The following is a 57671-nucleotide window of genomic DNA, read 5'->3' as shown; positions in this document are numbered from 1 at the left end:
ACCTGGACTCCATGGTGGCCCACTATACGGCGGCGAAAAAGCGCCGCCACGATGATGCCTACTCTCCCGGCCGGAAGGCGGGCCTGCGCCCCGACCGGGCCACTATCGTCTACTCCAACCGGGTGCGGGAGGTGTTCGGCGACATCCCCATCGTCATCGGTGGGCTGGAGGCCAGCCTGCGCCGCTTCGCCCACTACGACTACTGGGAAGACAAGGTGCGCCGCTCCATCCTCTTCGATGCCCAGGCGGACCTTCTCACCTACGGCATGGGGGAGACCGCCTCCCGGGAGATCGCCGCCCGGCTGGCCTCCGGCACACCGGTGGGGGAGATCACCGATGTTCGCGGCACATGCGCCGCCGTCCCCCACCCCGGCGCATGTGCCTACCCCTTCGTGGAGGTCCCCTCCTTTGAGGAGGTGTCCGCCTCCAAGGAGGCCTACGCCCGGGCCAACATGGTGGAATATGACGAGCACGACCCCTTCGTGGGAAAGGCCATCCTTCAGAAGCACGGGCGCCAGTTCCTGCTGGTCAATCCCCCCGCCTATCCCCTGACCACGGCGGAGCTGGATGCGGTGGCCGAGCTTCCCTATGTACGGGAGCCCCATCCCATGTACGACTCCATGGGGGGCGTCCCCGCCATTGAGGAGGTGCGCTTCTCCATCACCCACAACCGAGGGTGCTTTGGGGCGTGCAGCTTCTGCTCCCTGGCCTTTCACCAGGGGCGCACCATCTCCGCCCGCAGCCACCAGTCTGTTCTCCGGGAGGCAGCGGCCCTCACCCGCCACCCCGGCTTCAAGGGCTATATCCACGACGTGGGCGGCCCCTCTGCCACCTTCCGCCGTCCCTCCTGCCAGAAACAGCTCAAGCATGGTATGTGCAGGAACCGGGCCTGTCTGGCGCCGGAGCCCTGCCCCAACCTGGACGCCGACCACACTGACTATATGATGCTCCTGCGCAAGCTGCGGCAGCTCCCCAAGGTAAAAAAGGTCTTCATCCGTTCCGGCATCCGGTTCGATTTTCTGATGAAGGACCCCAGCGGCGAGTTCTTCACCGACCTGATCCAGCACCACATCTCCGGCCAGCTGAAGGTGGCGCCCGAGCACTGCTCCGCCCACACCCTGGACTATATGGGTAAGCCACACATCCAGGTCTATGAAAAGTTCCGGGAGAAGTACTTCAAGCTCAACCGCCGCTACGGCAAGGACCAGTACCTGGTCCCCTACCTCATCTCCTCCCACCCCGGCTGCACCCTGGAGGATGCGGTCCAGCTGGCGGAGTGGCTCAACCGGCAGGGACACATGCCGGAGCAGGTGCAGGACTTCTATCCCACCCCCGGCACCCTGTCCACCTGCATGTGGTACACCGGCCTGGACCCCCGCACCATGCAGCCGGTCTTCGTCCCCCGCACGCCCCACGACAAGGCCCTCCAGCGGGCACTGATGCAGTGGCGCAAGCCCCAAAACCGGAAGCTGGTGTTGGAGGCTCTCCACCGCACGGGCCGTGAGGATCTGATCGGTTATGGGAAGCGGTGCCTGATCCGTCCGGATGCCCCCGCCTCCGGGGCGGGGAGCCGTCAGGGACGCCGGGGGGATGCCCCCGCCAAGCAGGCCCGGGGCAGCTCCGGCCGGAAGGAAAACCGGCAAGGCAGGCAGGCCCCACGGAAGGGCCGCCCGGCCCCGGCAGCCGGTGGCCGCGCCTCCCATACCGGCCGCCGGGCAAAGCCGGCGCACCAGCGGGGCAAGCGGCCTCCAAAGTAAAAGACCGCGCGGAGAGTGATCTCCGCGCGGTCTTTTCTCAGCGTTTTATGGGTCACATGTCCCGGTCAGCTGCGTTTTTCACTGCCTGGCCGGCATCCCGCAGACCGTTCCCGGCGTCGCGCACCACGTCGCCCACGCCGTTCACCAAGTCCCGGGTCCCGTCAGCCACGCCTTTTCCCACTCGCTCCATGTCCCGGGCCGCATTGCCCCGGCCCGGTGCCACTCTGCCGTCGGGGAAGGCGGTATAGCGGCCGTCATAGGTGTAGCCATGGCCGCCAGCGGTCCCGTTCATCCCGTAGCGGGTAGACCGGGGATAGGCAGTCCCGGCGGCGCTGCCGGTAGTACTGCCGGTAGCGCCGCTGCCGGCGCTCCCCTTATTCTGGTCCGCCGGCGTGCTGCTGCACGCGGTCAGGGTCCCCACCAGGGCCAGAGCCGCCCCCAGGGCGATCAGCTCTTTTTTCATTCCAAATCCTCCCGTTTTCCGTTCCAGCCCGGCCGGTCCGGCCGGGGCTGTCAGGTCCCGCCTGGCACACGTTCCAGACGGGACCTGATCCCACACTTTTCTCATACGGAAGTTCCATCCGAGCTTTATTGTGCCCACAGCGTTGCCCTTTACTGCCGGTAAATCGGGGCAGACATGGCTGTGTTTTACAATTTTTTTGCACAGATCAGCAGCATTATGGGGCAGCGCAGCTCGTCCGTTATGCTGGTGAGTCCATTTTCCCTGGCAAAATCACCGGCCCGCCTGGAGACAGGCGGGCCGGTCAAACCTCACAGCGCTCTGTGGAGGATCTCCAGCACCTGTTCCAGCTGATCCGCCGGGATCTGGCCGGGGGCGGAGCCTTGGCCCACCATGCCGAAGGTGGCGGCGGAGCCGAACACCTCGCCGCACAGGCGGCTGATGACGCCGTCCGACGCCATGGACATGGTCAGCAGCGGCCGCTGGGCGTACAGCCGATACATCTCCTCGGTGGCGGAGAGCAGGGTCAGCACGTCCGCCTTGTTCTGGGGCATCACAGCCACCTTCAGGATGTCGGCCCCCATATCCTGCATCTTCCGCAGCCGGTAGATGAGCTCGGCGTGCTCCGGTGTCCGGTGGAATTCATGGCTGGACCCCACCACCGCCGCGCCGGCATCATGGATGGCGGCGATGTTCTTGCGCACCACCTCGTCACCGGAAAAAATCTCCACATCCACCGCGTCCACATAGCTCGACTGGGCGACGGCCCGGTTCAAAGCGGTGTAGTCCTCCATACCGATCTCCTTTTCGCCGCCCTCCCGCTTGGTGCGGAAGGTGAAGAGGATGGGGATCTCCCCCAGTGCCTCGTTCAGCTCTCTGGCAGTATCCACCACCCGCTGGACATCGCCCACGCCCTGGAAGTAGTCCACCCGCCATTCCACCACATCGGGCTTGGCCTGGACCAGCTCGGCGGCTTTGTCCAGGATCTCCTGCTCCGTCTTCCCAACAATGGGGACGATGATCTTCGGTCTGCCTGCACCGATCTCCACCCCGCGCAGCAGTACGGTCTTTGTCTTCATCAGTTCTCACCCGCTCCTTCTTCTGAATCGGCCAGCCCCGCCGGGGGCCGCTCTTTTGGATCAACAGGTGCATTATAGCAGAGCGCCAGGCGGCCGTCCACCCCCGCGCGGGAGAGGGGACAGATTTTTCTTGACATTTCCGCCTTTCAAAGGTAAGATTAGTTATACAAGTATTACTTTAAGGAGATTTAGGGATCAAGATGTCTGACAATGAGAAGTATATGAGCTCCGTCAAGGTGGGACCGAAAGGCCAAATCGTCATTCCTAAGGAGATCCGGGACATGTTCCAGATCAGCCCCGGGGACACCCTGCTGATCCTGGCCGACGCACAGCGGGGCATCGCACTGGAACGCTACCAGGTCTTTGAGCAGATCGCCGAGTCCATCTTCCAGGGGCGGGCCCGGGATATCTATCCTGACCACAGCGAGTCGGAGTCCAAGGCTTTTGCCCAGGCCATCCGGCAGCTGAGCACACCGGAAGAGCCTGAGGAACGGTAAGCTCTGCCAGGGAAAGGAGGGGACTTCATGTACCGGATCGCCTTTTTCTCCATCTATGCTCACGGGCACACCAATCCCACTCTTCCGGTGGTACGGGAGCTGACCTGCCGTGGGCACCAGGTCCGCTATTACTCCTTCGCCCCCTTTCGGGAGAAGATCCAGGCCGCCGGCGCCCAATTCGTCCCCTGCGACTCCTATCTGCCTCCGGCGCCTCCGGATCTGGAGCGAAGGGTGGGCCGCGACTTCGCCGCCCTGGTGGAGATGATCACCCAAACCCTCCTGGCCATGGATGGCCCCGTGGGCCGGGATCTGGCCCAATTCCAGCCCCACTGCGTGGTATCCGACTCCTTGTGCTTCTGGGGAAAGCTGTGGGCCGCCAAGCTGGCCTGCCCCTATGTCTGCTCCACCACCACCTTCGCCTTCAACCGCCATACCGCCAAGCTGATGAAGCAGACGCCGGGGCAGTTCCTGCGGCTGCTTGCGGGTCGGGGCCGCATCCGCCGCTGCATGGCCCAGCTGTGCCAGGCGGGCTATCCGGTGAAGGGACTGCTCTCCCTCATTGAGAACGACGGACACACCGACACCATCGTCTACACTTCCCGGGAATTCCAGCCCCTGGCCGACACCTTTTCCAGCCGGTATGCCTTTATCGGGCCCTCGGTGCCCGAGCTGACCCACGCCCCACGCTCCGGCGGGGACAGGCAGATCTACATCTCCCTGGGGACTGTCAACAACCGCAGCCGCTCCTTTTATCGCGCCTGCCTGGAGGCCCTGCGGAGCTGGGAGGGGGTACGGGCCGTTCTCTCTCTGGGCGGTGGGTGCAGGCCGGAAGAGCTGGGAGATGTTCCGCCCAATGTCCAGGTCCTTCCCCAGGTAGACCAGCTGGCCGTCCTGTCTCAGTCCGACGTCTTTCTCTCCCACTGCGGCATGAACAGCGTCAGTGAGAGCCTCTACCTGGGGGTCCCCCTGGTCCTCTTCCCCCAGCAGGAGGAGCAGGGCATGGTGGCCCGCCGGGTCCAGGAGCTGGGGGCGGGCGTCCCGCTGCCCGCTCCCACCCCCGCCGCCATCCATCAGGCCCTCTCCCTCGTCCTGGCTGATCCTGCCTTTCAGCACAGCGCCCAGCACATCTCTGAAGGGTTCCGCGCCGCCGGCGGCTACCGGCGGGGAGCGGATAAGATTCTGGAAGCGGCCATGGGCAGTGCTCCCCTGCCCTGAACACCTGTCCGGCGGGGCGGAGAGAAAAACAGCGGCGTGACGAAATCGTCACGCCGCTCAGGCTGTGGAAAAAGTCCTGAAGTGCTTTTTTCACAGCCTGCTTCCCGTTACTTTCCCGCCCCAAAAGGGGCGGGAAAGTCCTCGCTCTGCTCGCCTCAGCCCTTGCCACGCAAGGGCTGAGAGGGATGTGATCCCATTCGAGGCGGGCTGCCGCCCCCTCGAGCTCCCCCTGATCTTAAAATACCTGTCTCCGAAAAAATCTCTTGGACAATTTAAGCGGCGTGACGAAATCGTCACGCCGCTGTTTTGTGCTTTCGGGCAGGGAGTTACTCCTCGTCTCCCTCCACCGTGTCATCCGACAGGTCCAGAGAGAACTTGGTCTGGCAGTTGGGGCACTCTACCTCCCCCTCCGCCAGCGCCTTGTCGTCGATGACGATGGGTTCCTCGCAATTGGGGCACTCAACCTCAAAGTAGTCGTCCTCATCCTCGTCCTCGTCCTCGCCGTAGACCACGGACTCCACATCCGCCAGGTCGTCGGAAATGGTGTCGATCTCCTCCCCGAGGGCCAGAGCGTTCTCCTCCAGGTCCTCGATGGACAGCCCCACTTCCTCCAGGATGCCGATCATCACGGAGATGAGCTTGCCCTCCTTGGACTTCTCCACATCCAGGTTCAGGCCCTCAGCCAGCCCCTTCAGATAAGCAACTTTCTCGGAAATAGTCATAGCAGTTTCCCTTTCTGAGGCTAAGCCTCCTTCAATTCTGTGTCGTACCCTCTGCCCCAGTGTCTCTCCCGACCTGATTTTGTTCTTTTCAGCCTCTGCAGAATCTTATCGATACCCATCCCCGCTCTCTGCGGGGCCGGACATCTGTCTCTGCCATTAGCCCTTGCAGCGCTCCAGGTACTCTCCGGTGCGGGTGTCGATCTTGATCTTGTCACCAGGGTTGATGAACAGGGGCACCTTGATCTCGGCGCCGGTCTCCAGGGTGGCGGGCTTGGTCACGTTGGTGGCGGTGTCGCCCTTGAAGCCGGGATCGGTCTCGGTGACCTCCAGCTCCACGAAGTTGGGGGGCTCCACACCGAAGACGCTGCCCTTGTAGGACATGACCTTGCAGCTCATGTTCTCCTTCACGAACTTGAAGGCGTCGCCCAGCATATCCTTGCTGATGGGCAGCATGTCGTAGGTCTCCATGTCCATGAAATAGTACAGATCGCCGTCGTTGTAGCTGTACTCCATGTCCTTGCGCTCCACGAAAGCCTGCTCAAACTTGGCGGTGGGGTTGAAGGAGGTCTCGGTCACACCGCCGGTGATGATGTTCTTCATCTTGGTGCGGACAAAGGCGGCGCCCTTGCCGGGCTTGACGTGCTGGAACTCGACGACCTGCATGACCTTGCCGTCCATCTCAAAGGTCACGCCGTTGCGGAAATCACTGGCGGAAATCATTGCCATAGGAATCATCCTCCAAATGTTTTTATGAACTGATATATTCTACCCTTTTTTTCTGGATTTGACAAGAGGTTTTCTGTAAAATCACAGGACGATCAGCTCTTTTGGCGACTTTGTCAGGTCACGGCATCCCGTTTCCGACAGGACGATCACGTCCTCGATGCGCACGCCAAAACGCCCGGGCAGATAGATGCCCGGCTCGGCGGAGACCACTGCCCCCACGGGCATGATCCGTTCCTCCCCCGGCGCGGCATTGGGGGACTCGTGGATCTCCAGTCCCAGGGAGTGGCCGAAGCTGTGGGAAAATGCCTCCCCATACCCCGCCGCCTGGATCACCGTCCGGCCTGCGGCATCGATCTCCCGCCCGGCCAGCCCGGCCCGGGCGGCGGCGATGCCAGCCTGCTGGGCCTCCAGCACCACCTGATATACCCGCTCCATCTCCGGTGCGGGCTTTCCCACCGCCACGGTGCGGGTCATGTCGGAGCAGTAGCCCCTCCACACACAGCCGAAATCCATGGTGACGAACATCCCAGGCTGGATCACCGTGTCTCCGGGGACGGCATGGGGTTTGGAGCCATTGGCGCCGGCGGCCACGATAGGGTCGAAGGAGACCCGCTCCCCGCCCCGGCGCAGCAGCTCATACACCAGCCGGGCGGCCACCTCCCGCTCCGTCTGCCCCGGGCGGATAAAATTCAAAATCGCCTGAAATGCCTCGTCGGTGATGCGCTGGGCCTTCTCCATGGCGGCCAGCTCCTCTCCGTCCTTGGACGCCCGCAGGCCGTCCGGCAGGTCCTGAGCCGGGACCAGGGTGCAGGGCAGGGCCCTCTCATACCGGGCCAGGGCGTCCACACTCACGGCCCCGCTCTCAAAGCCCACCCGCTTCAGGCCGTGCTCCTGGAGATAGCCGGCGGCCAGGGCCAGATGGCCCCGCTCCCGGGTCACCAGCTCCACCTGAGCCCCCTGCACCTCCTGCCGGGCCGCCTCGATGTAGCGGCTGTCGGTGGAATAGTGGGCCCCCTCCCGGGTCACCAGCACCAGGCCCTCCCCGTGGAAGCCCACGGCGTACCGCTCCCCGGCCTGACTGGCGAGCAGCATGGCGTCCAGCTGATGGTCCGCCAGTTTTCCTGCGATCTGGGCAATATGGTCCATCCCATGTCCCTCCTTTTGAACGGCCGCAGCTCAGCGGTCATAGCCGATGTACTTCTCCAGGATATCCAGCGGCACCCGGCTCCCCTGCTCCTCGCCGATCTTATAGAAGCCGTACCGCTGATAAAAGTGCTGGGCGGGGGTGTTGTAGCTGGCACAGCGCAGGCGCAGATACTGCCGCCCCAGAGGGCGGTAGAAGGACACCGCCTGCCCGATGAGCTGCACCCCCAGCCCCTGGGCCCGCAGCTGGGGCACAATGTAGCAGAATGGGATATAGCCGGCCCCGTCCTTGGCATACCGCTCTGGGTCCAGCTGGATCAGCCCCGCCATCCGGTCCCCCGCCATGGCGCAGGTCACCCCCCATGGGGTGCGGCCGCAGTGAAGGCGGGCATCCTGAAGAAAGCTCTCCCCATCAAAGGGGGTGTCCTCTCCGTGGACGGTGATCCATGCCTCCCGCCGGGCCTCGTAATAGGTCTGGCTCTCCCGCTCCAAGTCCAGGGGCCGGAACCACAGGTTCACGTCCTCCGCCCGCTCCCCGTCCCTCCGCCACCAGGACTGGCGGGCCAGTGTGGAGATAGCGGGGTCCAGGTGGGAGTTGTCCCCCTCGAAGGCCAGCTGGAACGCCGCTCCGTCCCACTTCAGGCAGGAGACGGCGGTGTTGTCGCTGTGGCGCAGGCCGTGCCACTCCTCCGGCGGGATGCCCTTGATCCGCGCCAGAGCCTGCCGGATGGCGGTGCCGTGGCTGAACACCGCCACCGTCTGGTCCGGGTGGGCGGCGGCGATGCGGCGCAGGGCCCGCTCCACCCGCTCCCCCAGCTCCCCCAGCCCCTCTCCACGGGGGGCCGTCCAAGTGGGGTCGCTGCGGTTGAAGCGGTCCAGCTCCCCGGGCTGGGTGCGGCGCACCTGGCCCCAGGTCTGGTCCTCCCAGTCCCCCATGTTCAGCTCCCGCAGCTCCGGGTCGGTACGCAGTTCCAGGCCCCTGGGCTCATAGACAGCCCGGGCCGTGGTGCAGGTGCGGTACAGGTCGCTGGACCACACCGCGTCGAAGTGCTCCCCCTGGAAGCGCTGCTCCAGGGCCTGGATCTGCCTGAGACCGTTCTCGGTCACCAGGGCGTCGTACCAGCCGTGGATGCGGCGGTACAGGTTTCCCTCCGCCTCAGCGTGGCGGATCAGATAGATGGTCGTCATATTCGGTATTCCTTCTTTTGAGTTTCGCGGCACGCCCCGCCGGGGCTCCGCCTGCCGCGTATCCTTACCAGGGCTTCACTCCGCCGATGAGCTCCGCCGCCCGCTCCAGGCCCTGGCCGGCCGCCAGGGCGGCCAGCTCGTCCCGCACCCGGATGGGGGCGTAGGGGTCAGCAAAGAGGGCGGTGCCCACCGCCACGGCGGAGGCCCCGGCCAGCATCATCTGGGCCGCGTCCTCCCCCTTGGACACCCCGCCCATCCCCAGGATGGGCAGGTCCACCGCCTGGGCCACCTCCCAGACCATCCGCACCGCCACAGGCAGGACGGCGGGGCCGGACAGGCCGCCGGTGTTCATCTTCAGCACAGGGCGCCGGGTGTTCACGTCGATGCGCATCCCCCGCAGGGTGTTGATGAGCGAGAGGGCGTCCGCCCCCGCTCCGGCCACCGCCCGGGCGATCTCCGTGATGTCCGTCACATTGGGTGAGAGCTTCACCATCACTGGGACCGAGCCGGCGTGAGCCTTGGCCACCTGGGTGACTTCGGCGGCCAGTTCCGGCCTGGTGCCGTAGGCCAGTCCCCCCGCCTTCACATTGGGGCAGGAGATGTTCACCTCAATCAGGTCCACCCCGGCCTGGGCCAGCTTTTCACACATGATGCCGTATTCCTCGGGGGTGTTCCCAGAGATGTTGGCGATCACCTTCACGTCATACTGCCGCAGGAAGGGGAGCTCCGTCTCCACAAAGGCGTCCACCCCCGGGTTCTGGAGGCCCACCGAGTTGAGAATGCCCATGGGAGTCTCTGCGATTCGGGGGCCCGGGTTGCCCTCCCGGCGGTGGAGGGTCAGGCCCTTGGCGCAGATGGCGCCCAGTTCGCCCAGGTCATAGAACGCCCCGTACTCCCGGCCGAAGCCAAAGGTCCCGGAGGCCACGCACACCGGGTTTTTCAGAGTCACCCCAGCCAGCTCCACCCTCATATCCACATCAGGCATCCCAATCCACCTCCCTGGCTTCAAAGACGGGTCCGTCCTTGCACACATGTTTCCGGCTGCCGTCCGCCATGTCGCAGGCACAGACCAGGCAGGCGCCTACGCCGCAGCCCATCCGCTCCTCCATGGACACCAGGCAGCGCACGCCGAAGTCCTCCGCCGCCCGGGCCACGTTTCTCAGCATGGGCCGGGGGCCGCAGGCCAGCACCGCGTCATAGCCCCGGTCTCCCTCCAGCTCCCGCCGCACCAGCGCATCCACATAGCCGTGGAAGCCGTAGGAGCCGTCATCTGTGGCCACCTGCACCTGGGAGCACACGGAGCGGAACTGCTCCTCCAGCATCACCCTGTCCCCGGAGCGGAACCCCAGGATGGCGGTGCACCGCCCGGGGGCATACTGGGCGCAGCCCAGCATGGGGGGCACGCCGATGCCGCCCCCCACCAGCAGATAGCGGCCCTCCCGCTTCATGGGGAAGCCGTTGCCCAGCAGGCCCATCACGTCCAGACTCTGTCCCTCACGGCGGCCGGCCAGCCAGGCGGTCCCCTCTCCCCGGACCTCAAAGACCACGGTCAGCCGGTCGGGGGCGTCCCCTTCCCCCGCCTGACAGGAGCAGACGGAGATGGGCCGGCGGAGCAGCCGGGAATGTCCGCACTTGATGTGGACGAACTGCCCCGGGGCCCGGAAGGCGGTCCGGACCATGTCCCCCGCCTCCAGAGTGAGGCTGATGGCGGCGTCATTGAGCATCGTCCTGCTGATGATGCCGCATTTCTGTTCTACTTTCATAATGGCGTCACACCCTCTGTGGAAAGTTTAGTGTCTCGCGGGCACACCTGGGGCGGCCCTTATTGGACCCATTCCGGGTCAAAAAATTTCAGCCGGCCGCAGACCTCGCAGCGGAACACCGCCATTTTCATGCTGCCTGACAGCAGATGGTCCAGGTCACCGCCCAAAAAGGTGTGCTCCCCCAGCTGAAAGGTGGATACCCCCAGCTTGGTCATGTCCTGGCCGCAGCAGCGGGCGGTCTTTTTCACCTGGGCCTGGCGCTGCTCCTCCTGCTGCCGGCGCTCCCGCGCCTGCTCCAGCTCCCGCTGCCACTGGACCCGGGCCTGGGGGAGGCGCTCCCGCACCTCCTCCCCCTCTCTCAGGTGAGGGGACCGGGCCATATACTCCCTGAGGGCGATCTTCTCCTCCCCCGCCGCATCCTGGTATCGCCGCATGCACTTCTCGCACAGGGTCTGACTGGTGCCGCACAGGGTGATGTAGCACAGGGACCAACTTCCCGCCATCTCTCCGCAGAGCACACAGGCCCGCTTTGCCATAGTCCTTCCTCCTTCCCCCAGCCCCGCCCTTTTGCGGGAGCTGTTACACGATGGTGACGAAACGCCTGATGTCGTCCCGCATGGCGATGGCCGCATCCCGGGCCGCCTGGGCAAAATCCCGGCCGTCCCCGCCGGTCTTCTGCCACGCACACATGATGCCCCGGGAGGAGTTGACGATGGCCCCGTGGCCGTACTTGTCAAAGGCATACTGTACGTCCTCCGCAGTCCCCCCCTGGGCGCCGTAGCCGGGCACCAGGAAGAAGGTGTGCTCCAGGCGCTTGCGCAGGGCCCGGATGTCGGAGGGGTAGGTGGCCCCGGTGACGGCCCCAGCCATGGTATAGCCGTACTTGCCCTCGGTCCCCTTAGCGATCCGCTGATTCAGGTCGCCCATCACCTGATAGACCAGCCGGTCCCCAGCCACCATATCCTGGAGCTCTCCGGAGCCGGGATTGGAGGTCTTGACCAGCACGAAGACACACTTGTCCTCCCCCTGAGCTGCCTTCAGGAAGGGGTTGATAGAGTCAGAGCCCATATAACCGTTGAGGGTGACGCAGTCGGCGTCAAAGGTCTTGAAGGTCTCCTCCCCGATCTTCACCCCGGACAGCCAGCCTTCCGCGTAGGCGGAGGCGGTGGAACCGATGTCTCCCCGCTTGATGTCGGCGATGACGAACAGCCCCTTGCTTTTGGCATAGCGGATGGTGCGCTCCAGCATCTCCATCCCCCGCCAGCCCAGATTTTCATAGTAGGCGGACTGTGGCTTCACTGCGGGGACGATGTCGCACAGGGCGTCGATCAGCCCCACGTTGAACTGATAGATGGCCTCACAGGCTCCCTCCAGCCCGGTGCCGTGCTCCGCGAAGGCGGCCTGGCGGATGTGCTCGGGCACATAGTCGATCCGGGCGTCCAGCCCGGCCACTGTAGGGTTCTTCATGGCCCGGATCTTGTCCTGGAGAACGTCAAAAGACATCAAATATCATTCCTTTTCGTTATTTTCATCTTTATTTCTACTATTTGTTTTGCATTTTGGGGGCCTGGCCCCTCTTCCGGCCGGTCTCACCAGCTTCCCGGATACTGACAGCGGATATTATATGCGGCCAGGCCCCCCGCCACAGTCACCAACAGGGACAGCAGAAAGGCCGGCATGAGCTCCAGCAGAGAGGCTGGCATGATGAGCCCCCCTGTGATGATCTGAATGGGCCCGATCCGCCGCTGATACTCTTTCCTCCACGGGGCCTCCCGCACCGACCGTTTCAGCCGCCAGGGCCATCCCAGCAGGTCTGTGATCCCCCAGAAGACCCAGGTCTCTCCCCAAAAGAAGGCCGCGATCAGTCCTGGGAGAGGGATGCATCCCAGCCGGATCAGCTGGGCCGATGCCCCTATGATCAGGAGATTCCCCATCACAAAAAACAGCGTCGGCACCCAGCTGGACACGCTCTTCCGCGTCTTCATGCCGATCCCACCCTTCTGCTCCCCCTCCGCCGCAGGCCGGCTCTCAGGGGGCCTCGTAGATGACCGTTCCGCCCACGATGGTGTACTTCACCCGCCCCTTTACCTTCCATCCGGCGAAGGGGGTGTTGCGCCCCTTGGATGCAAACTGCTCCGGGTCCACCGTCCACTCTTCGTTCGGGTCGAAGATGACGATGTCCGCGTCATTTCCCAGAGCCAGCCGTCCCTTCGACAGCCCCAGGATAGAGGCGGGGTTCACTGTCATCCGGCGGACGATCTCCGTCAGCTCCATCTTTCCGGTGTGATACAGGGCGGTCAGGGTGACTGCCAGGGAGGTCTCCAGCCCAACCATGCCGCTGGGCGCCCGGGTGAGGGGCCTGGCCTTCTCCTCGGCGGAGTGGGGGGCGTGGTCGGTGGCGATGGCGTCGATGGTGCCGTCCTGCAGGCCGGCGATGATCCCCTTCACATCCTGCTGTGTCCGCAGGGGGGGATTGATCCTGGCCAGGGACCCCTGCGTCAGGATCTCGTCCTCTGTGAGGGTAAAATACTGGGGGCAGGTCTCGCAGGTAACGGGCACCCCGTGCTCCTTCATCCGGCGCACGATGTCCACCGCCTTTGCCGTCGAGATATGGCAGATGTGGACCCGGGCGCCGGTCTCCTCCGCCAGCATGGCCGCGCGCATCACCTCCAGCTCCTCAGCGATGGCGGGCCGTCCCTCCAGCCAGAGCTGGCGGGATACGCTGCCTTCGTTCACCGCCCGGCCCTCCACCATGGAGGTGTCCTCACAGTGGCAGAGGACAGGCAGCTCCTGCCGCTTGGCCCTTATCATGGCGTCCCGCATCAGGTTGGCGTTGTCCACGTTGCAGCCGTCATCGGAGAGGGCCACCGCCCCCGCCTTTTTCAGCGCCTCTGCGTCGGTGGGCTCCTCCCCTCTCAGCCCCACGGACACCGCCGCGATGGGGTAGACGTGGACGCCGCTCCCCTCCTTGGCCCGCTCCCGCACATAGTGCAGCTGCTCCGGGCAGTCCAGCACCGGGTCCGTGTTGGCCATACAGGCCAGGGAGGTGACCCCTCCCCGGGCCGCCGCAGCCGTGCCGGTGCGGATGTCCTCTTTATAGGTGTACCCCGGGTCCCGCAGGTGTACGTGCATGTCCACCAGGCCCGGGCTCACCACCAGCCCCGAGGCGTCGATGATCCGGTCCGCCTCCGTCTCCAGACCCCGCTCCAGCAGGGCCACCCGGCCGTTTTCCGCCAGCAGGTCGGTCAGCGTCACGGTCTTGCTCACCGGGTCCAGGACCCTTCCGTTCTGAATCAGTAATTTCATGTCAAACTCCTCCGGGGACCGCGGGGGGAATGCCCGGGCACCACTGTCAGCTTTTCTCTGTGTTGTATGCCCCTGCGGTCCGGCCCAGGTCCTCCTTCTCAGCTCCACTGCCTCAGACCGGAGCCTGCCGCATCTCGATACCGGCTTTATTATAGCGAAACCAGCAGGATTTAGCAACGGATTTTTCCCGCTTTTGGGGAAGAATAGCGTATGACCGAAACGCCCGTCCACGGTGCGTTTTGGAAAAAAGGAGGAATGGATATGAGCAGCGGACAATTTTGGTGGGGCATGACCACTGGACTGGTGGCCGGCGCCGTCGTGGGCATGAGCGTGGCACCCTCCCGCCGGGAGATGAAAAAGACCGCCCACAAGGTGGCCAAGCATGTCAATGAGGCCGTGGAGGATCTGACCGAGGCCCTGGGCATGTGACCCTCCCATCAAGACAGCTCCCGCCGCGGGCAGACCGTGGCGGGAGCTGTCTTGATGCCGTTGTTTCCGCCCAGGCTCACAGCCGCACCGGCACCGGCCGGCCGGGCAGCAGCTCCTCCGGCGTCACCCGGCACTCCATGGCCAGCACCTCCACGCCGGCCTCTGCCGCGTAGCGCAGGGCCGCCCCAAAGGCGGGGTGGGTCCGGTCGTTAGGCTCGAACCATGAGACGTTCTCCATCTGAATAACAAAGCACACCGCCGTTCGGTATCCCGCCCGGCGGGCCTCCTCCAGCTCCTGAAGGTGCTTTACCCCCCGCAGCGTGGGGGCATCGGGGAAGCGGACCACCCCGTCCTCCTCCAATGTGACCCCTTTCACCTCCACAAATCCCCGCTCTGCTGAAGACTCCCAGTAGAAATCGAATCTAGAATTCCTATATGTAGTCTCCGGACGCAGCAGAGACAGCTCCGGAAGGAATCCTCCGCCCCGGGCCCACTCCTCGAACACCCGGTTGGGGGCCTGAGAGTCCATATTGATGAGTCTTGTCCCCTTCTCCACTGCGATCAGGTCATATTGGGTCTTTCGGGCCGGGTTCCCGCTCTCCTCCAGATAGACCTTCGCGCCAGGGACCAGCAGTTCACGGCACCTGCCTGTATTTTTCACGTGGCACACAGCCGCCGTACCGCCCAGCTCCACATGAGCCACGAACCGGTTTGGCCGGTCCAGGAAGGTCCCGGGCCGTATCTTTTCATATTTCATCTTGCCGCTCCTGTCTTTATCATGGTATGATAGGGACGGACCGCCGGCATCCCGCCGCCCGTCACAACGAGGAAATGGAGTCTCCCGATGCAGAAGAAAGCTTACCTCTCTATTATTTCCGCCGCCGCCCTCTGGGGCTGCATCGGTGTATTTCTCCGTCTGCTCACCGCCGCGGGCCTGGACTCCATGGAGTCGGTGGCAGTACGCAGCACGGTGGCCGCCATCCTTTACTTTTTCTGGCTGCTCTTCACTGACCGGGCCGCCTTCCGGGTACGCCTGCAAGATCTCTGGTACTTTGTGGGGACCGGCATCTTCAGCGTGCTCTTTTTCAACTGGTGCTACTTCAATGCCATCTCACTCAGTGCCCTGTCCGTGGCCGCCGTCCTGCTGTACACCTCTCCCGTCTTTGTGATGCTGCTCTCTGCGCTCTGCTTCCAGGAACCTATCACCCCCCGCAAGATCGGCGCCCTCCTGCTCACCTTCTGCGGCTGTGTGCTGGTGGCCGGCCTGTTTCCCGCCGGGGTGGGGAGCATCTCTGCCGCCGCGGTGCTTTTCGGCCTGGGTTCCGGCTTCGGCTATGCCCTGTACAGCATTTTCAGTAAACTGGCCCTGAAACGGTACTCCCCCTCCACCATTACCTTCTATACTTTTCTCTTCTCCGCTCTGGGCTCCCTGCCCCTGTCTCGTTTATGGGAGGACGCCTCCCTCCTTTTAGACCCCAGGGCCATCCTGGGCGGTCTTGGCATAGGCGTCTTGTGCTGCATCCTGCCCTATCTGCTCTATACGGAGGGCCTGCGCTGGGCAGAGCCCGGCAAGGCCGCTATTCTGGCCACTGTGGAGCCCTTTGTGGCCGCCCTCATCGGTATTTTCGCGTTTCATGAGGCAGTCACCCCCTATAAGCTGCTGGGTATGGCCGCCATCTTCGGGGCGATTCTGATCCTGAACCGCCGTCCCTGAACCGGCCCGTCACTTTGTCTGTCCACCTTACGCGAGCAAGGGCGGCTCCTATGGGAGCCGCCCTTCTTTTATGCTCTCTTCTCCGGCCCGCTTACAGCTTGACGAATTTGTCCCGATTGGCCCGGCAGATGGGACATTGATACCCCTCGGGCAGGGTCTCCTTCTCAGCCACATAGCCGCAGATGGTACACTTCCAGCCCTCATTGCCCTCCAGGGTGCGGTACACGGTAGCGGCCGGAGGCGTGGAGCCCCCGCCGTTCTTGAAGTCATCCACCGTCAGGGCAGGGCCTTCGCCCAAGGTCTCCGCCTCGGCAGCCTCTCCGATATAAAGCATATAGGTCCCCAAATCCAGCTTTTCCACGATCTTGCAGCTGATCCGGGCCAGGGCGTGGTCCTTCACATAGGGGTTGCCCGCCTCATCGGTCTGGACATCAAAGCCCTCAAATTTGTCCACCACCCGGCCGGACTTGTAGCCAAACAGGTCCACCAGATCCTTGGGAGTATCTTTGGCCAAGACAGTGGCGGCAAAGCTGCCCGCGGCCTCGATGGTCTTGAAGGTCTCATTGCTCTTATTGACCGTCAACGAGAATTTGTAGGGGCTGGAAGAGGTCACCTGATGCAGGGAGTTGACGATGCACCCATTGCGCTTCCCATCGGCGGCAGCCGCCACGATGAATAGTCCATAATTGATCCGGTTAAACGCCTTTCGATTCATAATATTCCCTCCGCACTCATCACTCATTTAATAGGAATCATTCCTGTTATTGCCTTCAGTATATCATATTTTGCCCCTTTGTCAAGGAAAAAACACAGTTAAAAATAAAAACGAGGAGCAGATAAAACTGCTCCTCGTCTGTGTAGGCACTACCTATTTTCCCAGCCCGTCTCCAGGCAAGTATCTTCGGCAGAAGCGAGCTTAACTTCCGTGTTCGGAATGGGAACGGGTGGACCCTCGCTCTAATCAGCACCTACTTTACTTTCTCCGAAAAGAAAGTAAGCAAAGAAAAGTTCTTGCGCCTTTTCTCTCCTTACCGTCTTCCCAACAGTAAGTATTATATCCGCTATTTTTGATTTGTCAAGAGAAATTTGGTGACCCGTACGGGAATCGAACCCATGTTTGCGGCGTGAGAGGCCGCCGTCTTAACCGCTTGACCAACGGGCCATCGTCGCTCCTCTTTCAGCAGTCCCCGCCCAGGACGCACCCAGCGTCCTGGACAGGACCACTTGGTGCACCTTCACGGATTCGAACCGGGGACCCACTGATTAAGAGTCAGTTGCTCTACCAACTGAGCTAAAGGTGCATCTCCTGCGCCTTCAAAACCGAACAGTGAAACTCGCTTTTCCTTCGCTCACAAGCGCCTGCATTCTTCTTCCCTGACCTTAAGGTCAAGCCCTCGGCTTATTAGTATCGGTCAGCTACATGCCTCGCAGCACTTCCACCTCCGACCTATCAACGACATAGTCTACGTCGAGCCTTACTCCATAAAGGATGAGAGATCTAATCTTAGGGAGAGTTTCACGCTTAGATGCTTTCAGCGTTTATCTCGTCCAGACGTAGCTACCCAGCTGTGCCCTTGGCAGGACAACTGGTGCACCAGAGGTCTGTCCATCCCGGTCCTCTCGTACTAAGGACAGCTCCCTTCAAATCTCTTACGCCCGCAACAGATAGGGACCGAACTGTCTCACGACGTTCTGAACCCAGCTCGCGTGCCACTTTAATCGGCGAACAGCCGAACCCTTGGGACCGAATTCAGCCCCAGGATGTGACGAGCCGACATCGAGGTGCCAAACCTCCCCGTCGCTGTGGACGCTTGGGGGAGATCAGCCTGTTATCCCCAGGGTAGCTTTTATCCGTTGAGCGACGGCATTTCCACTCACATACCGCCGGATCACTAACTCCAACTTTCGTTACTGCTCGACCCGTCGGTCTCGCAGTTAGGCTCGTTTATGCGTTTACACTCACTGCACGATTTCTGTCCGTGCTGAACGAACCTTTGAGCGCCTCCGTTACCTTTTAGGAGGCGACCGCCCCAGTCAAACTGCCCACCTAACAGTGTCCCCCGGCCGGATTCACGGCCGCAGGTTAGAAAACCAGTAAATCAAGGGTGGTATCCCAAGGGTGACTCCACCTGAGCTGACGCCCAGGCTTCCATGTCTCCCACCTATCCTGTACATGATTTACCAATCCTCAGTATTAAGCTACAGTAAAGCTCCATGGGGTCTTTCCGTCTAGTTGCGGGTAACCGGCATCTTCACCGGTACTACAATTTCGCCGGGTGGGCTGTTGAGACAGCGCCCAAATCGTTACGCCATTCGTGCGGGTCAGAACTTACCTGACAAGGAATTTCGCTACCTTAGGACCGTTATAGTTACGGCCGCCGTTTACTGGGGCTTCAATTCAGACCTTCGCTTGCGCTAAGCCCTCCTCTTAACCTTCCAGCACCGGGCAGGCGTCAGCCCATATACGTCATCTTTCGATTTAGCATAGACCTGTGTTTTTGGTAAACAGTCGCTTGGGCCTATTCTCTGCGGCTCCCCTTAGGGAGCTCCCCTTATCCCGAAGTTACGGGGTAATTTTGCCGAGTTCCTTAACAACCCTTCTCCCGTTGGCCTTAGGATTCTCTCCTCATCTACCTGTGTCGGTTTGCGGTACGGGCACCTTAGCATACACTAGAACTTTTCTCGCCTCGTCATTCTCCAGCTTCCCTACTTATTTTCGGTCCCTTTCGCCCGGGTCAACCAACGCCCGGGTCTGGATAGCTCCAAGTGTCCTTCTAGCTTAAGTTTCGGTGGCTACGGAATTTCAACCGTATGTGCATCGACTACGCCTCTCGGCCTCGCCTTAGCTCCCGGCTTACCTTGGGCGGACGAACCTTCCCCAAGAAACCTTAGATTTTCGGCCATTATGATTCCCACATAATTCTCGCTACTCATTCCGGCATTCTCACTCGAATACAGTCCACCGCTGCTCCCGCTGCGACTTCACCCCGTATTCGACGCTCCCCTACCATGCATTGCTGCATCCCAAGCTTCGGTGTTACGCTTAGCCCCGTTACATTTTCCGCGCAGAATCACTCGACCAGTGAGCTATTACGCACTCTTTTAATGAGTGGCTGCTTCTAAGCCAACATCCTAGTTGTTTTCGCAATTCCACATCGTTTTCCACTTAGCGTATCTTTGGGACCTTAGCTGTGGGTCTGGGCTGTTTCCCTTTTGTCCACGAGACTTATCTCACGTAGACTGACTGCTGACCATCAATTATCCGGCATTCAGAGTTTGATAGGGTTCAGTAACTTTATCAGCCCCTAGCCCATTCAGTGCTTTACCTCCGGTAATCTAAATCAACGCTAGCCCTAAAGCTATTTCGGGGAGAACCAGCTATCTCCAAGTTCGATTAGAATTTCTCCGCTATCCACAGGTCATCCGCCACCATTGCAACGGGGGTCGGTTCGGTCCTCCATGGGGTTTTACCCCCACTTCAACCTGCCCATGGATAGGTCACCTGGTTTCGGGTCTATTGCATACAACTTCATACGCCCTATTCAGACTCGCTCTCGCTTCGCCTCCGGTGCTGAACACCTTAAGCTTGCTGCATACAATAACTCGCCGGACCGTTCTACAAAAAGTACCTCATCACACCTTAACGTGCTTTGAGTGCTTGTAAGCACAAGGTTTCAGGTTCTATTTCACTCCCCTCCCGGGGTCCTTTTCACCTTTCCCTCACGGTACTGCTCCTCTATCGGTCATCAGGTAGTATTTAGGGTTGGAGGGTGGTCCCCCCGGTTTCCCACAGGGTTTCACGTGTCCTGCGGTACTCTGGATCCCAGCTGACAGAACTCAGTTTTCGCTTACGGGACTATCACCCGCTATGGTCGGCCTTCCCATACCGTTCAGCTAACTTATTCTGCCGTGCGCCGGTCCACAACCCCGGTGAATAAATCCACCGGTTTGCCCTCTTCCGCGTTCGCTCGCCACTACTAGCGGAATCTCTGTTGATTTCTCTTCCTCGCCCTACTTAGATGTTTCAGTTCAGGCGGTTCCCTACCTACGCCTATTTTGTTCAACGCAGGTTGACGGAGTATTGCTCCGCCGGGTTTCCCCATTCGGAAATTCCGGGATCAATGCTTATGTGCAGCTCCCCCAGACTTATCGCAGCTTGTCACGTCCTTCATCGGCTCCTGATGCCAAGGCATTCCCCTTGCGCTCTTTCTAGCTTGACCTTCGTAGAACAGCCTTTCAGCTGTTCTCTATCGTCATTTTAGAATTATGCAGGCTTCAGATTTGGTTCATTGTAGTTTGTGTTACCCTTTATTTAAAAGTCCACAAATTTTACTTTGTTACCTCTCTGTTGCTTGCTCGCAATTTCTTGCTTGCTTCACTGTTCAGTTTTCAAGGTGCAGGCTTCCAACCTTTTTCAAGGTCAGATTGAAATGCTCGGACCATTGCCCAAACACTTCAATCCGATCTTGGTGGAGATAAGCGGGATCGAACCGCTGGCCTCCTGCTTGCAAGGCAGGCGCTCTCCCAGCTGAGCTATACCCCCATACCTCAGAGCTTTTTAGTGGTGGGCCCAAGTGGACTCGAACCACCGACCTCACGATTATCAGTCGTGCGCTCTAGCCAGCTGAGCTATGGGCCCGTAAGGTTCGCCGCCCCTCCAGCGTGCGCCCTCTAAATTAAACAACGTAACGACTTTACGCTCCACCATTACTGACCTAGGACACTGCAGCAAACTATCGTCTGCTGAGTTCTCCTTAGAAAGGAGGTGATCCAGCCGCACCTTCCGATACGGCTACCTTGTTACGACTTCACCCCAATTATCGAACCCACCTTCGGCCGCGTCCCCCTTGCGGTTAGACTACGGACTTCGGGTGTTCCCGACTCTCATGGTGTGACGGGCGGTGTGTACAAGGCCCGGGAACGTATTCACCGCGGCATGCTGATCCGCGATTACTAGCGATTCCAACTTCATACAGGCGGGTTTCAGCCTGCAATCCGAACTGGGATGGCTTTTAGGGATTTGCTCCACCTCGCGGTCTTGCTTCCCTCTGTTTACCACCATTGTAGTACGTGTGTAGCCCAGGACATAAGGGGCATGATGATTTGACGTCGTCCCCGCCTTCCTCCGTTTTGTCAACGGCAGTCTCGCTAGAGTGCTCTTGCGTAGCAACTAACAATAAGGGTTGCGCTCGTTGCGGGACTTAACCCAACATCTCACGACACGAGCTGACGACAACCATGCACCACCTGTCTCTACTTTCCCCGAAGGGCACCTAATGCATCTCTGCTTCGTTAGTAGGATGTCAAGCCCTGGTAAGGTTCTTCGCGTTGCTTCGAATTAAACCACATACTCCACCGCTTGTGCGGGCCCCCGTCAATTCCTTTGAGTTTCAACCTTGCGATCGTACTCCCCAGGTGGGATACTTATTGTGTTAACTGCGGCACGGAGGGGGTCAGACCCCCCACACCTAGTATCCATCGTTTACAGCGTGGACTACCAGGGTATCTAATCCTGTTTGCTCCCCACGCTTTCGCGCCTCAGCGTCAGTTACTGTCCAGCAATCCGCCTTCGCCACTGGTGTTCCTCCGTATATCTACGCATTTCACCGCTACACACGGAATTCCGATTGCCTCTCCAGCACTCAAGAAAAACAGTTTCAAATGCAGGCTATGGGTTGAGCCCATAGTTTTCACATCTGACTTGCCTTCCCGCCTACACGCCCTTTACACCCAGTAAATCCGGATAACGCTTGCCACCTACGTATTACCGCGGCTGCTGGCACGTAGTTAGCCGTGGCTTATTCCTCAGGTACCGTCATTTGTTCGTCCCTGAGAAAAGAAGTTTACAACCCGAAAGCCTTCTTCCTTCACGCGGCGTTGCTGGGTCAGGCTTGCGCCCATTGCCCAATATTCCCCACTGCTGCCTCCCGTAGGAGTCTGGGCCGTGTCTCAGTCCCAATGTGGCCGGCCAACCTCTCAGTCCGGCTACTGATCGTCGCCTTGGTGGGCCATTACCCCGCCAACAAGCTAATCAGACGCGAGGCCATCTCAGAGCGATAAATCTTTGGCAGTCAGGACCATGCGGTCCAACTGCATCATGCGGTATTAGCAGGCCTTTCGGTCTGTTATTCCCCACTCCGAGGCAGGTTCCTCACGCGTTACTCACCCGTCCGCCACTAAGTAACCTTATCAATTGGACGAATCCTCTTTCTAAGGCACTCCGTTCGACTTGCATGTGTTAAGCACGCCGCCAGCGTTCATCCTGAGCCAGGATCAAACTCTCAATAAAATGGTATCTAAAGAACCGAGGCTCTTCAAATCACTTTATTGAAGCTCATTCCAGCTTCAAAGAAATTTAACGGTCGTCCTTCAAGCTCAAGCTTGTTTGAACAACCAAATCCAAATCTGGTGCTTCGTGTTTTCGTTACGTTGTTTAATTTACAAGGTGCACGCCGTTCATCGGTGGGTTTTAATTTTACCACACTCAAACTTGTTTGTCAAGAACTTTTTTCAAATTCTTTTTAACTTGTTTTTGCGCGGCCCGCTCGCTTTTCAGCGGCGGTTTTAAATTTTAGCACATCTCATTCGCTTTGTCAAGAACTTTTTTCGAGTTTTTTCAAGCTCTTTTGTTCTCTCATCCGCAGCGCTGTGCGCCCGCCGCCTTTCGGCAACTTTGATATGTTACCACATCTTTCTCGCTTTGTCAAGAACTTTTTTCGAACTTCTCAGTCGATCTCAAAGTCCTCAGCTTCGCTTCCCTTGTGATAACCGCACTTCAAATCCGCCCGCCTTTTTCTCAAAGGCGCTCTCGTGAAGTGCTTGATTACTATACCAAACACTTCCTCAGTTGTCAACACTTAATTTTCTTTTTTTCGACTTTTTTTGCTTTTCTCTGTCGAGCAGTCCAGTTTTGTTCTCTATAAAAGAATGTGTCCGCCTTCAGTGGACATCTATCTGTCTAATTCCTTCTTGCACAACGACACTCCTTGTGATACCCTTATTTTATCTCTGCTACTATAATAAAAGGGGGCCTTTCTGTGCCGATCCGAATCCCCGACTCTCTGCCCGCCCGGGCCATTCTGGAGGGCGAGAACATCTTTGTCATGACTGAATACCGCGCCATCCATCAGGACATCCGCCCGCTGAACCTGCTTATCCTGAATCTGATGCCCACTAAGATCGTCACCGAGACCCAGCTGCTGCGCAAGCTCTCCAACTCTCCGCTCCAGGTCCAGGTAGAACTGCTCCACACCCTGAGCCACATTTCCCAAAATACTGACGCCGAGCACCTGTCTTCCTTTTATACAACCTTCCATCAGATCAAGGATAAGAAGTATGACGGCATGATCATCACCGGAGCACCGGTGGAGAATTTGGATTTCACCGACGTGGACTACTGGGATGAGCTCTGCCAGATCATGGAATGGACCAAAACTCATGTCCACTCCACGCTCCACATCTGCTGGGGGGCCCAGGCCGGGCTGTATTACCACTACCAGATCCCCAAATATGATCTGGGCAAAAAGCTCTTCGGCGTCTTCCCCCATAGGGTGGTGCGCACCCAGTCACCGCTGTTCCGGGGATTTGACGATATCTTCTACATCCCCCACTCCCGTTATACCGAGAACCGCTTGGAGGATATCCAGCGGGTCCCTGAGCTGGAGCTACTGGCCATCTCAGAGCAGGCCGGAGTCTTTGCCGTCAAGAGTTCAGACAATCGGCGCTTCTTTATCACCGGACACCCGGAGTATGACCCGGACACCCTGGCCAACGAATATTTCCGGGATGTCAACAAGGGGCTGGATATCGCCGTACCGGAAAACTACTTCGCTCAGGACGACCCCTCCCGCCCCCCTGTCGTCCGCTGGCGTTCCGCCGCCCAGCTCTTCTATACCAACTGGCTCAATTATTATGTCTACCAAACCACTCCCTACGACTTGAAAAAGATCTCCGATTGACCGCACGGGGGAGCCCCCTGCGCCCGTCTGGAATATTCAGACGGGCGCAGGGGGCTCTTGATTTTCCATATGGAGCAGGAACCTCCCGCTCAGCTCTCCATCCGCTGTCCGATCTGCTCCAGCACCCCCTCCACCCGGGCACAGTGCCGGGGGAAGCGGCGCAGAAGCTCCGGGTCCGCCCCCTCCATGATCCAGGGCTCTCCCGCCAGCTCCAGCATGGGCACGTCGTTGTAATTGTCCCCCACTGCCAGCACCTGCTCCAGCCCGATCCCCAGAGCCCTGCACAGGGCCCGCACCCCCTTTCCCTTGTCCGCCGCGGTAAAGTCCAGCCACTTCTCTCCCGCCACCGCCACCCGCCAAATCCTCCGCCACCGGGGTGCCAGAACGGGCTCCGCCTCCGCGGACCCCCGGCGGCAGTAGGCGGACACCTTCACGATATCCTCCGTGATCTCCTCCGGGCGGTCCACCAGGGCGGTGCGGTTGCCCACAAAATAGCGCACATGGTCCACGATGTCCCCTTCCTTGGGGCACAGATAACTGATGCCGGCCCCGGAGATCAACACCTCGCACCCATCCATATCCAGGATCTCCCGGCACAGCTCCAGGGCCTGTTCCCTCTCCATGGTCTCCTTGGCCAATATCGGTCCCGGGTCGCCCGGTCCGAACACCACCGCCCCGTTCTCGCACACATAGTGCAGCCGGGAAGCTATGGGGGCGAACAGCCCCCGCAGGCTGTGGTACTGCCGCCCGCTGGCCGGGCAGAAGCGGACCCCCTGTTTCCCCAGACGGACCACCTCCCGGAATACAGCAGGGCTGATCTCCCGCTGTGTCCCCCGGAGCAGGGTCCCATCGATGTCGCAGGCGATGAGCCGGATCACAGGTCCCGCCCCCCTTCCAGAGGCGGGCACAGGTCCAGCAACCGGGAGAGGCATTCCAGATTCCAGTCCCCCGCCCCTGCCAAGGCGGCGGGACCTATGGCAGCTGCGGTCATGCCGGCGGTCCGTGCCGACTCCACCCCCGCCAGGGCGTCGTCCACCCCTGCGCAGTCCTCGGGCGGGAGCTCCAGCAGCTGGGCGGCCCGCAGGAATACCTCCGGGTCCGGCTTAGAGCGGGTGATCTGGTTCCCGTCCACCACCCGGTCCAGGAGGGCGTCCAAGCCGGTGCGTGTCAGGATCACCCCGGCGTTTTTGCTGCTGGAGGCGAGGCCCAGCCGATAGCCCCGGCGGCGCAGCTCCCTCAGGGTCTCCACCGTCCTCTCCGGCACATCGCCAGGGGTCAGCTCCTGGAGCTGGGCCCGGTAGCAGTCATTCTTTTCCTCCGCCATCCGCAGCTTCTCCCGCTCCGTATAGGACCGATTGCTGCCCTCCAGCAAAATCTCCAGGCTCCCCATCCGAGAGACACCCCGGCAGCGGTCCCCCTGTTCCCGAGTGAAGGGGAGGCCGAGCCGGCCGGCCAGGGCTTTCCAGGCCCGGTAGTGGAGCTCATCGGTATGGACCAGCACCCCGTCCAAATCAAAGACCAAGCCTCTCACCATGTCTCACAGCCTCCTAGCGGCAGGTATCCTGAAATTCCGACGGGCTCATGCCCGTCACTTTTTTAAATGTGGCAGAGAAGTAAGCGATGTCCCGATAGCCCACCCGCTCGGCCACCTCATACACCTTGGTGCGGCAGTCCCGCAGCAGCTCCATAGCCTTGTGGATGCGGTAGCGGGTGAGGTAGTTGAGCAGGGTGTAGTCGGTCTCCTTGCGGAACAGGTGGCTCAAATGGCTCTCGCTCAGCCCCAGGTGCTGGGCGATCTCCCCCACAGAGATGTTCTGGTCCCCGTAGTGCTGGCCGATGTAATCCATCGCCTGGAGGACATACTTGCTCTTGTCCCCCTTCTTCCGCTCCGGCAGGGCGGGGGCGGTCCCGCTCCCTTCCGCCTCTATACGGCGGCGCAGCTTGATCACCGCCGCCTCCAGTTCCCCGTCGTGGAAGGGCTTCAACAGGAAGTCCACCGCTCCCAGGCGCAGGGCGCTCCGGGCATAGGTGAAGCTGTCGTAGGCGGTGAGAATGATCACATAGGCCCGGCTGCCCCGGGCCCGCAGTGCTTCCATCATCTGAATGCCGTCCATATTGGGCATCTTCAGGTCAGTGATGATGAGGGAGGGGTCGTACCGCTCCACAGCCTTCAGGGCCTGGAGGCCGTCAGCAGCCTCCCCCACCACCACACAGTCCAGCGCGGCCCAGTCCACAGCCAGGACGATCCCCTTCCGTATCATCTCCTCATCCTCTACCACCAGTACCTTCAGCATATCTCTTCCTCCTTCCGCAGGGGCAGCGAGGCGGTCACCGCCGCTCCCGGTCCGCCGGGCCGGGAGCCGAGGCGGAGGCCATACGCCTCCCCGTAGTGCTTTTTCAGAATGGTGTCCACATTATACAGTCCCAGATGGCCCCGCCCGGAGGTCTCCGGGGGGCCGGTATAGGGTCCCATGAGTTCCGGGGGCAGTCCCCGGCCGTTGTCCTCTACCGAGATGGTCAGGGTTTGGGTTCCTTGACTGCGCACCCGGACCCAGATCACCCCGTCCTCCACCCCGTCCAGACCGTGGAGGATGGCGTTTTCCGCCAGGGGCTGGAGGATCATCTTGGGCACCCGGCACTCCTCCAGCTCCGGGGGCATGTCCACCTCCAGGCGGCACTTGCCCGACAGGCGGATGGACTGGATCTCCATGTACCGGCGGAGGATCTCCACCTCCCGCCGCAGGGGGACGAACTCGTCCGGGGAGATGCAGAAGCGCAGGATGTCCGCCAGGTCGGTGGACATGAGGGCCACCTGGGGCACCTGGTTGATCTTGCTGATCCACTTCATGGTGTCCAGCGTGTTGCACAGGAAGTGGGGGTTGAGCTGGGCCTGGAGCATCCGGATCTGGGCCTCATTCAACTCCCTCTGGTTCTCCACCAGCTGCTCCTGGTTGCGCTTCAAGGCCACCACCATTCCGTTGAACCGCTGGGCCAGCTCCCCCAGCTCGTCATCCTGATAGGGTGGGACGTAGACGTCCAGGTTGTTGTGGACCACCTCGCCGATGGCGCTGTGGAGCCGCTCGATGGGATAGAACATCTGCCTGCTCAGCCGCAGGCTCATAAGCACGGAGAGGCCCACGCACACCAGGGCGCTGCTCACCGTCACCGTGGTGAGCAGGCCCCGGGTATCCCGGTTCAGTGCCTGGGGCCGCTGGAGGACGGCGTACAGCCCCATCTCCTCCTGAAAGGCCGCCCGATAGGCGTACTCCTCCCCCTCCTGGCCCAGCTCCTCCCCCGCCAGCAGCTGCTCCCGCAGCTGGACAGCCAGGCGGCCGGCCAGGGCGGTCTGGCTGGCGTAGACGGGCCGCCAGTACCGGTCGAGGAGCAGCAGGTCGCTCTGTCCGCCGTAGGTCCCCTCCAGCAGTCGCTGGAAGTCCGCCCGGGTCAGGGTGATGACCAGATAGCCCGCGTCCTCCCCCGCCTCACCGGCGATCCGGGCCGCCCCCCGAAACAGGGGCGCGCTGTTCCCCTCCCCGCCGTCCACCTGTGTGAAGGCCAGCCCGACGCTCTGCCGGGCGGCGTAGAGAACGCCCCACTGGGTGGGCATCACCGGCTCCACCGGGCCGCTGCCGGTGGAGTACATCCAGACCCCGTCCCGGTCATACAGGTCGAACTGGGCGCTGAGACGGCTGCCCTCGGTGGCGCTGTACAGCTCGCTATAGACGGTAGTGCTGTCCCGCTGTCCCCGGGAGAGTGCAGGGGCCACATAGGGGCTTGCCTGAAGGGCCAGGGCTGTCTGCTGAAAGCCCTGGTACAGGCCGTCCAGGGAGCTTATCACGTGGTCCAGCTGCTCCCGGGACTCCTCCTCCAACTGGCTGTCCAGCCGCAGACGGAAGATCTGGAGCAGCATGGCCGAGCACAGCAGCAGCGGCAGCAGGGAGGCCAGCAGGAACCCCGCGAACAGCCTTCTGCGGAAGGAATGGCGTTTTTTCACGGCTCCTCCCCTCCCCCCAGATAGAAAGCCCAGGACATGAGGATGCTGTCGTGGTGCTCCACGGTCCAGGCCAGGTCATAGTCCACCAGGACGAGCTCCTCCAGCGGCCGCAGCACGCCGCCGCTCTCCACCCCTTCCCGTACGGGGCGTCTGGAAAACTCCGTCTCCAGCCGGTTCTGCACATCGTTGCCTGCAATGAAGTCCAGGAACTTCCGGGCGTTCTCCGGGTGGGGCGCTCCCTGCACCAGGGCGCCTCCATCCGGGATGCAGCTGGTGCCATCATCGGGGTAGATCAGAGCGATGTCCTCTCCCGCCGCCGCCCGCTTCAGGGCGGTCTCTTCCAGGGTGATCCCCACCAGGTCCGTCCCCCCGGCCACCGAGTCCAGCACCGCACCGGAGCTGTCCAGCTGCCGGCCGTCCAGGCTGACAGCAAAGCGCATCAGGGTCTCGTCCGTATCCCCGTCCACCGCCCGGAGCAGGGTGATCAGCCCGGTGAAGGAGGAGCCGGACACACTGGGATCGCAGAAGGCGATGCGCCCCTGCCATGCCGGAGAGAACAGATCCCGCCAGCCGGTGATCTGCCCCGGGACCACCAGTTTGGTGTTGTAGATGAGCACCACCGGCAGGGCGGAGAAGGGAGTCCACAGTCCCTCCTCCGAGCGCATGGCCGGGTCCAGCCCCTCCCAACCGGCACAGAAGTAGGGGGAGAAGCAGTCCTGATATGCCTCCAGGCTGTCCACGCCGCCGCCGAACATCACATCCGCCGCCGGGGCGTCCGCCTCCCGGCGCAGGCGGGCCAGCAGCTCGCTGGTGCCCCCCGCCTCCACCTCCACCCAGATGCCGGTGCGCGCCTCGAACTCCTGGATGATGGGCCAGTAGACCTCCTCCTTGTGGGAGGTGTACACCACCAGCCGCTCCCCCTCCTCCGGGGCGAACTCCGATGCGGAGGCCCTCTCCCCGGCCGCGCACCCGGTCAGGAGCAGCCCCAATGTCAGGGCCAGCGCTGCCAGCCGTCCTCTCATTCCGCTCCCCCCTCGCCTGTTTTGTGCTCAGTTTGGTGTTTTGCATAATTATATCACACCCCCCCTCCTCTTTTCATCTAATTTCCACAGAAATTGCAGAAGATAACAAAAAAGCGCAGATTTGTCCCCTGTTTTTTCCATCACGGAGGCGATACAATAAAATTGCACACAGGACCTGGGATATCAGGTTCAATTTTATGAAAAATGATGAAGGAGGAACCAAAATGAAACGTACCATTTCATTGCTCCTGGCCTGTGCCCTCAGCTTCTCCCTGGCAGCCTGCGGCGGTGGCGGCGGGACCCAGGGCGGCGGCAGCTCTGCGGGGACCAGCGCCGGCAGCTCCGCCCCTGCCGGCAGCGAACCCCAGCCCCAGCCCTCCGCCGATCTGACACCCACCCAGCAGATCATCCAGGAGGCCCAGGGGATGACCCTGGAGGAACTGGCCCAGAAGGCCATCGAGGAGTCCAACGGCAAAACCTTCCTGGGCGTGGGCAACTCCAGCCGCGGCAAGAGTGCCCTGCCCCTGTTCATCGAGTATCTGCAGTCCATCGACCCAAGCTACACCATGGAGTTCGAGTGGCAGCAGCCCAAGAACAACAAGATCTTCGATCAGCTCACCGCCGACTCCCTGAAGGACACCGGCACCTTTGCCATGACCCTGATCCAGGACGGCAACCAGATCGAGTCCAAGATGGTCCAGACCGGCATTCTGGACACCTTCATCCCCAAGGACTGGGCGGAGGCCAACGGCACCACCCCCGAGGAGTACCAGGGCTATCTGCCCCTTCAGACTCTGAACAAGATCTTCATGTACAACAACACCGGTTCCAAATCCTATGACAACTGCTGGGATTTCGTGGCCGAGGGCGAGCACGGCCTGTTTATGGACATCGACTCTGAAATCGTGGGTAAGAACTTCCTGTATATGCTCACCCGGGATGACTACGCCGCCATGCTGAAGGAGGCCTTCGATGCCCTGTCCGCCGAGGAACAGGCCTACTTCCAGCCCACCATCAACGAGATGGCCTCCGAGGCCGAGAGCCTGGGCCTGGGGGAGAACGGCAAATACGCCCTGGCCTGGATCAAGCTGTGGGTGGGCAGCTACAATGCCCAGACTGACGACGGCCCCATCTGCAACACCTTGGTGGACCAGTCCGCCACTGACCAGTTCGGCCTGATCGTCTACTCCAAGCTGCGCAGCGTGGAGGAGTCCGCCTCCGTCTCCAAGAACAACATCACCGTGGCGGCCTATAACGACGGCTACACCGGAATGGGCGGTTTCGGCTACTGCCACTATCTGTTCGTCACCGACAACAGCCCTCTGCCCTGGACTGCCTGCGCCTTCATCGCCTACATGACCTGCACCGCCGACGGCTTCTCCGCCTGGGGCAAGGACATCGGCGGCTACTCCTCTAATCCCGAGGTGGCTGCGGAAAACGAGGCCATCTATCACCACGAGACCGGCGGCATGGCCGAGGACGGCACCACCGTGGAGTACGCCGCCCTGAACGACCACGGCTACGACTGGTGGACCAACGAGGGCAAGCTGGTCCTGGAGGACCCCGAGTACTGCGCCTCCGTCTCCTTCACCGTGGGCAGCTGGATCGAGATGCTGGACAAGTACAGCGCCGGCTGAGCCCCATCCCCGGCGTCACCGGACCTCTGGGCGCTGAGCGCCGGTTTTGACGAAACGCAGAGCAGGGCGCCCTTGGAGCCGAGTTGCCTCCAAGGGCGCCCCTCCATTCCCGCATGAGAGGAGTGCCGCATATGAACCAAACCACGACCCCCGGCGCCGCACGGTCCGCCATCCTCTGGAACAGGCTCAGGACCTTCCTGTCCAAGCCCCACAACGTGATCCTGCTGCTGATGGGCATCGTGGTGACCATCACCACCATCGCCCCCATCGTGGCCATTGTGGAGGACACCTTCAAGATCCACCCCGGCACCATCGATGCCCATCTCACCGGCCAGACCGCCGGCTATACCCTGGTGAACTACATCGACCTGTTCACCAGCACCTTGGCCAAGACCAACCTGTGGACCCCCCTGCTGAACACCATCTATCTGGCCGTGGGCACCTGCTTGGTGTCCATCCTCTTCGGCGGAGTGTTCGCCTTCCTGGTCACCCGCACCAACCTGGCCTGGCGGAAATACCTCAGCTCCATCTTCATCTTCCCCTACATCATGCCCCAATGGACCCTGGCTGTGGTGTGGCAGAACCTGTTCAACTCCAACGCCGTCACCGGCACCTCCAACGGCCTGCTGGCCGCTACCGCGGGCATCCAGATGCCCCTGTGGTGGTGCAAGGGCCTCTTTCCCAGCCTGGTGGTGCTGGGCCTGCACTACGCCCCCTTCGCCTATATCCTCATCGGGGGCATCTTCCGCAACATGGACGCCAACCTGGAGGAGGCAGCCACCATTCTGGACACCCCCAAGTGGAAGACCATGTGCAAGATCACCCTGCCTATGGTGAAGCCGGCCATTCTGTCCACCATCCTGCTGGTCTTCGGCAGCTCCATGGGCTCCTACCCCGTGCCCCACTACCTGGGCCTGACCACTCTGTCCACCAAGTACGTGTCCATGAACTCCAAGTACACCGGCGAGGCCAGCATCCTGGCCATCATCATGATGATCTTTGGCGTGGCCATCATGCTCCTCAACCAGATGTCCCTCCACAGCCGGAAAAACTACACCACCGTCACCGGCAAGTCGGGACAGATCTCCAAGATCAATCTGGGCCGGGCGGGCAAATACATCATCGCCCTGGTCCTGGTGGTGGTCACCTTCTTCACCAGTATCTTCCCCATCGTCTCCTTCGCCTTCGAGACCTTCCTCCCCAATCCGGGGGACTACTCCTTCCTATACACCGGGGACCCGGACAACCTGACCACCAAGTGGTGGGTCACCGATGAGAACATCACCGAAAACGGCATGTACGGACAGAAAGGCATCCTCCACAACGACACTATCTGGAACGCATTCAAGGGCACCCTGCTGGTCAGCGTGGCCTGTGCCCTGCTGGCGGGCACCATCGGCACCCTCATCGGCTACGCCGTGTCCAAGAACCGGCGAAGTAAGGCGGCCAGCTATGTGAACTCCATGGCCTTCCTCCCCTACCTCATGCCCTCCATCGCCGTGGGGGCGGCCTTCTTCGTCCTGTTTTCCAATGAGCACGTCAACCTCTTCAATACCTATACTCTGCTCATCGTCGTAGGCACAATCAAGTACATCCCCTTCGCCAGCCGCAGCTCCCTCAACTCCATGCTCCAGCTGTCCGGCGAGATCGAGGAGGCCGCTATCATCCAGGATGTGCCCTGGGTCAAGCGGATGACCCGCATCATCATCCCCATCCAGAAGTCCTCCATCATCAGCGGCTATATGCTCCCCTTCATGACCTGCCTGCGGGAGCTGTCCCTGTTCATGCTGCTGTGCACCCAGGGCTTCATCCTGTCCACCACCCTGGACTACTTCGACGAGATGGGTCTATACGCCTTCTCCAGCGGCATCAACCTGATCCTGATCATCACCATCCTGGTGTTCAACACCGTGGTCAACAAGGTCACCGGAGCCAGTCTGGACGAGGGAATAGGAGGTTAAACCATGCCTGAGATCAAATTAGAACATGTGACCAAGCGCTGGGGCAAGTTCTACGCCGTGGATGACCTGGATCTGGTCATCCAGGACAACGCCTTCGTCACTCTGCTGGGCCCCTCCGGCTGCGGCAAGACCACCACCCTGCGGATGATCGCCGGTCTGGAGACCCCCACCAGCGGCCGCATCACCATCGGCGACCAGGTGGTCTTTGACAGCGCCCTGGGCATCAACATCCCGGCCAACAAGCGCAAAGTGGGCTTTCTCTTTCAAAACTACGCCCTGTGGCCCAATATGACTGTCTATGAGAACATCTCCTTCGGCCTGAAAAACATCAAGGAGCCCCTGCCCAAGGTCGACTTCGAAGCCAAGAACGCCGCCCGTTTAGCGGAGATCCTGGAGCAGCCCGCCGAGGTGGTCCGGGTGCTGGAGGAGTGCCGGGACAAGGACGGCAGGCTGGACCAGAAGAAGGCCCAGCTGAAGCTGGTGGACACATTCACCATCTCCATCTACACCGCCAAGCAGCTCCTCTCCTACCGCCTGGAGCAGTCCCCCGACCTGTCTGGAGAGATCGCCTCCCTCCGGGGCAGGGTGGAGGCCGCCAGGCAGTCCGCCGCTGCGGCGGGCGGCGAGCTGGACGGGGAGTTCCGCCTGGTAAAAGGGGGCCAGGTGATCACCGAGACCCGCAAGCTCACCCGGGAGGAGATCGACCTCACCGTCCGCCGGGTGGCCCGCATCGTGAAGATCGGCATGTTTATGGACCGCTACCCCGCAGAGCTCTCCGGCGGCCAGCAGCAGCGGGTGGCCATCGCCCGCACCCTGGCCCCTGAGCCTTCGGTGCTGTTCATGGATGAGCCCCTGTCCAATTTGGACGCCAAGCTGCGCCTGGAGATGCGCTATGAGCTCCAGCGCCTCCACGTGGAGACCGGTTCTACCTTCGTCTATGTCACCCACGACCAGATGGAGGCCATGACCCTGGCCACCCAGATCTGCCTCATTGAAAACGGCGTGCTCCAGCAGTACGACGCCCCCCTCACTGTGTACCACCAGCCCAACAACCTGTTTGTGGCCGACTTCGTAGGCAACCCCTCCATCAACTTCGTGGAGGCCAAGGGGGCGCAGCGGGCCGACGGCGCGGTGGAGCTCACCGTGTTCCAGGGCCGGAAAGCACTCTTCCGCCCCAGCACCCCGCTGGACCTGTCCCAGTGGTTCCGGGACCGGTCCGCCCAGGCGGCGGCCCGGGAGGAGGCCCATCGGAAGCGCGCGGCAGAGAAGTCCTATGTGGAGAAGGGCAATAAGGACGAGGCTTTCCGCTACCACATCGCCAAGGTGGTGGAGGACGACGACTCCCTTCAGGACGATCCAGTGCTCACCGACCAGGACCTGGTGCTGGGCATCCGCCCGGAGTTTCTGGATATTGCGGACCAGAGTCCCCTGGAGGGGGAGATCTATGGCGCCATGCCCACCGGCATGGAGTCCACCATCAAGGTGCGGGTGGACGACTTCCTGCTCACCGGCGTCATCTTCGGCAGCTCCCTGTTCACCATCGGGGAGAAGGTGCCTGTGACCGTCTCCGGGGACAACATCATGCTCTTCCACCGGAAGAGCGGCGCCTGCATCGCCACCGGCTCCCTGGAGCTGTGAAGCGTCTATCCAGGCGGAAATATCTCGCAGAAGGTTTTCTCCGACGCACATGTCGCCGGGGAAACCAGATCAGAATTTGGTCCACGCCTGCGGGCGCCAACTCCGCAAGGCTTTTTCCGCAAGCAGAACGACCGGGAGCCCCATGGGGCTCCCGGTCGTTCTGCTACAGTTGATTCTTATTTCAGGGTCACCGCGTCGTCTCTCTCAAACGCGGAGGCGCTGTAATAGCGGGTGATCGTGCCGTCCTCGGCCTTCTCAAAGCTGAAGTGCTCCATGAAATCCCACAGGATGGGCATCTCATAGGGACTGCAGTTATGGGCACGCAGCAGGGTATATCCATACTTGACCACGGGCACCCCGTCGCTATTCTCCCAAGTATAGACCTTGGTGCGGTCGTTGATAAACTCATGCTCATCATCGGCAGTACCAATCTGCGCGTCAGGCATGTTGTTCACATCAAAGAGGTAGGTGATCCACTCATTGGCCATCTCAGAGCCCCACAGGTCAGGCATCAGGTTATCCAGGTCGCTCTGGCCAGTGATGACAAAGTCGGGCATAGCCCCGCCAGCCCCCTCGGGCAGCTGAGAAGTGCCATCAGGCACGGCCAGTCCAGAGGTGGAGGCAGCAGCCGCATAGAATTCGGGGTTAGTGCGGACAAAGCCCTGTGTAGCCATGGAGCCTGCAGACTGTCCGGAGCCGTAGATCCGGGTGAAGTCCAGATCTGCATAAGTGCCGTCAATAGTCTCTTCCAGCACGGCCATCAGGGAGTTATAGAACTTGTCGGAGTCAGCGTGAGACACACTGCTGGGGCTGGCACTATAAGTCTCGCAGACGAAAGCCAGCACGATCCCCTCTTTGTCCGCCACCTGCCACCAGAGGGTGGAATCCATAAAAATGGAGTCAGTCTGGCTGTTGCCAGGGTAGAGCACGAGCACAGGCAGTTCCTTACCCTCAAATCCATCGGGCACATAGGCAATATATTCCCGGGGATCCCACAGCCCGTCGCCGCTGTTGTCACTGAAGGCGATCACGCCCACCTGGACGGTGCCGTGTCCGTCAATGGCCACATCCTCCTGGGCCAGGATCTGGGTCCCGTCGCTGAGGGTCTTCTGCACCTGTCCGGCCTTAGCCGCCTGCTGGGCAGCCACTCGGGCGGAGGTATAGTCTAGGCGGTAGGTCAGCGCGTTGCTATACGCGAAGGTGTTGTCGTAGCGGGTGTAGACAGACAGGAAAGCATAGATCTCAGCGGCGCTGGGGGTCTCAGAGCTCACCTTCACCTGAGAAATGCCGTACCGCTCACTGGCGGGGAGCTGCGCATTGGCAAAAGCAGTCTGGATCGCATCCGAGTCCTTATCCTGACGATATACGCCCTCCCCGTCTGCATTGGAAACGCAGTCATTGGCTTCTTTCCAATAGTCTACGCTGTCAGCAGAGGAGGTTCCGGCAAACCAGGTGGGTACAGGCACATCCTTACGGGCGATCTGCTCCATTCCGCACTCTTTCAGCACCGCCTGGAACTCTGCGTCGGTCTTGAAGCCAGCATCATAGCCACTGGTATTAGAGCCGTCATAAAGCGCAGAACCAGCCTCTTCCAGAACAGCCTTCCCGGCAGAAGCGGCATTTACAAAGGCCTGGCTGATGACAAAGATGGGATTCTCAGCGGCCCATGCCTCCAGGGGAGCGGCGCCCTCGCCGTAGCCTGCCAGATAAAACTCTCCAAAGGTGGAGAACACGTTGATGCCAGCCTCATTTCTGCCGCTCTTCAGGAAGGCAATGGCGGCGTCCATGTAGGCCTTCTCCTCCGCCGCGCTGCCCCAGCCCTCCGCGCCGGGCTCCAGCACGAACAGAGCCTCGCCCTTCTGGTCCATCAGGTCGATCCACCCCTCGTCCTCCAGGAACTGCTGGGTATCCACACCATTGGGCACCGCGATCACGGTGAAGTAGGAGCGGATGGACGCCTCCTCGGAGATGTACACCGTCACCTGGCGGTCACCCTCCACATCGATGTTCTTCGTGAACCAGCCGGTCAGCGGCAGCTGGGCCGCCTGGGTCCAGTCCTTCTCCAGCGCCGTGATCGTGTCCAGATCCACGCCGCCCAGCTCATACAGCCGCACGGCCACACCCGCCGTGTTGGCCCGGCTCACCGTGCTCTTGGGGGACAGCTTGCCGTCCACCGCCTGCATCACACCGCTGGACAGTGCCCAGGACATGGCCTCGCTGGCCCAGCTGTCCAGCTCCCCGGCATCGGCGTAACCGGCCAGGTTCGCAGAGGCGCTGACCGCCGCATCCTTATACTGCGCCGCAAACTTGGATGCCATCACCGCCATCTCCTGGCGGGTGATGGTCTGGTTCACACCGAAGCTTCCGTCCTCGTAGCCCGCCGTGATCCCCTGCTCCACCGCCCAGGTGGCCGCCTGGGCAAACCAGTCGCCCGTCTTCACGTCAGTGAAGGTGTCCTTGCTCTGCACCGCTGGCTGTCCCGCCATCTTGTACAGCATCGTCACCCACATGGCCCGGGTGATGGTGCTCTCCGTATCGAAGGTCTTCCCGCTCACGCCCGCCATCAGGCCGTAGTAGTTGGCGTCCATCACATCCTCGTAGTAGGATGCGCTCCGGCTCACGTCCTGGAACTTCTGCTCCGGCTGATACGCCGCGCTTCCAGGCACCGCCATGGCCAGAGACAGCGCCGCCGCAGTGGACACAGTCACAAATCTCTGCATCTTTCTTTTCATCTTGTTTGCTTCCTCCCTAAATTTGTTCACGCTCTGCAAAATAGATATCTTGTTCCTCTGCTTTACCGCCTCCCATTTTTCGTTGTTTTCCATAATTTTTGCTGCTTGGACTGATGTCTTTCATTATATCCTGTTCAATACATTTTTTCTAGTGTTAAATTATAGATAGTACCATGCAAAAGATTCATTGAATCTTTTGCAAATGACAGGCGGGGGAGGCCCTCCGGCCTCCCCCGCCCGTTCCCTTTCAACCCCCGGTCAGTCTTTTCAGACCCTCCCAGAGCTCGATGGCCTTGAACTTCAGCACATATCCCTGGGTCTCGCCAGTCATCAGGGCGGCCTGGTCATCGGTGAAGCGTCCCGCCTGGGCCGCCTCCTCCACTGTCTCGCTGGCCGCACCCAAGCACAGGGGCGGGAAGGCCACGCACCACCAGTTCTGCCCCGCTCCCTCGCCGATGACCACCCGCAGGGCCGTGTATTCTCCTGCCGGAAGGGCAAAGTCCTCATACTCCTTGCTGGGGAACCAGGTCTCTGTCAGCTCCGCCCGGACCGCGTAGTCGCAGCCCCGCTCCTCCAGCACCCGCTGTCCTGCCGCTGCCAGCTCAGGCAGATGCTCCTGGATGGCCGCCGCCGCCGCCGTGCGGTCTGCCCCCGCCGGGTACAGCTCCTCCGCGTGGGCCAGGACCTGGTCCCGAACCTCCAGTTTCAGTGCCTGGTCCTCCGGGCTGTCTGAATTGGCGATGACATGGAGGCGGATCACCTGGTCCGCCAGCCGCTCCTGCTCCCGGTCCAGCCATCCCCCCAGTGCCAGTGCGCACAGCACGCCGCACATCAGCGCCAACTCCCAGCGCTTCATTTTTCGGTCCATATACAACACCATCCATACCTTTCGTATTTTCCGAGTGGAATTCTACGAAGAGTATGGACAGTGTCTTTCCTTCTTAAACCGTTTCCGCCAAAAATGTATCCCGGTTCTGCTCTGACAGAAGGGCACAGGCCTCCTCTGCCAGCTCCTTCCGTTGGAACAGGCCAAAGGCGGTGGGGCCCGTCCCGCTCATGGTGGCGCCCAGGGCTCCGCACTGGATCAGTGTGTGCTTGATCTCTGCCACCCTTACCTCCTGCCGCTCCGGCAGCACTTCCTCAAACACGTTGTACATGCGTCGGGCCACACCAGGCAGGTCCCCCGCCGCCAGCGCTGCCAGCAGTCCGGCGGTGTCGGGCCGGCAGCGGACCCGCATCCCGTCGATGCGTGCAAACAGCTCTGGTGTGGAGACGGGGAAATCCGGCTTGCACACAGCCACCCAGCACCGGGGCAGCGGGGGCAGCGGGGTCAGCATCTCCCCCCGCCCCTCGGCCAAGGCGGTGCCGCCCAGTACGCAGTAAGGGACGTCGGAGCCCACCCCTTCCCCCACCCGTGCCAGCTCCTCCATGGAGAAGGGATTCCCCTCCTTCTCGTTCAGGGCCCGCAGCACAGCGGCGGCATCGGTGCTGCCGCCGGCCATCCCGGCGCACACCGGGATGCGCTTGCGGATGGAGATCTCCAGTCCCGGCACCGGTCGTCCCAGCGTCTCATAGAAGCGGAGCGCGGCGGCGGCGGCCAGGTTCTTGGGCCCCGTGGGCAGGAAATGCAGGTCGGTCTGCACCCGCACGCCCTCCCCGCCCGGCTCCAGGGTGAGGGTATCCCCCAGGGTGATGGACTGCATCACCATCTTCAGGTCGTGGTAGCCGTCAGGCCGCTTTCCCAGCACATCCAGCGTCAGGTTCAGCTTGGCGGGGGCAAATCGTTCCATCGTCCGCACCTCCACCGGTTCACAGCCGGATCTTCCGGGCCTCTAAGTAAAAGCGCTTGTCGTGGGCCTCCCCCATGGAGAAGGTCTTTCGGGGCAGCACTCCGTCGTGGATCACGGTGGGGAACAGCTCCTCCTTTTTCATGGGCGGCAGGAGGAAGCCGATGGCCTTGGGCCGCCGGGTCAGCTCTTCCACTACCTCGGCCCCGTGGATATAGTCCATGCTGACGCCGGACCGCCCCTCCATCCACCGGTCCAGGAAGGACTGAAGGGTTCCCACCGCCAGCTGGGCGGCGGGGTCTGGGACGGTGAGGGCCCCCCGGGCGTTCCCGTAGAGGTAGCGGATCACATGTCCGTCCCCCTCCCCCTCCCGGGCATCAGGGTAAGCCATGCGCAGGGCGGAGAGCACCTGGGCCGGCTCCGCGCCGAAGACCACCCGGTGGATGGGCTCGAACTCCAGGGACTCGTCGTGGAGGTTGACCAGCTCCGCCAGGGCGTACCGGGAGGGCAGGGTCTCCCACTGATCCTGGGGCGTGATGCGCTTCTGCCGCTCATAGCACTCCTTGGCGGTGGCCAGGGAGTGGTTCCCGTCTCCCACAGCGAACAGGAGGACAGGCTGGTCCTGGGTCCCGTAGCGGGCGTTGAAGGCGGCGGGATCAGCCAGAGCCTGGAGGGCGCCGGCCACGGCGGAGAGCTGCTCCCTCCCCAGCTTCCAGCCGGCCAGGTGGCCGCCCCGCTCCATCAAATCGAAGTCATAGACCTGCTCCATGCCCGCCTTCTCCCGGGCCAGGGGCTCGATGACGGTGCGCTCCGGATCGTCAGTGAGGAGCATGACGTGAGGCAGCTCAATGGGGGCGTTCTTCCGCACCGCCACTCGGGGCGGGATACGGGAGAGGACGGTGCCCTCGGTGGCCCGCACCTGGGCCGGGGAGCCCGGCTCATAGTCGTACTGCTCCAGGTCCACCATGCCCACCAGTCCTCTGCGGAGCTTTCCGTTGTGCAGGGTGCGCTCTACATAGATCATGGTCTGGGGCAGAAGGGCAAACCTCTCCTCCCGCAGATAGCGGGACATGGTGTTGTTGATCTCCATGATGTCGGTCTCCACGCTGGGACCGTCCAGACAGCTCTCCGGCAGGATGAGCCGCAGGGATGAGGGGGCCCGCCCCACCCTCTCTTCTACCCGCTGCCAGTATTCCGGCTGTGAGGTGTACTGGTCACAGGCCACCACGCTCCACAGGCCCAGGTCGCAGTTTTGGGGGAGCAGGATATCCGCCGGACGAAAGGGGAGGGTTTCAAATAAATCATTCATCAATGGTCACTCACTTTAATCGTTCTCTTGATGCAGGGGGATTTTGCCGGCCTTGGCAGTTTTGGTTCTTTCCGCAGGGCGCGATGACGCGGCGCGCCGTCTTGGGTAGTTTTCGCAGGTGGGTCGCCGCCTGCGGGCGGCAAGTGACTTTCCCAGCGCCGGGAAAGTCACCAAAGGATCGCCGGGGGGCAGCTCAGGATGATCGCTTCACGCTCATATCCGCCTTACCCCGGGTCCTTCATTACGGGGACACGCTCCTGTTTGGTCATACGTTATTTCCGGCTCGCAAAATCTGAGTGGATGGTCTAAATTCCCACCGGGCCACTGGGCCCTGGTCTGCAGAAATTCAGGGCGCATGCAATTCCACAACTGCGCCTGGCTTTGCTAAGCCGACACTCCCGGTGCGAATCCTGGCATGCCGGTCTGGGACCGGCCTCTACGGCATCACCAAAGAGGCCCCTTTTTGCAGGAGCGGCACACTTGGACGGCACGCTGTGGGAAAGGTTACTTTTTGAGACGCTGCCACTCCTCCAGCTGGGAGATTATGGCATCCAGCTTTTCTTCCATCCGGTCCCACTGTTTCTTGACCTTCCAGCAAAGGACCACCAGCGCTCCCAGCCCCACAGCCTTCACAGCAATCAGGAGCAGGGCCGCGATGCGGGCCGCCATGTCAAGGCTGCCCAGCCAGGCCGCCAGGTAGACGAGGAAAATAAGTCCAAAAATGACCGCCACGGTCTTCATAGGGCCCGCTCCTTTCGCAACACCTATCTTTGCTTCTGCTCTGTTGGGGGCACTCCTCAATGTGATTTGAAGTGCGGTCTGATTTCGTCTTCTCCGTTCTTTAGACAGAGAGCTATCAGCCTATGGCCCCCTTGATGGCTTCCAACAACTCGCCGAACTCCTCAAAGGCGGGCAGCTCCGGGTGGTCGGCCCTGATGGCCTGGGTGCTCTTGAACAGGAAGCCCGCCTTGCTGGCCTGGATCATCCCCAGGTCGTTGAAGCTGTCCCCGCTGGCGATCGTCTCATAGCCCATGGACTGGAGGGCCTTCACCGTGGTCAGCTTGGACTGGGGGCAGCGCATCCGATAGCCCGTGATGGCTCCGTCGGGGGCCACCTCCAGGGTGTTGCAGAAGATGGTGGGCCAGTTCAGCTTGGCCATCAGGGGCTTGGCAAACTGCTCGAAGGTGTCGCTGAGGATGACCACCTGGGTGAGGGTGCGCAGCTCGTCCAGGAACTCCTTGGCCCCCGGCAGGGGGTCGATCTTGGCGATGGTGGCCTGGATCTCCTTCAGGCCCAGGCCGTGCTCCTTCAGGATCTCCAAGCGCCACTTCATCAGCTTGTCATAGTCCGGCTCGTCCCGGGTGGTGCGCTTCAGCTCCGGGATACCGCTCTCCTCCGCAAAGGCGATCCAAATCTCCGGGACCAGGACCCCCTCCATATCCAGGCATACGATATTCATGGTCGATTCTCCTCTCTGTTTCCCGGCCTGATGTCCCCGACCGAGTCCCTTCTCTTGTGTGGTCCCCGACCCACAGGGTGCAGGGATTACATGGGGCTCGTCCCAGAGGCAGACCAAAGCCGGGCGCTTTTCAATACGATTTGTAATTTTTTTCGAATAATATCCTATTTAAGTTCATTTTCAACCCCTGCCCTGGCTGCGGCGCAGGTTGGTCAGGAAGTTGTCCATCCGGGTGATGGCCTCGGAGATATCCTTCATCGAGGCGGCATAGCAGGCCCGGACGAAGCCCTCGCCCCCGGGGCCGAAGGCGGAACCGGGGATCACCGCTACCCGCTCCTCCCGCAGGAAGCGCTCACAGAACTCGTTGGAGGTCAGGCCGGTGGAACGGATATCCGGGAAGACGTAGAAAGCGCCCTTGGGCTCAAAGCAGCTCAGACCGATGCGGCGCAGATTCTCCACCAGATAGCGGCGGCGGCTGTCGTACTCCTCCCGCATGTGCTCGATGTCCCGGTCCCCGTTGCGCATGGCCTCGATGGCGGCATACTGGCTGACGGTGGGGGCGGACATGATACCGAACTGGTGCAGCTTGGTCAGGCACTGGATGATAGGCTTGGGGGCGCAGACATAGCCCATCCGCCAGCCAGTCATGGCGTGGCTCTTGGAGAAACCGTTGACCACGATGGTGCGGTCATACATCTCCTCCAGATTGGCCATGGACACATGGCGCTGGCCGTAGGTCAGCTCGGCATAGATCTCATCGGAGACCACCATGATCTCCGTGTCCCGCAGCACCTGGGCCAGAGCCTCCAGGTCCTGCCGCTCCATAATGCCGCCGGTGGGGTTGGAGGGGAAGGGCAGCACCAGCGCCTTGGTCCTGGGGGTAATGGCGGCCTTCAGCTGCTCAGGCGTCAGGCGGAACTGGTTCTCTGCCTTCAGCTCCACATAGACCGGGACACCCCCCGCCATCTCGGTGAGCGGTCCGTAGCAGACAAAGGATGGGACGGGGATGATAACCTCGTCCCCCGGGTTCAGCAGCACCCGCAGGGAGAGATCCAGCGCCTCGCTGCCCCCTACTGTGACCAAGATCTGGCTGGCGTAGTCGTATTTCAGGCCGAACCGGCGGTCCAGATAGCTGGCGATCTCCCGCCGCAGCTCCGCCATGCCCGCGTTGGAGGTATATTTGGTGTACCCCCGCTCCAGGGAATAGATACCCGCATCCCGGATGTGCCAGGGGGTCACAAAGTCGGGTTCCCCGATGCCCAGGGAAATGGCGTCCTTCATCTCCTCCAGAATATCAAAAAACTTCCGAATGCCAGAGGGCTGGATGCCCTGGATCTTCTGATTCAAGATCGTCTCATAATTCATACAAAGATATACTCCCTTTCCTGGGGCTCCTGAGGCCGGAAAATCAGGTGCTTCTCCTTATATTTTTTCAAAATGAAATGGGTGGCCGTGCCGGTGACCCCCTCCAGTGGGGCCAGGCGCTCGCCCACAAACTGGGCTACCTCCCGCAGGCTGCGTCCAGAGATGATGACTGTCAGGTCGAAGGAGCCGCTCATCAGATACATGCTCTCCACCTCGTCATACTGATAGATGCGCTCGGCGATGCGGTCAAATCCGGCCAGGGACTGAGGCGTCACCTTCACCTCGATCAGGGCGGTGACATTCTCCCGCTTGACCCGGTCCCAGTCGATCACAGCCTGGTATCCCAGGATCACGCCCTCCTCTTCCAGCCGGCGCAGCTCATCCTTTGCCTCTGCCTCGGTCATGCCGGCCTGTGCTGCCAGCTGTGCGGGAGACTGTGTGCAGTCCTGTTCCAAAAGCTCTAAAAGTGTGTTCATGTCACGGGGACCTCCCTTTCCGAAATCTTTGACTGCGGAGTCCGGCAGCCGGTGCTCCCTGTCAGAAATGAATATCATATTTATTATATCTCATTTACCGCCCAAGCGCAATGCTGCCTTTTAGATCCCCCCCAAGATACACCAGGACCCCCTGCGGCCATAAGACGCAGGGGGTCCTGTGTTTGACTGGCAAAGATCCAGGCTCTGCTCTTTCTGCAGAATCAGGCCGCCTTGACAGCCTTACTGCCCTTTCCGGTAATGATCTGGAACACCAGCACCACGACCAGAACGCCGATACCGATGATGTCGGTCAGAGTGCCCGGATGGATCAGCATCAGACCGGCGGCGATACACACGATCCGCACGCCCCAGTTCAGATCCCGGAGCATGTAGCCGATCATGCCGGCGGCGATGAGGAACATACCCACCGAGGAGGTAAGGACCACCTGCACCACGTCCAGCGGGCTGAAATCGCCAATGAACAGCATCGTGTTATTGAAAGCAAAGATGTAGGGCACGATGAAGGCCGCGATGGCCAGACGGGTGGCGTTGAAGGCCGTCCTCATAGGCGGCGCTTTGGCGATGGCGGAGCCGGCATAGGCGGCCAGGGCCACGGGCGGGGTGATGTCGGCCACAATGCCGAAGTAGAACACGAAGAAGTTGGCAGCCATCAGATCCATGCCCATGCCCTGCACCAGGATAGGGGCACAAGTGGTGGCCATAATGACGTAGTTGGCGGTGGTGGGGACGCCCATGCCCAGCACGATGCAGCACAGCATAGTGAGGAACAGGGCGATGATCAGCTGACCGTTGGCGACCTGTACGATGGCGGTGATGAGCACATTGGCCAGACCGGTCATCGTCACCACGCCGGCGATGATGCCCGCGATGCCGCAGGCTACGCCTACAGACAGGGTATTCCGGGTCCCGGCGGCCAAGGCGTCCACATAGGAGGGGGCCGCCTCACGGTTGGGCTTGCTCATTACCGTGAAGAGAACGAACAGCACCACCCAAAGGCCCATACAGATGTTATCCAGGTTCTCCGGGATCCATTCGTAGGACTTGTTGCCCAGGATCACGATGACAGCCAGGGGGATGAGGGGCAGGGCCATGAGCAGCTTTTTGCCGCCCTTCTCCCGGTCCACCATACCCATGGTGATAGCGGCGAAGGTGGCATACACAGCGCTGCGGGACATGGTGAAGCCCACGATGATCATGTACACCAGCACGATCAGCGGCACCAGCAGGTAGATCTTGGGAAGGATATCCTTGGCCTTGGGCAGGGAGTCCTTGGGCAGACCGTGCAGCCCCATCTTCTTGGCCTTGAAGTGGACCATAAGGAAGATGCCCGCGAAGTACAGGAAAGCGGGCAGGATGGCCCGGATCACGATCTCAGAGTAGGGGACGCCGACCATCTCGGCCATGAGGAAAGCGGCGGCGCCCATGATGGGGGGCATGATCTGTCCGCCAGTGGAGGCGGCGGCCTCAACGGCACCCGCGAACTCCGGGGGATAGCCAGTCTTCTTCATCAGGGGGATGGTAACGGCGCCGGTGGTCACGGTGTTGCCCACAGAGGAACCGGACACCATGCCGCACAGAGCGGAAGAGATGACGGCTACCTTGGCGGGACCGCCGGAGGCGGAGCCTGCGATGGCGTTTGCCCCTTCAATGAAGAAGTTGGCGATGCCAGTGGCCTCCAGGAAAGCGCCGAAGATGATGAACAGCACGATGTAGGTGCAGCACACGCTGATGGGGGTGCCAATGACGCCGTTGGTGGTGTAGAACAGGTTGTACACAATGCTCTGCACCGTCTTTCCGGCAAACATGGGCAGATAAGCATAAAGAACGAAGGCCGTGGCCACGCATAGGATGGGGATGCCCACCACCCGGCGGCAGCACTCCGCCAGGATCAGGATGCCGATGATACCCAGCACCACCTCAGTGGTGCCGATCCGGGTCATCATGGCCACGATGCTCTTCAGGTTGATGACATAGTTAAAGTAGCAGGCCGCGCCCACCACTGCCAGTACGATGTCATACCAGGGGATGTGATTCACCTTCTGTGTTCCCTTTTTCGCAGGGTACAGAATGAATACAAACAAAATGATAAAGCCCAAAAACAGGCAGTGCCGGACGCGGTTGTCAAAGCTGGCAAACAGGTTCATCCATACCATGAACAGGGAAAAGAGAGCCAGCATGATCCGAATGACCAGCTCCGGGACCCCGGTCCAGATCCGGGTGTTGGATTCTCGGTCATACTTCTTCATGACCGCTTCCACGTCCTCCGCCGTTCCCACGTCTACGCTGGGATCACCGGCAGGAGCCGTGTTGACGCTGCGATCTTCCAAATCGCCCATTATTCTCCTCCTTAGTCGCATCGTTCTGACGCCGCCCCTAGCGGACAAGGCGGTCAGAACAGCCGATACTCGTACCCGATGGAGACCACCGAGCTTCTTCCAAACAGTGCGCTCAAACTGATGACTCGAATCCCGCTCTCCAGAGTCACCTCCTCCATCCCATCTTCCGGGAACACCCCGACCAGATCACGGACCTGGTCATAGTCCTCCCGGATGTCGCCCAGGATCAGCGTGTGATCTGATCGGGAGCCTACGATATATTGCAGGGGGATCGTCTCAAAATCCTTGTGGATATTGCTCACTACAATGGAGCCGTCCTCGCCCAATGTCATGGACTCCCCTTCGTTCAGCTGGCTCTGTACCCCGGCGCCGAAGCTGTAATAGTAGGTCTGCTCCACATAGATCTTGTGCTCCTGGATCTGATAGCAGTCGATCAGCGGATTTTTATGGACCGAGTGGATAAAGCCCACGCAGAACCAGTCTCCCTCGTCCAGGCGGTAGCGGACGCAGGTCTCACCGTTTTCCCCGCCGCGCAGGGTGAGATACCAGCCCGCCCGCATGCTGACTGTTACTAGAAGAGCCGCCGCAATAATGATGATTATCGCGGCGGCTCCCATTACCCTTTTTTTCATCAGATCCCGGTGTCACTCGTCACCGGAACTTGACCGGCGGGCCGTGCGGCGAGGTCGGTCCTCCCTCACAGGACACCCTTCTCGGTATAGAACTTCTCAGCGCCGGGATGCATAGGCACATCACCCACACCGGCCACCGCGTTCTCCAGGGTCAGGAACTGGAACTTGGCCTGAGTAGCGGCCATGCTCTCCTGATTCTCGAACATCTGGGTCAGCAGTTCATAGACGAAGTCCTCGGACAGGTCCTCAGAGGCCACCAGAACTGCCTTCACGGCCACGCAGGTCACATCATAGTCGATGTTGTTGGGGTAGGTGCCGGCGGGCAGGTCCTCCTGGACCAGGAAGGGGTAGTTGGTGGTCAGATACTCCACGGCCTCGGGAGTCAGGCTGATCATATCGAATTCAGCGGTGGCATCCAGCTCAGTGATCGAGGTGGTGGGGGCGCCGGCCACGGTGAAAGCGGCGTCGATCTTGCCGTCCTTCAGGTCGTTGGCGGCGTCGCCGAAGGAACCGTTGGTGGCGGTGATGTCGGCGGTGGTCATGCCGTAGGCCTCCAGGACCTGGCGGGCGTTGACCTCAGTGCCGGAGCCCACGTCGCCCACGCAGACGGTCTTGCCCTTCAGCTCGGATACGTCCTTGATGCCGGGGGCGGAGATGATCTGCACGGTCTCGTTGTACAGGCCGGCCACCCACTGGCTGCTGGTCTCAGCCTCGGTGAACAGGTCGGTGCCGCTGTGGGCATAGGAGAGCACGTCGGACTGCAGGATGGACATCTGGGCATTGCCGTCAGCCACCTCCAGGATGTTGGCGGAAGAGGCACCGGTGGAAGTCACATTCAGCTGGCCGGTGGTCAGCAGGGGGTTGAGGGTGGTCTGCATCACGCCGCCGTAGGCGTAATAGGTGCCGGAGGTGCCGCCGGTCGCCAGGGTGACGGTCTCGCCGGAGCCGCCGGCCGGAGGTGTGGTGGTGGAAGTAGTGCCGGTAGAAGCGGCAGGAGTAGAAGTGGTACCGGAATTGCTGGGCTGATTGGGATTGCCGCAGCTGGCCAGCGCCAGGGACAGAGACAGCGCCAGGATGAGAGCAAGTGTTTTCTTCATATTCTCTTTCCTCCATTTCAAGCTTTACTCGGCCTTCCGCCCGAGGGATGCGGCCGACCTATTTGCAGAGTTATTATATTACATTTTGCCTATAATTGCAAGTCGCTTTTTTTATTTTCGGTCATTTTGCATAATTTCCTTCATTTTCGCAGTTTTTTCTCTGTTTTTCTCTTTTTTCTTTCGGATTTCCTCATTTTTCCTTCTTTTCAATATAATGATGCAGTATTTGCATCATTCCGTTTTTAACATTTTCCCCCTGCATTCCGACGCCCTTACTCCCGCATAGCCTGTTCCAGCTTCTCCAGCGCCCGCTTCTCAATGCGCGATACATAGCACCCCGGCTATTGTAAGCGATTGGCTCCGGAAAATTACGCCGTCTCAAACGGCGCAATCCCTTGCGGTGTCTGCCTCTCTACCGTTTCGTCCAGCTGGGCGAAGCGGAATTTGATAATGACTTTCTTGTCCTCGGTCAGTTCCACCCGCTCGATGAGGCTGACCAGCAGTTCCCGGCTCTCTCCAGCAGTTTCGATGAACCTATGTACCAGTTCCCTGGCCCTGTCCTCACTGCGGACGGGGCTTTTTTTCTGAAACTCCAGGGCCTGCCGCTTTTCCTCCAACTGCTCCCGCTCCAGTTTGATCCGGCCGAAGATGCGCTGGAAGTCCGCCTCCGGCAGTAGTCCGCTGAGCCGGTCTGTGTACATCCGATCCAAGTTGGCGGTGAGGCCATCGATCTTGGCCTGGAGTGTCTGGAGTTCCATCTCCAGACCGCTCTGCTTTCTGGCGTTCTCCACGGCCTCCCGAGCCACAGGAAATAATTCGTCAGGATTCAGATAAGACTGGCAGACCTCCCGTACCTTGGCGATCACCGCGTCGGTCACAGTTTTCTCCTTGATGGAGTGGCAGGTGCAGACGCCCGCTTTGGTAAATCGCTGGTAGGTACGGCAGACGAAGTACAGCACATCCTCTCCCTTGGCATTTTTCCGGTTGAGCACCGCCAGAGGGTATCCGCACTCGTGGCAGAAGATCAACCCTTTCAACAGGAAGTCATAGGTTCGGCTCCGGGTGTGCTTGCGGCTGTTGACCAGCAGGCGCACTTTCCGGAAGGTCTCCGCGTCCACCAGAGGCTCGTGGGTACCCTCCACCACCACCCAGTTGGCCGGGTTCTGCCTCAGGCACTTCTTGGACTTGTAGCTGATCTTCACACTGCGCCCCTGGACCATATTGCCGATGTAGGTCTCGTTCTGCAACATGTCGGAGATCCGCTCGCTGCTCCACAAGCCGGTATAGGGACCGGGTCTTGCCACCGGGAGGTTTGCGTAGGTAGCCGGGGTGGGCACTCCCTCTTGGTTTAGGAGGGCTGCGATGTTCCGGCAGCTCATACCGGAGAGGGCCAGGGCAAAAATTCGCCGTACGACGGGCGCCACTTCCTCATCAATGACGATCTTGTTTTTCTCCGTTGGGTGCATCTTGTAGCCGTACACCGGCTTGCCGCCGATGAACTGCCCCTTCCGCTGCTTATCCCGCTTGACCGATTTGATCTTCTTGGAGATATCCTTGGCGTACATGTCGTTCATGATAGCACGGAAGGGCGTGATATCATTGGCAGTGGAGTCCACACCGGTGTCGATGCCGTCCAGCAGCGAGATGTACCGCACCCGGTGCTCCGGGAAATACCGCTCCATGTAGTGGCCGGTCAGGATATAGTCCCGGCCCAGTCTGGAGAGGTCCTTGGTGATGACCATGTTGACCTTCTTTTCTTCGATATCCGTAATCATCCGTTGGAAGGCCGGGCGGTCAAAACTGGTACCGCTCCATCCGTCGTCTATATAGGTGTCATAGACGATCAATCGGTGCTGCTGTACAAACTCCCGCAGCAGGGATTCCTGGTTCTGGACGCTCTGGGATGGTCCCTCGCTTTCATCCTCCTTTGACAGTCTGATGTATAAAGCCGCATGGTAATCCATGGGATTGCTTATCTCTAAGTACATGCTATACCTCCTGAGATAAGCGGCTATTCATCATATGGATTACACCCCATCGTTCACCCCTTTGCAACAGATTCCATCTCCCGTCGGAGGAATATTTGAAAAGATTCCAGCAATAATTCCTGGGCACTTTTGCCGTCCTCTGTATAAACACAGGTCACAATCAATTCGCTTCTCATTTGACCGCCTCCTTACCTCAAATCAGTAAAGGATATGCGGAAGGCATCCGTGAGTTTACAAAAAAGCGTCCTCCCCGGCTGCGGAGAGGACGCCTAAAATGAATCAAATGATCTTGTATGTTTCTCCCAGCCGCTTGAAGCTGGCAATTTTCTGCTCCAGTGTCACATGGTTGTAGACGTCCATGGTGGTCGTGATGCTGGCGTGGCCCATGATCTCCTGGATTACCTTCAGGTTGGTCTCGTGTTCGCAGAACCGGGCACAGAAGGTATGCCGCAGGGTATGCGCTGAAAAATGGGGCAGCAACTGTGGTTCCCGCTGCTCCTGGTTTGCCAATTCCGTTTCCTGGTTATTGTATGCGGTTCGAATCCGCTCAATGGCGCGGTTGACTGTGTGCGGACTCAGAATCCCGCCCGTCTGGCTGGTAAAGATGAAGTTGGAATACCCGTCGATCATGATATTTGCCGGGCATACCTCTGTCTGAAACTGGCGCTCCTGCTCCAATGCCCGCTTGACCTTTGTCGCCATGGGAATCACCCGGATTCCAGCTTCTGTCTTGGGCGTGCTAACCAGAAATTCACAGGCTCCTCCCGGCTCCTTTTGACGGTAAAGCAGGCTGTGATTGATGGAGATGGTTTCCTCCGCAAAATCGCAGTCCTCCCACCTCAGGCCGATAACCTCACCCACGCGGCAGCCTGTCCCCAGCATGACTGTAAACAGCGGTCCCCACTGCCGGTATCGGGCGGAGTTGGCAACAAACTGCATAAACACAGCCTGTTGCGCCTCTGTCAGTGCATGTTTCTTGGGTCTCTCCCATTGCTTCCCCTTTTTGATATCAGTCAGAACACCGTCGGATGGATTGGTGCGGATCAAGTTGTCACGGATTGCCAACGTGAAAACCGGGTGCAAAAGGGAGTGGATTGTTTCCATGGTGCTGGGCCTAAAACTGTGCTCCCTCAGCAAGGAGTTGTAAAAGGTCCGGATGTCGCTGTACCGGAAGGAGGTGATGTCTCTGTGCCCGATGGTTTCCCGCACATAGTGGTCGTACATATATTGGTAATTCGTCCGGGTAGATGTCTTTAACTCGCATTTTAATGCCATGTAGTAGTCAAACATATCGTTTAAGGTCATCTGCCTAGCTGCGTGCGTCTGGATCCCGTCCTCCAGATCTCGCTGGATCTGCCGCTCCAATTCCCGCAGAGACTGTTTACACCGTTTCCCCTGAGGGACAGTATCTGTTTCGATCAACTTCCAACTGTATATACTCCGCCTAACCCCTTTCTCATCATAATAGCGATATTCATATTTCCCATCATTTCTCTGTAATTCACCTCGCCTCAGAATACGGCCTTTGCGATCCCGCCTCTTTTCACTCATCGTCATCACCTGTCAATACTGTCAAATAGAATATTGGTCTTCCAAGTACTTTTCAAATTTCCGCCGCTTAATCAGCCGCTTGCTGCCCACCCACAGCACAAATGCACAGTCTTCCCCACCAGTCATGGACCGCAGTTTGTTCTCACCAATGCCAAAATATGCAGCGGCTTCTTCTATGGTCAGATTGGCCTTTTCCCAAATCGGCACTTTTTTCTCCATGTTGCATACTCCTTTTCATCGTTATAACTTTTATTTTTCAGGATTGGAGATCGTTTTTATGTCATGGCGATCACCTCCGCTATCTAAGTATCCGTCTCTGTTTGCAAAAAATAAAGCGGCCTCCGTCCTGTTGTGAAAGCAGGTTTACGGTGGCCGCACAGATGTATGCGGAGGTTTTCACCTTTTATTTCTCTTTATAAGTTGTTATAAATTCTTCCCTAAGAGTGGCTTCATGGTGGGGAACAGTCTGATATCACGGATGGTATATGAAGTAATCAGCAGCATTTGCAGCGGGCGTGATCACGATGTTGAATCATTCAAATGAAGCGAAAACATACCCTTTCCTATTTGGGTCCTGCTAGACTACAAGATTATGGAACGGAAACCGACAAGGGACGCTGCAGAATAGCACACGCAGCGTCCCTATTTTGTGACTGTTAGATGAAAACCAGTTGAGAATAGCATTTTGCGAGAATCTCTGAACGTTCCTATTGCACAGAACGATTCTGTTCATCCATGAAGCGGAACTCTTTTTCCTGGAGCGTCCCTTAGACACGCAGTATATTTTCATTTTCCATCGTGTGCATCACCTCTCGGGCATTCCAAGAATGAGACAAATTCAGCCCTGATGGGAGCGGCCTATTTCAGTGAAATGCGTTGCAGACCTCCCAGAACTGGGAGAGCGCATAGAGAGGCAGATTGATAAGTTTATCCTGCTTGCGGTAGTCGGACATAGAGGTGCGGACACCAAAAGACAGGTCGTTGTTGGAGACAAAGTATTTCAGGCTCTTGGCCTGCAGGTTCTCCTCCGCCTTAACCTCCAGCGGGATCACATTCCCGCTGTGCTGGAGAACGAAGTCTACCTCCCCGGATGAATTTTCCGCCGACCAGTAATAGGGCGTGGCACCCAAGTCGGAAATGAGTTGCTGGCAGACATACTGCTCCGTAAGCGCACCTTTGAACTCCGTGAAGATGGCATTGCCCTTCAGTAGTATCTTGGCGTCCAGATCCATCATAGCCGCCAGTAGACCTACATCCACCAGATACAACTTGAAGGCTGGGATGTCCTGATACGCCTTCAGGGGAACGGCCCCTTTGGTCACACGGCCGACCTTGCAGCACAATCCGCAGTCGATCAGCCACTGAATGGCCAGTTCAAAGTCCTTGGCCCGCGCCCCTTCCCGCAAGACACTGTAAATGAATTTCTTATTCTCCTTGGTCAACTGAGAGGGGATGCTATCCCACACCATACGGATGCGGGGAATGACGGCCGTTGGGGCATATTTGGAAAAATCCTGCTCGTAGTCTGAGATCAGACGTTTCTGCACACGGCGTACGGCAGTAAGACTCTGCTTGGGCAGGTAATCATTTACAGCCGCCGGCATCCCACCCACAAAGTAGTACGTTCTGAGCAAGTCGATGTATTTATCCCGGAATGCGGTAACCATTCCGAAGTCCCGCTGCTCCAGGAGTTCGAGCAGTTGGTCATTGCCTGTAGCGGACAGGAACTCGGTAAAGGAAAGCGGGTACAGATCCATGCTGTCCACCTTTCCCACAGGGAACGATGTACCTTCGTGCATGGCTATTCCCAGCAGCGACTCCGCAGCCAGAATATAATAACTGTGCCGGTTGTCCTCACAGAAATATTTCAGGCTCTGTAGCGCAGCCGGCACCTCTTGGATCTCGTCCAGAATAATCAGTGTGTTCTCCGGGTCGATCTCCATACCACTCTCAATGGCAAGGCCCCGCAGGATGCGGTCCACATCAAAGTCGCCAGAAAACAGGTTCTGCATCCGCTCATTGCGGTCAAAATTGATATAGGCACACCGCTCAAATGCGGTTCGGCCAAACTCCTGCATGAGCCAGGTCTTTCCCACCTGGCGCGCACCGCGGATGAGCATGGGCAGACGGTTAGGATCCTCCTTCCACTCTTGCAGGCGGCTGATTGCATATCGCTTCATTGCCACACCACTCCTGGACCGTTTGATAGTATCAGCATATCATCTTCCATCAAATAGTCAACCGGAAAAGTGTGATAATTGTCAAATAGTCCGCATTATTAGGGTATTTACCGCCCACCCATTTGCGCAGATTCTTTTTTCTGTTTCATGATTGCTTCCTCCTTTCATTATTGCGGGAACATGCCCCGTCTAAAATTGTAAAGGAGTGGCAGGGAGCTTCCCACGACAGAACCTGTCGGGTGTGGAAAAAAGCAGAATGTCCCCTTTCCCGAATTGATGAACAGAAAAACATTCGTTATAATGGAAAGGAAATGGGACAAAGACCATGGAGATAAAATGTAAAAAAGGGGTGGCACCGCCGCGGTGCGATGATGCGTTCAAGGCTGGATCCATCCGGATGGTAACGGAGCAGGGCCACCCGAGCACAGAGGTATCACCATACCCAATTCGCATACAACATATGGCAAGGGAGCGATTTCGCCCGCAAATTGACTTGCCTACGTTTCAGTCGTAAAGGAGGCTCGTTGATGCGTTATTATGTGACCGCTGACATCCACGGATTTTATACGCCGCTGATCACTGCTTTAACCAAGGCCGGCTTCTTCGCCGACTCTGCACCGCACAAACTGGTCATTCTGGGAGACCTGTTTGACCGCGGTAAGGAAACGCTGAAACTGCAGGCTTTTCTCTCTGAACTATTGGATCAAGATAAGGTCATCCTGATTCGCGGCAACCACGAAGATCTGTTTGAAGAACTTGTCACGATTGACACAGGTCTGCCATATCGCCACCATGTCGACAATGGCACTTACGATACCGCTCTTCAACTCACCAGTTTCGATCCTCACCTCGCCCCTACTTTGCACGATGACTTCGCTGAAGCTGCCCGGAATACCGTGTTCTATCAAAAAATCATTCCTGCCATGCTGGACTATTTTGAAACAGAGCACCACATATTTGTCCACGGCTGGATCCCCTGCATTCAGGAGCGCAATGGCTATAGTAGTATTGGTGACTGGCGCAATGCCTCTGCGGATCTTTGGGAAAAGGCCCGCTGGATCAACGGCATGGCTGCCTTTCGATATGCCTATGAGGATGACAAAACCATCATCTGTGGCCATTGGCACACCTCTTTTGGTCATTCTACAATCGACCATGCCGGTTCTCAATTCGGCCCAGATGCCAATTTCCGCCCCTTTTACGGCACAGGCATCATTGCTTTAGATGCCTGCACCGCTGTCAGCGGCTTTGTAAATTGCATTGTAGTGGAAAGCTGAATAGGTGAGGTTATTCACATTGGTATGCTGTTTTCATTTCAATCATAGTCTATCCGGGTGGACAAGCCTCCTCCTATTGGAAGGCCGGCAAAATCTAAAAATGTGGTAAGGGACACTGCAGAACAGCATCTGCAGTGTCCCTCTTTGTCACTGTTAAATGAAAACCAACTGCGAAAAACATTTTGCCAGAACATCTGAGCGTTCCCATCGAACGGCCCGGATCTGTTCATCAATAAAATGGAACTCCTTCTCCGGTGATTGGATTGCCCAGGTGACCCCCAGACGGGCTTTCAGTTTCAAACGGGCTTGTCCAATATAGCGTTCCGCATAAGGTCCGATTTCTTCCACAAACGCTGTACTGCGCGTAACGATCTCACGGTCATATGGGTCTTCCGAAATCGCCTCCAGCAACAGCGACTCCAAAGCGCCCTGCTGGTTGGTCGGGATAATCAACAGCAAAAACGACAGCGTCTGCTCTTGACCGAAACCATCCTGATAAGCATTCTCGACCCAGTGATTTTGCTTGGCCTGTGTGATGGCCGGAGCAAAAATCCGACACACTTCTGCCGTAATATCCTCCTCTTGCCGATCATCCCGGTCGGTGACCAGAGCGACTTTGGAAAACACTTGGGCGTCAAGGATCGCCGCCCGTATCTTATCTGCAAAAAATCCGCCGAACTTATCCTTCCCGCCCACACCGCAAATCAGCAGGCGATCCTCTCCCCGCTGATACCAGTAAGCCGATTCACCAGATTTTTCATCCACAGAGATTTGGAAGTTTTTGGGCCTCCGCTTGCAGGGAGTCCATTGCCGAACGCATCCCAAATAATAGCTGAGCAAAATGGCATCGGTCTTGCCTTCACACAGAATCAATTTGTTCATAGGCGCACCTCGAAGCCAAACTGCTCCCGGTTCTGGTGAACGTGGCAGCCGGACAGGACCCGGGCATAACTGAGGGAAGAACTCCAATCTTTTTTGAGCGTCACAACGCTGATAGGGTCCTCCTGTTCGGTCGTCTTCTCATAATCCATAATGGATAGGAACCCGTCAATCGCTTCGATGCTGTGAGAGGTGATAAAGACCTGCACACCGAATTTGCGGCATGCTGAGGCAATGAAACGGAAAATATCTTCAAAGTAGCGGGAGTGGATGGCTGTCTCCACCTCATCGATCAGCAGTACACCATTCACAGCTCTTGCGATCCCGCTGGCGATAGACAAAACCTTCTTGATTCCGTCGCCGTAACTGGACAGAGGCATTATCCCCAGCTCCTTGTGCTTGACACATTCGATGGGGCGGTTGGTATTTTCGTTTTTCAGCATCAGCAAGTCTGTAATGCCGGGGTCAAAAAGTTGTAAGATCTGTACACAGAGTTCCTTATAGGGATCATTTGTTAAGATACGGGAAAAATTCCCGCCCCGCAGATGGTCGAACGGCGCCAGATAGACCATGTTCAGAAGATGGCGGTTGGTAATGCCCAGCCCAGATACGGTGGAATATTCATGGAATCTTATCTCAGTTTTCTCCTGGTTGTTGCCTGTGCGAACCAGCAAGTTTCCCTGAAACGCCTGACATTCTGAGGGAATGGAATCCTTGAACTTACGGAAATTCCGTATCGAATAGCGAGGAATCCGGTTTTGCTCCTCCGCATCCAACATAATGGTTTTCACGTTGCCCTCCAGCAAATAGAGGATGTCCTCTCCTCTGCAGCGAGCCTGTAGGGAAAGCGTACGGGCGGTTTCCTCCTCATTGCTGCTGTGTGGAAACAGGGTAAGCAGATTTTCATAAGCAGAAATTCCGCCGTACATGGCCAGGCTGTCCCGCATACGCGCAATGCGCAAGGTGTTGGTAAAATCTCCGGGATCGCGCAGCAGAAGAAGGGCTTCCAAAAAACTGGTCTTGCCGCAGTTGTTGTCGCCGACAATCAGATTGATATGGTTCAGGTGTGGAACAGATAACTGCCGAATCCCGCGGAATTGTTCGATCTTCAAATTTTCAATATGGATCGCCACAGTTACACCTCCGGATCCTCAAAACTGACCACCAGCCGTTTTCCCAACGCGCCCGCGATTCGCTTTAATGTGGACAAACTGGGCTGATAGTTCCCATTTTCAATTTTGCTGATGTTCGACTGGGATACACCCGAACGCTGCGCCAACTGTTTCTGCGTCAGATTGGCCGCGCTGCGGGTAGAGATTACCAAGTCGCGCACTTCGGCGTCGATATTATATTCTTCAACCTCAGGAGTGTCGTCAACAGGCGTCAAATTTACTTTCTCAAGCGCCTGATCCAGTAATTTTTGAAAATCGCTCATGCTACATCCCTCCGAACTTATAATATGTCACATCAAACATAATGTCAACAAAAAATATGTCGCAAAAAATATATTCCTTGCTAATATGCAAATGGTTATGTACAGAACAGAAAGCAATATCCAGAGGATAAAGGGCTGGCATATCACACCATATCTGTCGCATTAAGTTTCATATTCATTGAAGATATGAGCAGTATATGGTAAAATAAATCCAAACATTTGCAGATATGCGATACTCACTCGAAGAGCAGGCTTCCTCATTTTTCTGAAAACAAATCGGGTCACTGTCTATGTGACCGAAATTGCCAAACTGCTGGACTATTTAAAAACTAGTACGGTACACATACTGATTCGCAATTGTGTATTCCACTATGAACTGAAATTGATCCATCCCTTTGCGATAGAAAGGCGCGTGCGACCATCTGTGGAATACGCTACTTCCAAACGGAATTCTGCCTTCGCTTAGCTACCCGTGGATTCTATACCCATGACCGCCCGCAGGGGTACTATGAAGCCACCAAAGCACCCCTTATAGAGGCCATCAACATGATGGATGAAATGGGCGATAGAAAGATTGATAAAGGAACGTTCCGCTGGAACAAGATTCAGGAGTACTTAAAAACACATGATTATATCATGAGCGTTAATGTACTGGATTACATGGAGATATCAACAGTTACAGCGAATAGCATTTTGCCTACTTATGTCTCTGAGGGAAAACATTATGTATCGCAATTAGGCCATTGGGTATATCAGTACATAAATTTAAGTTTCTGTTAAGACCTGTTTACTGCCGATATGGCAGAAGTTATTGTTTTTACATATTATTTTTAGGCATGGAAAGAAGGAAGTAGAATGAAAAAAATCGATTTTCACATTCACACAGTGCCTACAGTAAGTGACCAATATTTCGAATATAATCAAACAATATTAGAAAA

49 protein-coding genes, 4 tRNA genes and 3 rRNA genes (2 of these 56 running past the window's edge) are annotated in these 57671 nt (G+C 59.1%); 11 read left to right on the top strand and 45 right to left on the bottom strand.

Annotated elements, in window-relative coordinates; genetic code table 11:
- Positions 1-1757: the 3' portion of a YgiQ family radical SAM protein gene (locus L9O85_RS03395; RefSeq protein ID WP_301579612.1), read on the top strand. 256 nt of this gene lie to the left of the window's left edge; only the last 1757 of its 2013 coding nucleotides appear in the window; its start codon lies beyond the left edge, outside the window; its stop codon occupies positions 1755-1757.
- A 52-nt stretch (positions 1758-1809) separates the two neighbouring features.
- Here L9O85_RS03395 and L9O85_RS03390 read toward each other — a convergent pair whose 3' ends face one another.
- Both L9O85_RS03390 and aroD read right to left on the bottom strand, forming a co-directional pair.
- Entirely contained in the window at positions 1810-2220 is a 411-nt protein-coding gene (locus L9O85_RS03390; protein WP_256183276.1) for a hypothetical protein, read from the bottom strand.
- Between the two features lie 308 nt (positions 2221-2528).
- Entirely contained in the window at positions 2529-3296 is a 768-nt protein-coding gene (gene aroD, locus L9O85_RS03385) for a type I 3-dehydroquinate dehydratase (RefSeq protein WP_256183277.1), read from the bottom strand.
- A 200-nt stretch (positions 3297-3496) separates the two neighbouring features.
- Here aroD and L9O85_RS03380 point away from each other — a divergent pair, with 200 nt between their 5' ends.
- Together L9O85_RS03380 and L9O85_RS03375 are read left to right on the top strand one after the other, a co-directional pair.
- A complete protein-coding gene (locus L9O85_RS03380; protein ID WP_301579611.1) occupies positions 3497-3793 on the top strand; it encodes an AbrB/MazE/SpoVT family DNA-binding domain-containing protein in 297 nt (98 codons plus the stop codon).
- Between the two features lie 27 nt (positions 3794-3820).
- The gene (locus L9O85_RS03375; RefSeq protein WP_301579610.1) at positions 3821-5008 is read left to right on the top strand and encodes a macrolide family glycosyltransferase; all 1188 of its coding nucleotides are present in this window, start codon (positions 3821-3823) and stop codon (positions 5006-5008) included.
- Positions 5009-5334: 326 nt separating this feature from the next.
- Here the strand turns inward: L9O85_RS03375 and L9O85_RS03370 are convergent, their stop codons facing one another.
- The 10 genes from L9O85_RS03370 to L9O85_RS03325 all read right to left on the bottom strand — a co-directional run bounded on the left by L9O85_RS03370 (position 5335) and on the right by L9O85_RS03325 (position 13856).
- The gene (locus L9O85_RS03370; RefSeq protein WP_301579608.1) at positions 5335-5730 is read right to left on the bottom strand and encodes a CD1247 N-terminal domain-containing protein; all 396 of its coding nucleotides are present in this window, start codon (positions 5728-5730) and stop codon (positions 5335-5337) included.
- Between the two features lie 156 nt (positions 5731-5886).
- Positions 5887-6450, bottom strand: a complete 564-nt coding sequence (efp, locus tag L9O85_RS03365) for an elongation factor P (protein WP_050625528.1) — start codon at positions 6448-6450, stop codon at positions 5887-5889.
- Positions 6451-6537: 87 nt separating this feature from the next.
- Entirely contained in the window at positions 6538-7602 is a 1065-nt protein-coding gene (locus L9O85_RS03360; protein ID WP_276854008.1) for an aminopeptidase P family protein, read from the bottom strand.
- Between the two features lie 30 nt (positions 7603-7632).
- Positions 7633-8787: a bifunctional histidine phosphatase family protein/GNAT family N-acetyltransferase gene (locus L9O85_RS03355; RefSeq protein WP_301579606.1), complete on the bottom strand. Its 1155-nt coding sequence runs from the start codon at positions 8785-8787 to the stop codon at positions 7633-7635.
- A 64-nt stretch (positions 8788-8851) separates the two neighbouring features.
- Positions 8852-9772, bottom strand: coding sequence for a dihydroorotate dehydrogenase (locus L9O85_RS03350; protein WP_256183282.1), 921 nt, complete (start codon positions 9770-9772; stop codon positions 8852-8854).
- A complete protein-coding gene (locus tag L9O85_RS03345) occupies positions 9765-10550 on the bottom strand; it encodes a dihydroorotate dehydrogenase electron transfer subunit (RefSeq protein ID WP_301579604.1) in 786 nt (261 codons plus the stop codon). The genes L9O85_RS03350 and L9O85_RS03345 overlap by 8 nt, the downstream gene beginning before the upstream one ends.
- Positions 10551-10609: 59 nt before the next feature.
- Entirely contained in the window at positions 10610-11086 is a 477-nt protein-coding gene (locus tag L9O85_RS03340; RefSeq protein WP_276854003.1) for a hypothetical protein, read from the bottom strand.
- A 43-nt stretch (positions 11087-11129) separates the two neighbouring features.
- Entirely contained in the window at positions 11130-12053 is a 924-nt protein-coding gene (gene pyrF, locus L9O85_RS03335; protein ID WP_050625333.1) for an orotidine-5'-phosphate decarboxylase, read from the bottom strand.
- Positions 12054-12139: 86 nt separating this feature from the next.
- The gene (locus L9O85_RS03330) at positions 12140-12535 is read right to left on the bottom strand and encodes a hypothetical protein (RefSeq protein WP_301579602.1); all 396 of its coding nucleotides are present in this window, start codon (positions 12533-12535) and stop codon (positions 12140-12142) included.
- Positions 12536-12578: 43 nt separating this feature from the next.
- Positions 12579-13856 carry a dihydroorotase gene (locus tag L9O85_RS03325; RefSeq protein WP_301579600.1) on the bottom strand — a complete coding sequence of 426 codons (1278 nt, stop codon included), beginning with the start codon at positions 13854-13856 and terminating at the stop codon, positions 12579-12581.
- Between the two features lie 261 nt (positions 13857-14117).
- Between L9O85_RS03325 and L9O85_RS03320 the strand changes: the two genes are divergently transcribed.
- On the top strand, positions 14118-14285 hold the full coding sequence (locus L9O85_RS03320; protein WP_123059173.1) for a YtxH domain-containing protein: 168 nt from the start codon (positions 14118-14120) through the stop codon (positions 14283-14285).
- A 76-nt stretch (positions 14286-14361) separates the two neighbouring features.
- Here L9O85_RS03320 and sfsA read toward each other — a convergent pair whose 3' ends face one another.
- The gene (gene sfsA / locus L9O85_RS03315) at positions 14362-15042 is read right to left on the bottom strand and encodes a DNA/RNA nuclease SfsA (protein WP_301579599.1); all 681 of its coding nucleotides are present in this window, start codon (positions 15040-15042) and stop codon (positions 14362-14364) included.
- A gap of 87 nt (positions 15043-15129) precedes the next feature.
- Between sfsA and L9O85_RS03310 the strand changes: the two genes are divergently transcribed.
- Positions 15130-15999, top strand: a complete 870-nt coding sequence (locus L9O85_RS03310) for a DMT family transporter (protein ID WP_050625336.1) — start codon at positions 15130-15132, stop codon at positions 15997-15999.
- A 91-nt stretch (positions 16000-16090) separates the two neighbouring features.
- Here the strand turns inward: L9O85_RS03310 and L9O85_RS03305 are convergent, their stop codons facing one another.
- The 8 genes from L9O85_RS03305 to L9O85_RS03270 form a co-directional block, all read right to left on the bottom strand.
- A complete protein-coding gene (locus L9O85_RS03305) occupies positions 16091-16714 on the bottom strand; it encodes a flavin reductase (protein WP_276758659.1) in 624 nt (207 codons plus the stop codon).
- 141 nt (positions 16715-16855) lie between these two features.
- Positions 16856-16971: ribosomal RNA gene (gene rrf / locus L9O85_RS03300) — 5S ribosomal RNA — on the bottom strand.
- 115 nt (positions 16972-17086) lie between these two features.
- A tRNA-Glu gene (locus L9O85_RS03295) sits at positions 17087-17161 on the bottom strand.
- Positions 17162-17224: 63 nt separating this feature from the next.
- Positions 17225-17300, bottom strand: a tRNA-Lys gene (locus L9O85_RS03290).
- 81 nt (positions 17301-17381) lie between these two features.
- A 23S ribosomal RNA gene (locus L9O85_RS03285) occupies positions 17382-20219 on the bottom strand.
- A gap of 247 nt (positions 20220-20466) precedes the next feature.
- A tRNA-Ala gene (locus tag L9O85_RS03280) sits at positions 20467-20542 on the bottom strand.
- 19 nt (positions 20543-20561) lie between these two features.
- Positions 20562-20638, bottom strand: a tRNA-Ile gene (locus L9O85_RS03275).
- Positions 20639-20757: 119 nt separating this feature from the next.
- Positions 20758-22288: ribosomal RNA gene (locus L9O85_RS03270) — 16S ribosomal RNA — on the bottom strand.
- Together the 16S, 23S and 5S rRNA genes with 4 tRNA genes alongside form the textbook arrangement of a ribosomal RNA operon.
- A 748-nt stretch (positions 22289-23036) precedes the next feature.
- Here L9O85_RS03270 and metA point away from each other — a divergent pair.
- Positions 23037-23957 carry a homoserine O-acetyltransferase MetA gene (gene metA / locus L9O85_RS03265; protein WP_050622571.1) on the top strand — a complete coding sequence of 307 codons (921 nt, stop codon included), beginning with the start codon at positions 23037-23039 and terminating at the stop codon, positions 23955-23957.
- Positions 23958-24046: 89 nt separating this feature from the next.
- Here metA and L9O85_RS03260 read toward each other — a convergent pair whose 3' ends face one another.
- From L9O85_RS03260 to L9O85_RS03240, 5 genes are read right to left on the bottom strand one after another with little or no spacing between them, the layout of a single operon-like run.
- Positions 24047-24835 (bottom strand): HAD family hydrolase, encoded by a 789-nt coding sequence (locus L9O85_RS03260; RefSeq protein WP_301579596.1) that lies wholly within the window; start codon positions 24833-24835, stop codon positions 24047-24049.
- Complete coding sequence (pgmB, locus tag L9O85_RS03255; RefSeq protein ID WP_108979623.1) at positions 24832-25491, bottom strand: beta-phosphoglucomutase; 660 nt, start codon at positions 25489-25491, stop codon at positions 24832-24834. The genes L9O85_RS03260 and pgmB overlap by 4 nt, the downstream gene beginning before the upstream one ends.
- A gap of 13 nt (positions 25492-25504) precedes the next feature.
- The gene (locus L9O85_RS03250) at positions 25505-26251 is read right to left on the bottom strand and encodes a response regulator transcription factor (protein ID WP_108979624.1); all 747 of its coding nucleotides are present in this window, start codon (positions 26249-26251) and stop codon (positions 25505-25507) included.
- Positions 26245-27951, bottom strand: a complete 1707-nt coding sequence (locus L9O85_RS03245) for a cache domain-containing sensor histidine kinase (RefSeq protein WP_276758698.1) — start codon at positions 27949-27951, stop codon at positions 26245-26247. The genes L9O85_RS03250 and L9O85_RS03245 overlap by 7 nt, the downstream gene beginning before the upstream one ends.
- Positions 27948-28973: an ABC transporter substrate-binding protein gene (locus L9O85_RS03240; protein WP_301579594.1), complete on the bottom strand. Its 1026-nt coding sequence runs from the start codon at positions 28971-28973 to the stop codon at positions 27948-27950. The genes L9O85_RS03245 and L9O85_RS03240 overlap by 4 nt, the downstream gene beginning before the upstream one ends.
- A gap of 224 nt (positions 28974-29197) precedes the next feature.
- Between L9O85_RS03240 and L9O85_RS03235 the strand changes: the two genes are divergently transcribed.
- From L9O85_RS03235 to L9O85_RS03225, 3 genes are all read left to right on the top strand, one after another.
- A complete protein-coding gene (locus tag L9O85_RS03235; RefSeq protein ID WP_108979626.1) occupies positions 29198-30610 on the top strand; it encodes a hypothetical protein in 1413 nt (470 codons plus the stop codon).
- Positions 30611-30741: 131 nt separating this feature from the next.
- Positions 30742-32571, top strand: coding sequence for an ABC transporter permease (locus L9O85_RS03230; RefSeq protein WP_277117909.1), 1830 nt, complete (start codon positions 30742-30744; stop codon positions 32569-32571).
- Between the two features lie 3 nt (positions 32572-32574).
- Positions 32575-34209: an ABC transporter ATP-binding protein gene (locus L9O85_RS03225; protein ID WP_301579593.1), complete on the top strand. Its 1635-nt coding sequence runs from the start codon at positions 32575-32577 to the stop codon at positions 34207-34209.
- Between the two features lie 176 nt (positions 34210-34385).
- Here L9O85_RS03225 and L9O85_RS03220 read toward each other — a convergent pair whose 3' ends face one another.
- The 16 genes from L9O85_RS03220 to L9O85_RS03145 all read right to left on the bottom strand — a co-directional run bounded on the left by L9O85_RS03220 (position 34386) and on the right by L9O85_RS03145 (position 53142).
- Positions 34386-36941 (bottom strand): S-layer homology domain-containing protein, encoded by a 2556-nt coding sequence (locus tag L9O85_RS03220; protein ID WP_301579592.1) that lies wholly within the window; start codon positions 36939-36941, stop codon positions 34386-34388.
- A 247-nt stretch (positions 36942-37188) separates the two neighbouring features.
- Complete coding sequence (gene spoIIR, locus L9O85_RS03215; RefSeq protein ID WP_301579590.1) at positions 37189-37809, bottom strand: stage II sporulation protein R; 621 nt, start codon at positions 37807-37809, stop codon at positions 37189-37191.
- Between the two features lie 73 nt (positions 37810-37882).
- On the bottom strand, positions 37883-38731 hold the full coding sequence (gene ispE, locus L9O85_RS03210) for a 4-(cytidine 5'-diphospho)-2-C-methyl-D-erythritol kinase (protein WP_050622581.1): 849 nt from the start codon (positions 38729-38731) through the stop codon (positions 37883-37885).
- Positions 38732-38750: 19 nt separating this feature from the next.
- A complete protein-coding gene (locus tag L9O85_RS03205; protein ID WP_301579588.1) occupies positions 38751-40037 on the bottom strand; it encodes a DUF1015 domain-containing protein in 1287 nt (428 codons plus the stop codon).
- 504 nt (positions 40038-40541) lie between these two features.
- Complete coding sequence (locus L9O85_RS03200; protein WP_050622583.1) at positions 40542-40778, bottom strand: hypothetical protein; 237 nt, start codon at positions 40776-40778, stop codon at positions 40542-40544.
- A gap of 115 nt (positions 40779-40893) precedes the next feature.
- Positions 40894-41496 carry a bifunctional phosphoserine phosphatase/homoserine phosphotransferase ThrH gene (gene thrH, locus L9O85_RS03195; protein WP_108979631.1) on the bottom strand — a complete coding sequence of 201 codons (603 nt, stop codon included), beginning with the start codon at positions 41494-41496 and terminating at the stop codon, positions 40894-40896.
- A gap of 180 nt (positions 41497-41676) precedes the next feature.
- Positions 41677-42861, bottom strand: a complete 1185-nt coding sequence (locus tag L9O85_RS03190) for a pyridoxal phosphate-dependent aminotransferase (RefSeq protein ID WP_050622585.1) — start codon at positions 42859-42861, stop codon at positions 41677-41679.
- Positions 42858-43337, bottom strand: a complete 480-nt coding sequence (locus L9O85_RS03185) for an Lrp/AsnC family transcriptional regulator (RefSeq protein ID WP_050622586.1) — start codon at positions 43335-43337, stop codon at positions 42858-42860. The genes L9O85_RS03190 and L9O85_RS03185 overlap by 4 nt, the downstream gene beginning before the upstream one ends.
- 221 nt (positions 43338-43558) lie before the next feature.
- A complete protein-coding gene (locus tag L9O85_RS03180) occupies positions 43559-45694 on the bottom strand; it encodes a TRAP transporter permease (RefSeq protein ID WP_050622587.1) in 2136 nt (711 codons plus the stop codon).
- A gap of 53 nt (positions 45695-45747) precedes the next feature.
- A complete protein-coding gene (locus tag L9O85_RS03175; RefSeq protein ID WP_277118004.1) occupies positions 45748-46326 on the bottom strand; it encodes a DUF1850 domain-containing protein in 579 nt (192 codons plus the stop codon).
- Between the two features lie 65 nt (positions 46327-46391).
- A complete protein-coding gene (locus tag L9O85_RS03170) occupies positions 46392-47423 on the bottom strand; it encodes a TAXI family TRAP transporter solute-binding subunit (protein ID WP_050622589.1) in 1032 nt (343 codons plus the stop codon).
- 368 nt (positions 47424-47791) lie between these two features.
- Positions 47792-49411, bottom strand: coding sequence for a recombinase family protein (locus L9O85_RS03165; RefSeq protein ID WP_301579582.1), 1620 nt, complete (start codon positions 49409-49411; stop codon positions 47792-47794).
- Between the two features lie 53 nt (positions 49412-49464).
- Positions 49465-49587 carry a hypothetical protein gene (locus tag L9O85_RS03160; RefSeq protein WP_301579580.1) on the bottom strand — a complete coding sequence of 41 codons (123 nt, stop codon included), beginning with the start codon at positions 49585-49587 and terminating at the stop codon, positions 49465-49467.
- Between the two features lie 103 nt (positions 49588-49690).
- A complete protein-coding gene (locus L9O85_RS03155; protein WP_301579577.1) occupies positions 49691-50962 on the bottom strand; it encodes a site-specific integrase in 1272 nt (423 codons plus the stop codon).
- Between the two features lie 21 nt (positions 50963-50983).
- Positions 50984-51181, bottom strand: coding sequence for an excisionase (locus tag L9O85_RS03150; protein ID WP_301579575.1), 198 nt, complete (start codon positions 51179-51181; stop codon positions 50984-50986).
- Between the two features lie 644 nt (positions 51182-51825).
- Entirely contained in the window at positions 51826-53142 is a 1317-nt protein-coding gene (locus L9O85_RS03145; RefSeq protein ID WP_301579573.1) for an ATP-binding protein, read from the bottom strand.
- Between the two features lie 527 nt (positions 53143-53669).
- On the opposite strand from L9O85_RS03145, the gene L9O85_RS03140 reads away from it, so the two are divergent.
- Positions 53670-54419, top strand: a complete 750-nt coding sequence (locus L9O85_RS03140; protein WP_301579572.1) for a metallophosphoesterase — start codon at positions 53670-53672, stop codon at positions 54417-54419.
- 153 nt (positions 54420-54572) lie between these two features.
- On the opposite strand, the gene L9O85_RS03135 is transcribed toward L9O85_RS03140, so the two are convergent.
- The 3 genes from L9O85_RS03135 to L9O85_RS03125 are packed head-to-tail and all read right to left on the bottom strand — an operon-like array spanning position 54573 to position 56733.
- The gene (locus L9O85_RS03135; RefSeq protein WP_301579571.1) at positions 54573-55301 is read right to left on the bottom strand and encodes a DUF3226 domain-containing protein; all 729 of its coding nucleotides are present in this window, start codon (positions 55299-55301) and stop codon (positions 54573-54575) included.
- Complete coding sequence (locus L9O85_RS03130) at positions 55298-56431, bottom strand: AAA family ATPase (protein ID WP_301579570.1); 1134 nt, start codon at positions 56429-56431, stop codon at positions 55298-55300. Before L9O85_RS03130 ends, L9O85_RS03135 begins: the two co-directional genes overlap by 4 nt.
- 2 nt (positions 56432-56433) lie before the next feature.
- A complete protein-coding gene (locus tag L9O85_RS03125; protein WP_301579568.1) occupies positions 56434-56733 on the bottom strand; it encodes a helix-turn-helix domain-containing protein in 300 nt (99 codons plus the stop codon).
- An 855-nt stretch (positions 56734-57588) separates the two neighbouring features.
- On the opposite strand from L9O85_RS03125, the gene L9O85_RS03120 reads away from it, so the two are divergent.
- Positions 57589-57671, top strand: partial view of a PHP domain-containing protein gene (locus L9O85_RS03120; protein ID WP_301579566.1) — the start only. 1945 nt of this gene lie beyond the right edge of the window; only the first 83 of its 2028 coding nucleotides appear in the window; its start codon is at positions 57589-57591; the stop codon falls past the right edge of the window.

The sequence above is a fragment of the Lawsonibacter asaccharolyticus genome (assembly GCF_022453915.1).
Taxonomy (GTDB): Bacteria; Bacillota; Clostridia; order Oscillospirales; family Oscillospiraceae; genus Lawsonibacter; species Lawsonibacter asaccharolyticus.
Note: the sequence above shows the minus strand (reverse complement) of the source record. Positions and strands in the feature narration are given on the sequence as shown.

What these genes read in the sequence shown, in the direction of transcription:
- thrH (WP_108979631.1), bottom strand. Translation starts at nt 41,496, where the DNA reads ATGAATATCGTATGCCTGGATATGGAGGGGGTCCTGGTCCCGGAGATT.
- L9O85_RS03165 (WP_301579582.1), bottom strand. Translation starts at nt 49,411, where the DNA reads ATGTACTTAGAGATAAGCAATCCCATGGATTACCATGCGGCTTTATAC.
- L9O85_RS03370 (WP_301579608.1), bottom strand. Translation starts at nt 5,730, where the DNA reads ATGACTATTTCCGAGAAAGTTGCTTATCTGAAGGGGCTGGCTGAGGGC.
- L9O85_RS03375 (WP_301579610.1), top strand. Translation starts at nt 3,821, where the DNA reads ATGTACCGGATCGCCTTTTTCTCCATCTATGCTCACGGGCACACCAAT.
- L9O85_RS03135 (WP_301579571.1), bottom strand. Translation starts at nt 55,301, where the DNA reads ATGAACAAATTGATTCTGTGTGAAGGCAAGACCGATGCCATTTTGCTC.
- aroD (WP_256183277.1), bottom strand. Translation starts at nt 3,296, where the DNA reads ATGAAGACAAAGACCGTACTGCTGCGCGGGGTGGAGATCGGTGCAGGC.
- L9O85_RS03160 (WP_301579580.1), bottom strand. Translation starts at nt 49,587, where the DNA reads ATGAGAAGCGAATTGATTGTGACCTGTGTTTATACAGAGGACGGCAAA.
- L9O85_RS03190 (WP_050622585.1), bottom strand. Translation starts at nt 42,861, where the DNA reads ATGAATTATGAGACGATCTTGAATCAGAAGATCCAGGGCATCCAGCCC.
- L9O85_RS03330 (WP_301579602.1), bottom strand. Translation starts at nt 12,535, where the DNA reads ATGAAGACGCGGAAGAGCGTGTCCAGCTGGGTGCCGACGCTGTTTTTT.
- L9O85_RS03350 (WP_256183282.1), bottom strand. Translation starts at nt 9,772, where the DNA reads ATGCCTGATGTGGATATGAGGGTGGAGCTGGCTGGGGTGACTCTGAAA.
- pgmB (WP_108979623.1), bottom strand. Translation starts at nt 25,491, where the DNA reads ATGGTGAGAGGCTTGGTCTTTGATTTGGACGGGGTGCTGGTCCATACC.
- L9O85_RS03170 (WP_050622589.1), bottom strand. Translation starts at nt 47,423, where the DNA reads ATGAAGAAAACACTTGCTCTCATCCTGGCGCTGTCTCTGTCCCTGGCG.
- L9O85_RS03390 (WP_256183276.1), bottom strand. Translation starts at nt 2,220, where the DNA reads ATGAAAAAAGAGCTGATCGCCCTGGGGGCGGCTCTGGCCCTGGTGGGG.
- ispE (WP_050622581.1), bottom strand. Translation starts at nt 38,731, where the DNA reads ATGGAACGATTTGCCCCCGCCAAGCTGAACCTGACGCTGGATGTGCTG.
- L9O85_RS03380 (WP_301579611.1), top strand. Translation starts at nt 3,497, where the DNA reads ATGTCTGACAATGAGAAGTATATGAGCTCCGTCAAGGTGGGACCGAAA.
- efp (WP_050625528.1), bottom strand. Translation starts at nt 6,450, where the DNA reads ATGATTTCCGCCAGTGATTTCCGCAACGGCGTGACCTTTGAGATGGAC.
- L9O85_RS03155 (WP_301579577.1), bottom strand. Translation starts at nt 50,962, where the DNA reads ATGAGTGAAAAGAGGCGGGATCGCAAAGGCCGTATTCTGAGGCGAGGT.
- L9O85_RS03345 (WP_301579604.1), bottom strand. Translation starts at nt 10,550, where the DNA reads ATGAAAGTAGAACAGAAATGCGGCATCATCAGCAGGACGATGCTCAAT.
- L9O85_RS03355 (WP_301579606.1), bottom strand. Translation starts at nt 8,787, where the DNA reads ATGACGACCATCTATCTGATCCGCCACGCTGAGGCGGAGGGAAACCTG.
- L9O85_RS03200 (WP_050622583.1), bottom strand. Translation starts at nt 40,778, where the DNA reads ATGAAGACCGTGGCGGTCATTTTTGGACTTATTTTCCTCGTCTACCTG.
- L9O85_RS03360 (WP_276854008.1), bottom strand. Translation starts at nt 7,602, where the DNA reads ATGGACCATATTGCCCAGATCGCAGGAAAACTGGCGGACCATCAGCTG.
- L9O85_RS03180 (WP_050622587.1), bottom strand. Translation starts at nt 45,694, where the DNA reads ATGGGCGATTTGGAAGATCGCAGCGTCAACACGGCTCCTGCCGGTGAT.
- L9O85_RS03235 (WP_108979626.1), top strand. Translation starts at nt 29,198, where the DNA reads ATGAAACGTACCATTTCATTGCTCCTGGCCTGTGCCCTCAGCTTCTCC.
- L9O85_RS03340 (WP_276854003.1), bottom strand. Translation starts at nt 11,086, where the DNA reads ATGGCAAAGCGGGCCTGTGTGCTCTGCGGAGAGATGGCGGGAAGTTGG.
- L9O85_RS03225 (WP_301579593.1), top strand. Translation starts at nt 32,575, where the DNA reads ATGCCTGAGATCAAATTAGAACATGTGACCAAGCGCTGGGGCAAGTTC.
- L9O85_RS03250 (WP_108979624.1), bottom strand. Translation starts at nt 26,251, where the DNA reads ATGCTGAAGGTACTGGTGGTAGAGGATGAGGAGATGATACGGAAGGGG.
- L9O85_RS03325 (WP_301579600.1), bottom strand. Translation starts at nt 13,856, where the DNA reads ATGAAATTACTGATTCAGAACGGAAGGGTCCTGGACCCGGTGAGCAAG.
- L9O85_RS03220 (WP_301579592.1), bottom strand. Translation starts at nt 36,941, where the DNA reads ATGAAAAGAAAGATGCAGAGATTTGTGACTGTGTCCACTGCGGCGGCG.
- L9O85_RS03175 (WP_277118004.1), bottom strand. Translation starts at nt 46,326, where the DNA reads ATGAAAAAAAGGGTAATGGGAGCCGCCGCGATAATCATCATTATTGCG.
- L9O85_RS03140 (WP_301579572.1), top strand. Translation starts at nt 53,670, where the DNA reads ATGCGTTATTATGTGACCGCTGACATCCACGGATTTTATACGCCGCTG.
- L9O85_RS03125 (WP_301579568.1), bottom strand. Translation starts at nt 56,733, where the DNA reads ATGAGCGATTTTCAAAAATTACTGGATCAGGCGCTTGAGAAAGTAAAT.
- sfsA (WP_301579599.1), bottom strand. Translation starts at nt 15,042, where the DNA reads ATGAAATATGAAAAGATACGGCCCGGGACCTTCCTGGACCGGCCAAAC.
- L9O85_RS03185 (WP_050622586.1), bottom strand. Translation starts at nt 43,337, where the DNA reads ATGAACACACTTTTAGAGCTTTTGGAACAGGACTGCACACAGTCTCCC.
- L9O85_RS03145 (WP_301579573.1), bottom strand. Translation starts at nt 53,142, where the DNA reads ATGAAGCGATATGCAATCAGCCGCCTGCAAGAGTGGAAGGAGGATCCT.
- L9O85_RS03320 (WP_123059173.1), top strand. Translation starts at nt 14,118, where the DNA reads ATGAGCAGCGGACAATTTTGGTGGGGCATGACCACTGGACTGGTGGCC.
- spoIIR (WP_301579590.1), bottom strand. Translation starts at nt 37,809, where the DNA reads ATGGACCGAAAAATGAAGCGCTGGGAGTTGGCGCTGATGTGCGGCGTG.
- pyrF (WP_050625333.1), bottom strand. Translation starts at nt 12,053, where the DNA reads ATGTCTTTTGACGTTCTCCAGGACAAGATCCGGGCCATGAAGAACCCT.
- L9O85_RS03240 (WP_301579594.1), bottom strand. Translation starts at nt 28,973, where the DNA reads ATGAGAGGACGGCTGGCAGCGCTGGCCCTGACATTGGGGCTGCTCCTG.
- L9O85_RS03305 (WP_276758659.1), bottom strand. Translation starts at nt 16,714, where the DNA reads ATGAATCGAAAGGCGTTTAACCGGATCAATTATGGACTATTCATCGTG.
- L9O85_RS03310 (WP_050625336.1), top strand. Translation starts at nt 15,130, where the DNA reads ATGCAGAAGAAAGCTTACCTCTCTATTATTTCCGCCGCCGCCCTCTGG.
- L9O85_RS03150 (WP_301579575.1), bottom strand. Translation starts at nt 51,181, where the DNA reads ATGGAGAAAAAAGTGCCGATTTGGGAAAAGGCCAATCTGACCATAGAA.
- L9O85_RS03230 (WP_277117909.1), top strand. Translation starts at nt 30,742, where the DNA reads ATGAACCAAACCACGACCCCCGGCGCCGCACGGTCCGCCATCCTCTGG.
- L9O85_RS03205 (WP_301579588.1), bottom strand. Translation starts at nt 40,037, where the DNA reads ATGAATGATTTATTTGAAACCCTCCCCTTTCGTCCGGCGGATATCCTG.